Source organism: Mesorhizobium album, assembly GCF_033977205.1.
GTDB lineage: Bacteria > Pseudomonadota > Alphaproteobacteria > Rhizobiales > Rhizobiaceae > Mesorhizobium > Mesorhizobium album.
The window spans coordinates 57672-115342 of the sequence record NZ_JAVIIW010000018.1 but is presented as its reverse complement, the minus strand read 5'-3'; the positions used below and the strand labels follow the sequence as shown (position 1 = coordinate 115342).

Annotated in this window: 33 protein-coding genes and 22 pseudogenes (2 of these 55 cut by a window edge); 19 read left to right on the top strand and 36 right to left on the bottom strand. The window is 59.7% G+C overall.

From position 1 onward, the window contains the following. The 3 genes and pseudogenes from RFN28_RS16875 to RFN28_RS16865 form a co-directional block, all read right to left on the bottom strand. Positions 1–1191, bottom strand: partial view of an ABC transporter substrate-binding protein gene (locus RFN28_RS16875; protein WP_320288430.1) — the 5' portion only. It extends 396 nt beyond the left edge of the window; 1191 of the gene's 1587 nt are visible here — the first part of the coding sequence; its start codon is at positions 1189–1191; its stop codon lies beyond the left edge, outside the window. 931 nt (positions 1192–2122) lie between these two features. Continuing rightward, entirely contained in the window at positions 2123–3337 is a 1215-nt protein-coding gene (locus RFN28_RS16870) for an ATP-grasp domain-containing protein (protein ID WP_320288420.1), read from the bottom strand. A gap of 839 nt (positions 3338–4176) precedes the next feature. Beyond that, a pseudogene (locus RFN28_RS16865) lies at positions 4177–4591 on the bottom strand (IS5/IS1182 family transposase); the annotation flags it as partial. A gap of 339 nt (positions 4592–4930) precedes the next feature. On the opposite strand from RFN28_RS16865, the pseudogene RFN28_RS16860 reads away from it, so the two are divergent. Continuing rightward, positions 4931–5281, top strand: a pseudogene (locus RFN28_RS16860) (IS110 family transposase); the annotation flags it as partial. A gap of 439 nt (positions 5282–5720) precedes the next feature. Here the strand turns inward: RFN28_RS16860 and RFN28_RS16855 are convergent. The 6 genes and pseudogenes from RFN28_RS16855 to RFN28_RS16830 form a co-directional block, all read right to left on the bottom strand. Further along, the gene (locus RFN28_RS16855) at positions 5721–6890 is read right to left on the bottom strand and encodes a M24 family metallopeptidase (protein ID WP_320288419.1); all 1170 of its coding nucleotides are present in this window, start codon (positions 6888–6890) and stop codon (positions 5721–5723) included. A gap of 468 nt (positions 6891–7358) precedes the next feature. Continuing rightward, positions 7359–7655 (bottom strand): annotated as a pseudogene (locus RFN28_RS16850) (IS66 family transposase); the annotation flags it as partial. A 19-nt stretch (positions 7656–7674) separates the two neighbouring features. Further along, positions 7675–8531: pseudogene (locus RFN28_RS16845) on the bottom strand (IS3 family transposase); the annotation flags it as partial. Between the two features lie 242 nt (positions 8532–8773). Further along, a pseudogene (tnpA, locus tag RFN28_RS16840) lies at positions 8774–9183 on the bottom strand (IS200/IS605 family transposase). Between the two features lie 89 nt (positions 9184–9272). Next, positions 9273–10028 (bottom strand): class I SAM-dependent methyltransferase, encoded by a 756-nt coding sequence (locus RFN28_RS16835; protein WP_320288418.1) that lies wholly within the window; start codon positions 10026–10028, stop codon positions 9273–9275. Between the two features lie 211 nt (positions 10029–10239). Continuing rightward, positions 10240–10847, bottom strand: a pseudogene (locus tag RFN28_RS16830) (ISNCY family transposase); the annotation flags it as partial. A gap of 67 nt (positions 10848–10914) precedes the next feature. Between RFN28_RS16830 and RFN28_RS16825 the strand changes: the two are divergent. Continuing rightward, positions 10915–11455: pseudogene (locus tag RFN28_RS16825) on the top strand (ISNCY family transposase); the annotation flags it as partial. Positions 11456–11486: 31 nt separating this feature from the next. Here RFN28_RS16825 and RFN28_RS16820 read toward each other — a convergent pair. From RFN28_RS16820 to RFN28_RS16790, 8 genes and pseudogenes are all read right to left on the bottom strand, one after another. Next, positions 11487–12023: a recombinase family protein gene (locus tag RFN28_RS16820; protein WP_320288416.1), complete on the bottom strand. Its 537-nt coding sequence runs from the start codon at positions 12021–12023 to the stop codon at positions 11487–11489. A 220-nt stretch (positions 12024–12243) separates the two neighbouring features. After that, positions 12244–12576, bottom strand: a complete 333-nt coding sequence (locus tag RFN28_RS34880) for a transcriptional regulator domain-containing protein (protein ID WP_430678199.1) — start codon at positions 12574–12576, stop codon at positions 12244–12246. Positions 12577–12760: 184 nt separating this feature from the next. Then, positions 12761–13645, bottom strand: coding sequence for a formyltetrahydrofolate deformylase (purU, locus tag RFN28_RS16815; protein WP_320288414.1), 885 nt, complete (start codon positions 13643–13645; stop codon positions 12761–12763). 184 nt (positions 13646–13829) lie between these two features. Beyond that, positions 13830–14588, bottom strand: a pseudogene (locus tag RFN28_RS16810) (tetrahydrofolate dehydrogenase/cyclohydrolase catalytic domain-containing protein). 1 nt (position 14589) lies between these two features. Continuing rightward, positions 14590–15150: a sarcosine oxidase subunit gamma gene (locus RFN28_RS16805; protein WP_320288413.1), complete on the bottom strand. Its 561-nt coding sequence runs from the start codon at positions 15148–15150 to the stop codon at positions 14590–14592. Further along, positions 15143–18076, bottom strand: a complete 2934-nt coding sequence (locus RFN28_RS16800; RefSeq protein ID WP_320288412.1) for a sarcosine oxidase subunit alpha family protein — start codon at positions 18074–18076, stop codon at positions 15143–15145. The genes RFN28_RS16805 and RFN28_RS16800 overlap by 8 nt, the downstream gene beginning before the upstream one ends. Then, positions 18073–18363, bottom strand: a complete 291-nt coding sequence (locus RFN28_RS16795) for a sarcosine oxidase subunit delta (RefSeq protein WP_320288411.1) — start codon at positions 18361–18363, stop codon at positions 18073–18075. Before RFN28_RS16795 ends, RFN28_RS16800 begins: the two co-directional genes overlap by 4 nt. 9 nt (positions 18364–18372) lie before the next feature. Further along, on the bottom strand, positions 18373–19623 hold the full coding sequence (locus RFN28_RS16790) for a sarcosine oxidase subunit beta family protein (protein ID WP_320288410.1): 1251 nt from the start codon (positions 19621–19623) through the stop codon (positions 18373–18375). 127 nt (positions 19624–19750) lie between these two features. On the opposite strand from RFN28_RS16790, the gene RFN28_RS16785 reads away from it, so the two are divergent. Next, a complete protein-coding gene (locus RFN28_RS16785; protein WP_320288409.1) occupies positions 19751–20740 on the top strand; it encodes a GlxA family transcriptional regulator in 990 nt (329 codons plus the stop codon). A 300-nt stretch (positions 20741–21040) separates the two neighbouring features. Here RFN28_RS16785 and RFN28_RS16780 read toward each other — a convergent pair whose 3' ends face one another. Next, positions 21041–22078 carry an IS110 family RNA-guided transposase gene (locus RFN28_RS16780; RefSeq protein WP_320288407.1) on the bottom strand — a complete coding sequence of 346 codons (1038 nt, stop codon included), beginning with the start codon at positions 22076–22078 and terminating at the stop codon, positions 21041–21043. Between RFN28_RS16780 and RFN28_RS16775 the strand changes: the two genes are divergently transcribed. Further along, positions 21977–22207, top strand: a complete 231-nt coding sequence (locus tag RFN28_RS16775; protein WP_320288431.1) for a hypothetical protein — start codon at positions 21977–21979, stop codon at positions 22205–22207. The genes RFN28_RS16780 and RFN28_RS16775 overlap by 102 nt on opposite strands. A 622-nt stretch (positions 22208–22829) precedes the next feature. On the opposite strand, the gene RFN28_RS16770 is transcribed toward RFN28_RS16775, so the two are convergent. Continuing rightward, complete coding sequence (locus RFN28_RS16770; RefSeq protein WP_320288406.1) at positions 22830–23573, bottom strand: GntR family transcriptional regulator; 744 nt, start codon at positions 23571–23573, stop codon at positions 22830–22832. Between the two features lie 404 nt (positions 23574–23977). Here RFN28_RS16770 and RFN28_RS16765 point away from each other — a divergent pair, with 404 nt between their 5' ends. Further along, positions 23978–27607: a hydantoinase B/oxoprolinase family protein gene (locus RFN28_RS16765; RefSeq protein ID WP_320288404.1), complete on the top strand. Its 3630-nt coding sequence runs from the start codon at positions 23978–23980 to the stop codon at positions 27605–27607. A gap of 1129 nt (positions 27608–28736) precedes the next feature. Here the strand turns inward: RFN28_RS16765 and RFN28_RS16760 are convergent. Then, a pseudogene (locus tag RFN28_RS16760) lies at positions 28737–28935 on the bottom strand (transposase); the annotation flags it as partial. Between the two features lie 293 nt (positions 28936–29228). Then, positions 29229–30524, bottom strand: coding sequence for an ATP-grasp domain-containing protein (locus tag RFN28_RS16755; RefSeq protein ID WP_320288403.1), 1296 nt, complete (start codon positions 30522–30524; stop codon positions 29229–29231). Positions 30525–31317: 793 nt separating this feature from the next. Here RFN28_RS16755 and RFN28_RS16750 point away from each other — a divergent pair. Next, on the top strand, positions 31318–32595 hold the full coding sequence (locus tag RFN28_RS16750) for an ATP-grasp domain-containing protein (RefSeq protein WP_320288402.1): 1278 nt from the start codon (positions 31318–31320) through the stop codon (positions 32593–32595). Positions 32596–32827: 232 nt separating this feature from the next. Continuing rightward, positions 32828–33293, top strand: a pseudogene (locus RFN28_RS16745) (transposase); the annotation flags it as partial. A gap of 286 nt (positions 33294–33579) precedes the next feature. Here the strand turns inward: RFN28_RS16745 and RFN28_RS16740 are convergent. Both RFN28_RS16740 and ectB read right to left on the bottom strand, forming a co-directional pair. Then, positions 33580–34422 (bottom strand): 2OG-Fe(II)-dependent halogenase WelO5 family protein, encoded by an 843-nt coding sequence (locus RFN28_RS16740; protein ID WP_320288401.1) that lies wholly within the window; start codon positions 34420–34422, stop codon positions 33580–33582. After that, positions 34412–35671 carry a diaminobutyrate--2-oxoglutarate transaminase gene (ectB, locus tag RFN28_RS16735; RefSeq protein ID WP_320288400.1) on the bottom strand — a complete coding sequence of 420 codons (1260 nt, stop codon included), beginning with the start codon at positions 35669–35671 and terminating at the stop codon, positions 34412–34414. Before ectB ends, RFN28_RS16740 begins: the two co-directional genes overlap by 11 nt. Before the next feature lie 985 nt (positions 35672–36656). Between ectB and RFN28_RS16730 the strand changes: the two are divergent. From RFN28_RS16730 to tnpC, 4 genes and pseudogenes are all read left to right on the top strand, one after another. After that, positions 36657–36987: pseudogene (locus RFN28_RS16730) on the top strand (iron-sulfur cluster assembly accessory protein). A gap of 14 nt (positions 36988–37001) precedes the next feature. Continuing rightward, the gene (locus RFN28_RS16725) at positions 37002–37463 is read left to right on the top strand and encodes an iron-sulfur cluster assembly scaffold protein (RefSeq protein WP_320288399.1); all 462 of its coding nucleotides are present in this window, start codon (positions 37002–37004) and stop codon (positions 37461–37463) included. 424 nt (positions 37464–37887) lie between these two features. Beyond that, positions 37888–38772, top strand: coding sequence for a glycoside hydrolase family 12 protein (locus RFN28_RS16720; RefSeq protein ID WP_320288398.1), 885 nt, complete (start codon positions 37888–37890; stop codon positions 38770–38772). Positions 38773–38844: 72 nt separating this feature from the next. Next, a pseudogene (tnpC, locus tag RFN28_RS16715) lies at positions 38845–39904 on the top strand (IS66 family transposase); the annotation flags it as partial. A 30-nt stretch (positions 39905–39934) separates the two neighbouring features. Here the strand turns inward: tnpC and RFN28_RS16710 are convergent. Both RFN28_RS16710 and RFN28_RS16705 read right to left on the bottom strand, forming a co-directional pair. Next, positions 39935–42037 (bottom strand): annotated as a pseudogene (locus tag RFN28_RS16710) (recombinase family protein). Beyond that, positions 42024–42203 carry a hypothetical protein gene (locus tag RFN28_RS16705; RefSeq protein ID WP_320288397.1) on the bottom strand — a complete coding sequence of 60 codons (180 nt, stop codon included), beginning with the start codon at positions 42201–42203 and terminating at the stop codon, positions 42024–42026. The pseudogene RFN28_RS16710 and the gene RFN28_RS16705 overlap by 14 nt, the downstream one beginning before the upstream one ends. 312 nt (positions 42204–42515) lie before the next feature. On the opposite strand from RFN28_RS16705, the gene RFN28_RS16700 reads away from it, so the two are divergent. The 3 genes and pseudogenes from RFN28_RS16700 to RFN28_RS16690 form a co-directional block, all read left to right on the top strand. Then, positions 42516–42668, top strand: a complete 153-nt coding sequence (locus RFN28_RS16700) for a hypothetical protein (RefSeq protein WP_320288396.1) — start codon at positions 42516–42518, stop codon at positions 42666–42668. Then, positions 42656–43639, top strand: coding sequence for an IS110 family RNA-guided transposase (locus tag RFN28_RS16695; RefSeq protein WP_320288395.1), 984 nt, complete (start codon positions 42656–42658; stop codon positions 43637–43639). Before RFN28_RS16700 ends, RFN28_RS16695 begins: the two co-directional genes overlap by 13 nt. Positions 43640–43921: 282 nt before the next feature. Then, positions 43922–44125 (top strand): annotated as a pseudogene (locus tag RFN28_RS16690) (integrase); the annotation flags it as partial. A gap of 217 nt (positions 44126–44342) precedes the next feature. Here the strand turns inward: RFN28_RS16690 and RFN28_RS16685 are convergent. From RFN28_RS16685 to RFN28_RS16675, 3 genes and pseudogenes are all read right to left on the bottom strand, one after another. After that, positions 44343–45143: pseudogene (locus RFN28_RS16685) on the bottom strand (tyrosine-type recombinase/integrase); the annotation flags it as partial. Then, positions 45140–46063, bottom strand: coding sequence for a tyrosine-type recombinase/integrase (locus RFN28_RS16680; RefSeq protein ID WP_320288394.1), 924 nt, complete (start codon positions 46061–46063; stop codon positions 45140–45142). The gene RFN28_RS16680 and the pseudogene RFN28_RS16685, both read right to left, overlap by 4 nt. Next, a complete protein-coding gene (locus RFN28_RS16675) occupies positions 46060–47301 on the bottom strand; it encodes a site-specific integrase (protein ID WP_320288393.1) in 1242 nt (413 codons plus the stop codon). Before RFN28_RS16675 ends, RFN28_RS16680 begins: the two co-directional genes overlap by 4 nt. A 124-nt stretch (positions 47302–47425) precedes the next feature. Between RFN28_RS16675 and RFN28_RS16670 the strand changes: the two are divergent. Beyond that, positions 47426–47569, top strand: a pseudogene (locus RFN28_RS16670) (transposase domain-containing protein); the annotation flags it as partial. Between the two features lie 14 nt (positions 47570–47583). After that, a pseudogene (locus RFN28_RS16665) lies at positions 47584–47972 on the top strand (RNA polymerase factor sigma-54); the annotation flags it as partial. Here the strand turns inward: RFN28_RS16665 and RFN28_RS34785 are convergent. From RFN28_RS34785 to RFN28_RS16640, 4 genes and pseudogenes are all read right to left on the bottom strand, one after another. Beyond that, positions 47944–48675 (bottom strand): hypothetical protein, encoded by a 732-nt coding sequence (locus RFN28_RS34785; RefSeq protein ID WP_347349860.1) that lies wholly within the window; start codon positions 48673–48675, stop codon positions 47944–47946. The pseudogene RFN28_RS16665 and the gene RFN28_RS34785 overlap by 29 nt on opposite strands. Positions 48676–48964: 289 nt before the next feature. Further along, positions 48965–49249: an amidohydrolase family protein gene (locus tag RFN28_RS16650; RefSeq protein ID WP_320288390.1), complete on the bottom strand. Its 285-nt coding sequence runs from the start codon at positions 49247–49249 to the stop codon at positions 48965–48967. Between the two features lie 38 nt (positions 49250–49287). Then, positions 49288–49437: pseudogene (locus RFN28_RS16645) on the bottom strand (HoxN/HupN/NixA family nickel/cobalt transporter); the annotation flags it as partial. A gap of 191 nt (positions 49438–49628) precedes the next feature. After that, positions 49629–50318, bottom strand: coding sequence for an OmpW/AlkL family protein (locus RFN28_RS16640; protein WP_320288429.1), 690 nt, complete (start codon positions 50316–50318; stop codon positions 49629–49631). Between the two features lie 799 nt (positions 50319–51117). Here RFN28_RS16640 and RFN28_RS16635 point away from each other — a divergent pair. Further along, positions 51118–51357: pseudogene (locus tag RFN28_RS16635) on the top strand (IS6 family transposase); the annotation flags it as partial. A gap of 357 nt (positions 51358–51714) precedes the next feature. On the opposite strand, the pseudogene RFN28_RS34875 reads toward RFN28_RS16635, so the two are convergent. The 3 genes and pseudogenes from RFN28_RS34875 to ltrA form a co-directional block, all read right to left on the bottom strand. Beyond that, positions 51715–52288: pseudogene (locus tag RFN28_RS34875) on the bottom strand (cytochrome-c peroxidase). An 81-nt stretch (positions 52289–52369) separates the two neighbouring features. Further along, on the bottom strand, positions 52370–52624 hold the full coding sequence (locus tag RFN28_RS16625) for a hypothetical protein (protein ID WP_320288387.1): 255 nt from the start codon (positions 52622–52624) through the stop codon (positions 52370–52372). A gap of 70 nt (positions 52625–52694) precedes the next feature. Beyond that, positions 52695–54104 carry a group II intron reverse transcriptase/maturase gene (ltrA, locus tag RFN28_RS16620; protein WP_112099315.1) on the bottom strand — a complete coding sequence of 470 codons (1410 nt, stop codon included), beginning with the start codon at positions 54102–54104 and terminating at the stop codon, positions 52695–52697. Positions 54105–54636: 532 nt separating this feature from the next. Between ltrA and RFN28_RS34870 the strand changes: the two are divergent. Then, positions 54637–55649: pseudogene (locus RFN28_RS34870) on the top strand (transposase). Positions 55650–56217: 568 nt separating this feature from the next. After that, positions 56218–56505: pseudogene (locus tag RFN28_RS16605) on the top strand (transposase); the annotation flags it as partial. 237 nt (positions 56506–56742) lie between these two features. Here the strand turns inward: RFN28_RS16605 and RFN28_RS16600 are convergent. Then, positions 56743–57671: the final stretch of a class I tRNA ligase family protein gene (locus RFN28_RS16600; protein ID WP_320288384.1), read on the bottom strand. It continues 1069 nt past the right edge of the window; only the last 929 of its 1998 coding nucleotides appear in the window; the start codon falls outside the window, past its right edge; its stop codon occupies positions 56743–56745.

Genomic DNA, 57671 nt, shown 5'->3' with positions numbered 1-57671 from the left:
TTTTCGCAGCGTGGCCGCGAGAAACTGCTCGATATTGTTGCCGTCAGCCCAATTCGCGTGTTGGAGAATAACGACCGTTTCGCCTGCGTATCCGGCTTCGCTGAGGAGTTGCTTGGCCTTTTCTGGGTCGCCACCTTTCTTGTACCACTCAGTATTTTCGTCGTTGCTATAGGGCGATTGGTTTCCGAAAAACGAAGTTACGGGCCTTATGTATTCCTGTGCGAAGGCGGTACGCATGACTGCCTCCTGATCTATCAGGTGAAGCATCGCTTGACGCGCCTTGACGTTATCGAATGGCTTCTCCAGACAGTTCATGCGCATGAAATATACATCGCCCGCCTTGTTCAAAGCCTGGAGTTGAAGGTTGGGATCGCTCTTGATCGCTGGGAAAAGGTCAGCGGCTGGTTTTTGTACGAAATCAACCTCGCCCGACTGCAAGGCTGCAAGAGCAGTCTGCTGATCGGCGATATTTTCCCAGATTACGCGATCAACGTTCACGACCTTGCCGCCCGCGAACCCGTCTGTCGGCTCGTGGCGGGGTATATACTTTTCATTGCGGTCGTAGGTGAAGCTTGCGCCTGGTTTGGCGAGAGCTTCATTGAACTTGAACGGCCCCGACCCGATATTAGCGGTCACCTGCTCTGTGGCAGCGAGACTCGCGTCCTTTTCGCGCATGATGTATAGGACCGGCGTAACCGCGCCGGCTAGGATTTCGAGGAGAATCCCCATCGGCTCCTTGAGCGAGATGATGAAGGTCCTGTCGTCCTGCTCCGAGATATCCTTGGCCCGCTCCGCGATCAGCTTTCCGCCGGAAGGCACTTGGCCCCAGCGACGGATCGAGGCGACACAGTCCGCGGCAGTGACAGGGGTGTCGTCATGCCAGCCCAGACCATCCCGCAGCTGGAACGTGTAGGTTCTCTTGTCGCCGGAAACGCTCCACTTTCCCACCATTTGTGGCTGTGCTATCAATTTGGAATCAAGCGCAAACAGCGTGTCGTAAATCGCCAGGCCATGATTGCCGGTTATGGTAGCCGTCGTAACGGTTGGATCGAAGGTGGCGAGGTCGTCCATCACCATGCGGACTGTCCGCGCGGCGGTTGGCGCTATCTGCGCCCGGAGGACTGATGGGATCGAAATAGCCGCTCCGGCGGCCAAACCCGCCTTGATGAGGTCGCGTCGACAGATTGTCATTTGCATTCCCCTTTCTTGTTTTAGTAGCGCTATTAATCCACGCGCCTATTCTATTGAATCAGCGGCAGCACAGATCTATTGCTGCAGCTCGGAGGTCGGATTAGTTTCTCCAATGTTTCGTCAGTTCGGCGTCCTGGACCGGTTCCTTGTTTGCAAGAATTCACTCAGTCCGCCCTCCCAAACGGACGACTGCCGCCACTTTGATGCTGATTTCGGTCTTGAACCGACGTCGCCTAACCGTTACAACGGTCCCAGGCCCAACATCTAAGCCGAATATCGCGGCGAGCCCCTTCGAGGGCGGCCGACGCGAGAGCGAACAAATTCTTCTGTGCGAAGCGGTGAGGCTCATGTCTCCTCCGTTCTGCTAATTTTGATTGTCAATTCCCGCGGCTTTCCCGTCAAATTCAGTCTGTGTATCGTGATCATCTCGTTTTCAGATGGCTGTAGATTGGAGGATACAAGGCTGACTCGACCTACCAAGTTGCATCTGCTCATGACAATGATAACGCATGTGCCTGCATGGGTCTATGCTCGCTCTTCCTGAACCAAGGCCTCACCAACATCAAAAGGGAAAGCTATGGCTAATGCCGGAAGTCATGTTACGCCTCGACGCCCTCAGGCATTGGATCCTGTGTCAGCCGCTGAGCGCGGCAACCCTGTAGAACGACATCTGGTGGCGCGCCAGAACAACACCGTTCACGCCGAGGGCCGTGTAGTATGGCCGACATGCGAGTATAATGCGAATTGCGATCGCCGGGACCTGTCGATTGCTGACCCGGAATGGCCTGGAGCCGGGGATCGGCGCTTTCAGTTCCACGTCCGCTCTTACTGGATAAGTTTGCCACGTTTGATTCCCGACGATGGGGCACGGAGCCCTGGATTATTTTTGAGTTACGATGTTCAAAAGGAGGCAAGGACCCGCAGATCGTTGCTATTCAGGGGCCGCAAATGGTGTGATCGACCAATCGATTAAGTCGACCGCACGCTGAAGTATCGCCTCGGTCCGAGCAAGGTTGGGCGAAGCGGCAATGACATGTGCGATGCGATCTCCGGAATCGCCTTTCCTGATGATCGGCGTCTTGGGTTCAATATACAATTTTACCTCGGCGACACCTGATACAGCTGCCGCCCGATCGCCATCGATCCAATCGAGAATGCCATCGCAATCGGGAATTAGGTACCGCGCTGCCGCAGTGTGCGCATGCCTTTTGCGCAAATCCCATTCGTCGCCAATTACGAGCTTGATGTGCTCAGTGATGAGATCGACACCGTAAGCCAGCTGGACCATGTCAGGAACGGGCGAACCCGCAAGGCGCGGATTGACTTCAATGACGACTGGGCCACGGTTCGTCCACCTAAGTTCAATGTTCGTTGGCCCCCAGCCAAGACCGAGAGCTCGCAAACAGTTCAGCGACATATCGGCGATGCGTTTACACTCTCCATCAGTCACTGGGGCCGGATAGATGTGCCCACGACAAACGAAATGCGGTGGGCCGTAGTCAGCGCGGGCAATGCCAATGATCTCATTTCCCATTACTTCAAGATTATACTGATGGCCTTGTGCGAATTCTTCGATTAGTATCCTGGGCGAAGACCGCCATATATGCTTTCCCCCTAATAGATAGGTTGTGTGTTCGGCCAACTCATTGACGTTGCGGCACAATCGGACACCGCTGCTGCCGATGCCGACGGCTGGCTTGAGAACCACGGGCAGACCGATCTCCGCGGCAGAGCGTTCAACCTCCGTCGCATTCGCTGCCGAGCGAAAGGCAGGTACTGGAACGCCGGCCTGGGCAAGAAGCTGACGTTGAACGAATTTGTCGCAGCATCGGTCAATGGATGCCGGGTTCGGTCCTGGCAGAGCGAAATGCCGGCACAACTTGCCGACTGTCGCATAGACCTCCTCCCTGGCGCTCGTAATGCCAGCAATGTCATAGGTCGAGCGTAGCCGAGAACATTCGCGGATCAGCGCATCGTGACCGTCTTTGTCGACACGGATTGCCTCAATCCCTTCTGCCGCGAGATAGTCGTACAGAGCTGGATCAGCTGATAGGGTAATTGGATAAAGGTTAAGGCGCCGAGCCGCTTCGTTATAGATTCGACTATTACTTGCGCCTTCAAGCAGAATTATAGCTCTTCTTGCCACTCTATTTAACCCAACGCTGCGTGCTGTGCGGCGGCCCGGGAGCAATCGGCTTTCCCTTGTTACCGCGACTGACCTCAAACCTGCTGTAAACTTACCATTGCTAGCGACATGCGATCGCGAAGAGTCTGTAAATTTGTTTGGCAGTTTTGTTGCAGGCTGAAGCCAGGTGAGGAGAAATCCTTTTGAATCATCCCGCGCCGCACGCGGGCACTCCCGGCGCGTGCCAGCCCCTTCGGGACGGCGTTTGCCGCTCTCATCCGGCGACCCCGTGAGCCCGGTATAGCGCGCCACCGCGCGACAAGATCTCGTGGACCAGCATGTGGGCCTCTCGACCCCGACGCCGATGATCTGTGCGATGAGGCGCACCATCGCATGTGGCCGCGGCGAACTACGCAGTCGGTCCTGCTCGATGACGCGGGCTGCGCACGTACGAGGTCGAGCCGCTCGCGCATGCGGTGCAACTCGGCGGGGGCGTTGTCTGGTAGCGGCGTTCCCTCCGTTGTGTGCATGGCCATGAGCCTGTGGCCGCATTACTCAGGCTTAAGCGGAAGCTGCGAAGGCCGAAGCGGACGAGAATCACCTTGATGCGGTTGATGAGCCGCGTCTGCTCACCGACCAAGGCTGCCGCTCGCGGTTCGGCCTTTCTTCTTCGAGCGTCGGTATCGCCGCCATACTGCAATGGCGCTTCTCGCCACGCAACCAGCCGAGGAAGGCGCGCATCAAAAGCTCGGTGTCGAGCCGATCGGTCTTGGCACGCCGGTGCTCACGCGACACCGCAACGGCGGGGTTATAGCGCGACGATCAGGATGAGACGCCTCTCACCTTCATTGCCGCGCCGCAACGGCCGATCGTCGCCGCATCTGGCGCTTGATGGCCGGTGTCATGCGGCGCTCTGAAGACCCTGAGCTTATGTCTTGAGTGCGTTGTGGCCGAGATAGCCGGCATCGGCAAGGATGCGCTGCGTTTCGGATCCGATGATCCGTTGCATGTCCGGGATAACCGTTGCCACGGTATGGCCGTCATAGGGGTTGCCAGACAGCGCCATGGCGTGCAGGGCGAACTGACCGCCCTTTGAACGCTTCAGTGTGGTGGCCACCGACACCTTCACCGCGAAGTCGCAGGGCGCTGCGCCTTGCCGTTACCGATGCATTATATTAGTTCCGCATCGCCGGCGATCTGGCGGGAGATGTCGCTGGTAGTCCGGCCGAGTTAGGTCTTGAGCCTGCGCAGGGCCTTGTTGGCCCGCTTGAACTTGTGTGTATCCTAGCCGTTTTGCAAGGAGGGCATTGAACTTTTGGGCGTGTGATCGAGTGCGGACTTGTGTCAGGCCTGTGTCAGGTGCGGCCGTTGATATGCGGCGGGGCCGGTATGGTGACGCGCGGATCAGGTGCAACGCTGCTTGGCGAGCTCATGCAGCTCCCGTTCAAACACTGGTTTTCCTAACCCGATGGGACTGTCAGGAATTCTGTGCGCGAGGCCATGATGATGGAAAGGAGAGAATCATCACATTGCTACACTGCGGGCCAATGGTATGGACCCCGCCCTCTAGGCGCGGTGAAATCTCGAACGCCAACTGCAACGAAGGAGGATGTCATGCAGGTCGTTCGAATAGGTCTGGATCTTGCGAAGTATGTCTTCGAGGTTCACGGCGTCGACAGCCACGGAAAAGTCGTCGTGCGAAAGACGCTGCGTCGCGATGCGGTAGCCCCCTTCTTCGCCAATCTGCCGCGATGTCTGGTCGGCATGGAAGCCTCGAACGGAGCGCATTATTGGGCAAGGGTGCTTTCCGATCTCGGCCATGGGGTTCGGCTGATCAGCCCTCAGTTCGTGACACCATACGTCAAGTCGAACAAGAACGACCGGAACGATGCGGAAGCCATCTGCGAGGCGGTCGGCCGGCCATCAATGCGCTTTGTGCCGCCGAAGTCGACTGATCAACTGGCTGAAGAAGGCAGAAACGATTCGTGCATACCAATTTTCCACAGAGTCACTGGTGCAACTTAAAGCCAGCACATCGAGGCGTCCTGCCTGCGGAAGCGTGGCCGCAACCTCAACAAAGGGAGTCGCTAACGCGAACCCGCCGCCAAGTTGGGCCATTGCTTGGGTGAAACCACAGTGCGTCATCCTTCGGCATGGTAGAGCAAATGGCGTCAGCCGCCACTTCGCTGGAGGAAATGAGTATTACCCCGGGGCAACGGCTCTCGAAGGGGCAGGCAGCACGTCGAAGATGAGGGTTACCTAGCTGGTTCATTGTGTTCCCTTGAGAAATAGTCGCGATGCAGGGCATCTTTGTTACCTATGACTCCGTAATGACCCGATTACCGCAACAGTTCACCTGCACTGTCCGAGCCTTTTCCAGTAGGTGTCTTTCGTAGAACTAAAGTCAAAGTTGGAAGATTTCTCGCGGCAGGCGAGAGAAGGTTTCGGCGCCGCTCTCGGTAACCCGAAATGTTTCACTGATCACATAGCCGAAGTCTTCGTCGATCCAGTTTCCGAGCATCAAGTGAAAGGTCATGTTCGGTTCCAACACAGTCCGGTCATCTTCCTTGAGGCTAGCCGTTGGTTCCAGCCAATCGATCCCAATGGCATAGCCACATCTAGTTTCTTTCTCGAAACCATGTTTTTTGAGCGTCTTATTGAAAGCCGTAGCGACATCGCCACAAGTGGCTCCGGGCTTGACGGCGGCAAGCGCCGCTTCCAATCCGGCAACTTCGCCTTCGTGAACTCGACACAGACGGTCCGAGGGTTGGCCGATTGAGAATGTCCGCATCAGGCCAGAGACGTACCCATGACGGACACCGCTAAACTCAAGGTTGATCTGCGATCCGTTACGGAAAACATCTTCGCTCCACCTGATGTGAGGCGTGGAGGAACGCGGCGAGGCACATAGGTTAAAGTGCGCCACATCTGTGCCCGACTTACCATTGGCACCGCGGATCAGCGTCGCAATGACCTCCGCGGCAGCATCAGCCTCTCGCACTCCCGGGCGGATGACCTCTCTCGCTCGCAACATACCCGCATCGGTGATTGCGGCCGCTTCCTGCATCACGGCGATTTCCAGATCGGATTTCGTCAGCCGGATCCAAGCCACTGCGTCGCTGAAATCTACAATCGCCGCTTCCGGCATTCTGGTCCTGAATTTCTCTATCGATTCCGACCTAAGGGATTTCGTTTCAAACCCTACCCGACCCCTGGCAAGGCCATTGTGATGCAGGAAGTCGATTACCGCATCAAAGCCGTCCATATGAGGGTTAGCAATAAGAGCTTCTGGATAGCCAATGACCCGGCTGCTATCGAAGAACATCTGATGCATCGCCGCGGGCGCATCGCAACGGCGTGTCACGAACGTCGGCTCTTCCACTTCCAAGGAAATTATCAGCCCTTCCGGGACGTAGCCGGATTTAGCGGTGTATCCGGAAAGATAGGTGATATCGGCCGAATTGGTTACCAACAACGCATTGATCTCGCGTCGTTCCATTTCCGCCTTAACTGAGGAGAGCCGTCGCAGATATTCAGCCCGTGGGAATGCCTGCGGCCCCTTTGCCATCGCCATTTGACTTTAACTCCTGCTGTCCGATGTCGTCTTCTGTTCTAGTGCAACCCGGGATCCATATCTGCCCTCAACCCAATGGTTGGGCCGTCTCCCCCTTCACCTTGAATCACTGCAACGGTGCCGGTTTCAGCTATCCCCGTTTCGATGTGATTGACACCAAACGAAGCCAACTTTTCGGTCGCGAGTCTGGCCGTGTTGTCTACGGTATTCGAGCTCAGGGCGTCGGTGGAGGGATAGGCACCACTCGGTTGCCTCCCTCTGCAGATTCCGAAATGTTTCGATTCTGTGCATCTGTAAGTTCGTCTATTTGCCTCGATCATCTAACTGTCAATCGCGGATCGACTTGCGTCAAATTCAGTTTGCATATCTTCATGGTCTAGAAGCGAGATGGCGCCCCAAGGGACGATCGGCCCCGACCAGCGGCTGCGCCAGAGGTCTGCCCAACGCTCTGGGGACTGGTTGTCAATTGCCGGGACCAGGTTCGAGCACCAGCGCAGTTGTCTCGAACGCGAAGAGCTTCGCCGAGGCCTTCAGCTTCGCGAGCAGCCGCACATGCACCGGGCGCAGGTGCCGACCCAGTCGGCGAGCGTGGAGCGATCGAGTTTTGATGCCTTGCCAGGCAAGATCTGGGTCTGGCGACAAAGCAGTTGGTCGGCATATTTGGCGACGAGCACCTGGGCGACAGTTGCCTCGGTCGGCGGGCCGACTTCGATCGGCAGCGGGGGGCCCGGCAGCCTGCACGACAACGTCCTCGCAGGCGCGGCAAAGAACTTGACCTGAGACTCTAATCTCCTCCGGCTTGGGGGAGAGTCCTGGTTTCGCTTCTGGCCTCCTGCGGCCTGTTTTTCCAGCGTGATCTCATTGCAAACTCAGCCGGCGGCATGTTGCCGAGGGCCGAGTGTGGTATGTGGTGGTTGTAATCCTCCTTCCATGAGGTGATGGCGTTGCGGGCCTCGGACAGCGTCGAGAAAACAGCGTGTCGTTGAGGCACTCGTCCCTGAGGCGCCCGTTGAAGCTCTCGACGAAGGCAGTCTGCATGGGCTTACCCGGCGCGATATAGTGCCATTCGACGCCGTCTGCTGGCACCAGCGCAGGACCGCCATGGAGGTCAGCTCCGTGACGTTGTCCGAAACGATCATGGCGGGCCGCCCGCGCCAGCGGATGATGGTGTCGAGCTCGCGCACGACGCGCAGGCCCGACAGCGAGGTGTCGGCGGTCAGCGCCAGACACTCCCGCGTTTAGTCGTCGACCACGGGGAACACCCCAAAGCGACGGCCGTCGGTGAAGGTGTCGGAGACGAAGTCCAGGCTCCAGCGGGCGTTGGCGCGATCCGGAACGAGCATCGGTCTGCATGTGCCCAGCGCTCGCTTGCGGCCGCCGCGCCGGCGCACCTGCAGTTTCTCCTCCCCGGTAGAGGCGCCGCAGCTTCTTCTGGTTCATCACGATGCCCTGCCAGTCCAGCATGACGTGGATCCTGCGGTAAACGCGGCGCTCTGCCGCCACGGCTTGCATCGCCTCGCGCAACGGAGCGTCGTCCGGACGGATGCTGGTGTAGCGCACCGTCGAACGATCGATCCTCAGGGCCTGGCACGTCCGACGCTGGCTGACCCGATACGCCTTGCAGGCATGAGCCAATCGTCGCTCCCCCATCGAAAGCTTGCCCCCCAGCACCGGTGCTCCGCGGCCTTGGCCGCCGGATACGCGCGTCTGCGGTCTTCACCGGCTTCATCGGATGCATACCGCAATCCTGCACGCTCAGCGGCAGAAGCTGTGCCTCATCAGCCTGCGGCTAGGATGTGAATGCTCCACCAGCTAAAAGGCGGTGGCTTCAGGTTACGGCTTAAAGCCGGATCGGTCCGCCGTCCGGCGGACCGGGTGCAAACTCACGTCACGTTGAAGTTGTCGTCGGGTTCGGGCGGTACCTGGTTCTTGATGTACTCTACCCACATCTCATCCGTCACATTGCCACTCGTGGCAGCCCAATAGCCCCTCGCCCACAGATGCTGGCCCCAGTAGCGTTTTTGCAATATCCCGAACAGCTGCGTCACTTCAGGTGTTGTACCGCACGCGATACCGACAGGTTTGGCGGGATCGACACAAGCATGTGCACATGGTCGCGATTGATCGACCCGGCGTGAATGACCATCTCGCGCGCCAGTGCCATCTCTCGCAGCAACTCCCGGCACCGCTCCCCCACATCACCGCCAAGCACCGCATAGCGATACTTCGTCACCCAAACCAGGTGATACTTGCAGTCCCAAACTGTATGGCTGCCCCGCTTATATGCTTCCATCCGGCCAATCTACACCGGATACGCCGCCATCCCAGCCGCCTAAAGGCGTGGGGTTTTCTGATCCCCTATTGGGGACTCTAAACTCCCGCTTATTTGTACGCGACAACCACGAGGCGCGGGCTATAGGTCGTGAACTCTCCGCCTTCCCGTCCATAGGCTTCAACAGTCTGAAACCCCGCGCTTCGCAACATGCGAAAATATTCAGTAAACCCGTAGTATCTGATAGAAAGACGTGTTCGTCTAACGCATCCATCGCGGACGACGATCCTCTCGATGTTCTCACGATCGGCTAGCGCATCGTAACTTATTAGATGGATTCTGAGATCATCGTCGCGCTGCACAATGCGGCAGGTAGGCGACTTGTCGCGCAACAATGCGAAGCGATTGTCCTGATCGATTAGGAGACGCCCGCCCTTCCGAAGTGAAGAAGCGGCTTCATGAAGAACTCTCTCATTATCCGCTTCATCGAAATAGCCAAACGTCGTGAACCATAGAAATGCCGCATCAAACCGATCTCGCCAAGGAAGTGAGCGCATATCACCAAGAACATACTCAACATCTACCCGGCGTTCAGCCGCATCCGCTTCGGCTTTTTTTAGCAAGATCGGCGAGATATCCAGTCCGGTTACACGCGCTCCTTTTTCCGCCAATCGGTTGGTAATCCGGCCATATCCACATCCGAGTTCAAGAACTGAGCTGCCTTGTTCAAGTGAAAGAAGCTCCCAAATCGCTCCTACTGCCCGGTCATTTCCTTCCGGCGGATGAACCACATCGCTAAAATGCAGGTAATCTTCGTTAAAGTGTGTTTCGATCTCGGAAAGGGGATTACTCATTTCGTAGTTCATTGTGCATACCCATCTTCATTTCGCTGATTTCCCTGTGCGTTGGGATCAACTTTTGCACAGAGTAGAGCGTTTCGAAAGAAGAGATTTGTGAATATTTTTTAACCATTATTCACACTTTTCGTAAGCGCCAGTAAGATTCTGACGTGAAGCGCGCTGGGCTTCTTTCGCTCGTTGCGCGAGGTGACATAGGCTTCGGTGCGTCGCGCGCCATGTTGCGCAGCTTGCGATAGACCCACTTGCTTCTGACCATGTCCTCGATCCTCAGCCAGCTTTCTTGTGGAAGGCCATGTCGGAAACGCCCGATGCTTTCGCCGTGGCCAGGTTGGCGCGAGTGGCGAAGCCGCCATCGGCCGCCGCTTGCCGCGGCGCTTGACCATAGAGGTCGATGTGGCGCTCCAGCATCGACAGCAAGCGGTCACTGTCAGCCGGGTTGCCTGCTTCGATCACAAGATCGAGGATCATGCCGCTCCTGCCGGTGGTGAGGTTGAGCTTGGGCCGTATTCGGTGTCGCGGCTGCCTCTGACGATGATGTCGGCATGCGGTTCGAACAGGCTGACCAGTTCTCGCTGGCCGGGACCGGCTCTCGCCGGCCAACACCCGCCGCTCGCTCTGTCTGATGATGCGTTCGACCAGCGGCCGATAGTGACGAACCTGGATGTGCCACAGTGCGATGAGCGGAGTGCTCGCCACGGCCAAACGCTCGCTCGCCTGCTCCAGATAGGCCAAGGTCGCGCGGGTGATTGCGATCAGCTCGCGGTAGAGTTGGACCCGGTTGGGTCGACCGCGCGTGAACTGGATTTTGCGAGCCCGCTTCTGGCCGCCAACCCGCACCAAATCGCGCGCCACCAAGCCGAGCAGATCGCGATGCTCGTCCAGCCAGCGCGACATTGCCTCCAGTTCGCGTCCGATCTCGTGGTGGCGAAAACATCGAATATATTCGCTTGGACGGTGCGTTCTTGGCGCATTGTCGGCTCCGGCCGTCAAGGCTCCCTGACGGCAAGGCCTGCCTGCTGAAGCGGTGCTGCGTTGCGCGCTTATCAAGCAATACCGGCAGCTGAGCTACCAGGAGCTGGCGTTCCATCTTGAGGACTCTGCCTCGTTCGCGCCTTTGCCCGCCTACCATTGTCATGGAGCCCCCAGAAGTCGGCGCCTGCAAAAGCCGATCAGCGCGATCCGGCCCGAGACCTGGGAAGAGATCAATCGGGTACTGCTGTCGAGCGCTCGACAGGCGAAGCTCGAAGACGGCGCGGTGGTGCGGCTGGACAGCACGTGACCCGGCACTCATGCCGAGTGACAGCAGACTGCTTTGGGATGCCGTGCGGATCATGGTGCGCCTTCTGAAGCGAGCTGTCTTGATTGGCGGCACCAGCATGGCATGGCGCGATCACTGCCGCGCAGGGCCTTGCGCAAAGCTACGATTCACTCAATAGATCAATCGCTTGCTGTTTATGACGGAAACTAGTCTAAGTGATCGCCGCGCACCGGCGGGTTGTCGTACACAGCGTGGTCGCTGAAGCGGTAGCCATCCGCACCGATGCGGCGATAATAGCGCAGCGTGTTCGCCGGGTCGTACTTGCGGGAACGAGGGGCGCGCTTGCCATAATAGGCGTAGCCACCACGCCGGCAGACCGTGAGGCCCTGCAGCAGCCAGTCCGCGCTGGGCGCGCGTTGGCGCTTGCGCTTCCGGTTCTCCTCAAGCTGTGCACGGGCCGCCTCGAACACGGTGCGATCACAAGTGGCGCAATGGGATCTCGATCCACTCTTCAGAAGGAACGAAAACGCGGCAAGTGGCCCGCGCCGAGGGCTGCGGATTCCGCGGATCGGCCGCAGCCGCGGTTGTGACAGCAAGTAGCGGAGGCACCTGAAAGCGGCGCAACCGACATAGGCCGCATTGGCGAGCATGCCGCGAATCGTGAAGGCGTGCCAATGCGTGGCTCCTGTCCGCGTCTGGCAGCCGATCTGCTCGAGTTGCCGGCACACTTTTCGCAGGCTCATCTATCCAGGCCGACCCATGCAAAGATCAGACGAACAATGTGAGCCTCCGCCTCCCCACCTCGAAGCGTGCCACCGCCGCCACCTTGCTCCCGGCTCACAGAGCGGTCGCCGAAGGGCGCACATTGCCTCAACACCGGAAGCTTTGACTGAAGCGATCCGCAAACATTCAAGAAATGGCAAAACAGAGCCGCAGGCGTGGACCAGAATAAGGACGGCCGCATCACGCCGGATAGAGTCCTCGAAACAGAACGCCCCAATGGGAGTCACGTCGACGCGCGAGGCAATGATGTCGAGCGATGTCCGATGTTTCTGCCCTGCAGCCCCCCTCCAGTGCATTAGCCAAATCATGCCGGAAAGCCGGATTGCGCCGCAAGAACTCCCAAGCCCAGCCTCGGCGCGTCAGATGAGCGGTGTAGCCGCACGGTTTCTTATCCCGTAGTCCGGCCAGTCGGCGGCGGCGCCTTTTCCTTATGAGCCAGGTCCCGCCAGCAGCACGGGGACAAGACCAGTTGTCACGCGGCCCTGCAGCATCGGGCCCCACACTACGGGTCATGAAGGCCGCCGTCGAACGGCATGCAGCCTCTGCGGGGGAAAAGCACGATACGACAGACACTTTGACGGAGCCGCCTAAGGCGGCCCGCAATGATCGTCGCGAGATCGATCAAGAACTGGCTGAGAACGCTCATCAGGAGCAAGGACATGGCCCCTCATCTCCGTGACGCTGCATTCGTACACACTCATCCCATCCGTTCCGAAGCGTGCGAGCCCGGCGAAGCGGGAAAGACCACGGTCTTGTTCCCGTTGAGGAAAACACGGCGGTGGATGTGCGCGTGGATAGCGCGTGCGAGAACTTGGCTTTCTACGTCGCGGCCAAGCGAGACATAGTCTGACGGGCTCTGGGCGTGCGTGACGCGTACGATATCTTGCTCGATAATCGGCCCCTCGTCGAGAAGGCCGGTGACGTAGTGCGAGGTCGCACCAATAAGTTTCACGCCGCGCTCAAAGGCTTGCTTGTAGGGGTTCGCCCCCTTGAAGGAGGGCAGGAAAGAATGGTGGATGTTGATGATGCGGCCGGACATCTTTTCGCACATCTCATCCGATAGCACCTGCATGTAGCGGGCAAGGACAATCAGCTCTGCTCCGGTTTCCTCGACGATCCGCATCTGCTGCGCCTCGGCCTCGCGTTTGTTCTCCTTCGTCACTTTGATGTAGTGGAAGGGGATGTCGTGGTTCACGACCAGCTTCTGATAGTCCAGATGGTTCGAGATCACAGCCACGATGTCGACGGGCAGCGCTCCGATGCGCCAGCGATACAGAAGGTCATTGAGGCAATGGCCGAAGCGCGAGACCATGATGACGACCTTCATCCTGTGGCTCTCGTCATGAACGGCGATGTCCATAGGGAACGCCTGGGCGGTGTCGGTAAACCCTTTGCGTAGCGTGTCTAGGGCCACGCCCTCTTCGGAAACGAAGCTCACGCGCATGAAGAAATTGTCGGTCTGCGCGTCATCGAACTGCGAGCTGTCAGTAATGTTGCAGCCGTTCTCGGCTAGGTAGCCCGCGATGGCGGCAACGATTCCGCGCTTCGACTTGCAGGTGACGCTTAGGCAGTATGTATCCATGTTGATCTTTCGCATGTGTGCAGAACAGACCCGTTCGGGCGCGTTAGCCAGAATGGCAGATGTGGACCGGGCTCATAAGGTGAGCCCCTTGGGCTCGGACAGCCTATCAGCGCGGCGGCAGGCGGTAAGGGTGTTGGCGAGAAGACAGGCGAGCTCATGGGACCGACACCTCCCGGTACTGCCGTTATCGCTCTAACTCCGCCGCGCTTCGAAAATCCACGTCGCCCACCATGTGTTGCTTGCCGTCTCGTGCGATCCGATTGATGCCCGCATCGATTACCGTCGCGCCTTGCCTTGACCCAGTCGGCAGGGATCATCGCGGGGCGGCTGACGGCAGCGACAGGAGTCGACCCCGACGGCAGAATGATGCCAGATCGCGTGTACGCGAATGAGCAATGGCTACGGTGCAGCTGTCATTGAGCAGGAGTTGCGCCATCGGTTTTCCGACGATGTTCCACCGCCCCACGACGACGGCTTCGAACCCGGACAAATCGCCGAGATGGCTGCGCACTAACATCAGGCAACCCAATGAGGTACATGGCACTGTCGCATTTTGTCCCGTGCCCAGAAGCCCGACATTCGAAATGTGAAACCCATCGACATCTTTTGCCGGATCGATCGCAGTCACCAGATCGGCGTTCAGATGTTCGGGTGGAGGGAGCCGGACGAGAATACCATGAAAGTCCGGATCGGAATTCAACTCCTCGATGAGAGCAAGCAGATCAGCTTGAGAGGTTTCAGTGGGGAGCTTGTGCTCACCGCCGTTCATGCCACCTTCGATAGTCTGCCGTCCTTTGTTGCGCAGATAGACTTCCGACGCTGGATCGTCGCATACCAGTACCACAGCCAGGCGCGGCGTAATGCCGTGCTCCTCCTTGAGCCAGGCCAGCCTCGACCGTAGCTGCGCCGCGGACTCTTTGCCGTCGATGATCTGAGCGGCCATGTTACCTTTCCTCTAGCCGCTTCGCCGCCGTTTCCAAGGCGTGCCAGAGCGATCCGGCGGACGAGCGCGCGCCCAGCACGGCAATATGAGCGTCGCTGCGGCGGATGACGAAACAGCTCATATGCTCAAGCCCAGTACGCGTCGCACGGCCCGGCCCAAAGTCAGCGAGATCGACGTTAACAAGCTTCGACAGCAATGCCTCGACAGGCCTTGAACCGGCCGACGAAGCGATCTCAAAGTCGACCCAGCCATCGGTCTGCTCGGTCACCGAGCAGCTGGGGGCGACCTGCTTGAGCTCAGCGGCAAAATCCTCCTCGGCGCGGCCTTCCGCCTCGATCATCCACTGATCCAGCCCGGCCCACAGCGCGGCAACGCCCTGCCCTGCAACCCAGCGGCCTGGTCCAGGAAGAGTGAGCCCGAAGGGCGTGGCCTCAACGGTTCCGCGGCGCAGCGCCAGGGAGGCAAGCGCCAGACCGGCGTTCTCGCGGATCTCCAATGCCCCGAACGATGCAAGGCGTGGCGGTGCGGCACCGAGCGCCGTGATGGGTCTCAGCTCACTCACGAAGACGTGCTCCTTCAGGATCGATAAAATGTGCCGACACGACGCGCAGGCGCGCACTTTCCCCTTCGACCGGGTTCGCGGCCACGATCACCTCGCCCAGGCGTTCATCGCCGTTCTCGAGGAAACCGAGCCCGATCATCGAGCCAACATGCGGACTGTAGCAGGCCGACGCGATCCAACCCTGATCGGTATCAAGGCGCTGCGGCGCGTCCTCGGCAAAAAGATGCGAGCCGCTGACCACCTTTCCAGCCGGATCAACGGGCCGCAGGCCAACCAGGCGTCGCCGGTCGCCCGCAAGGCCCTCGCGCCGCGACATCACGGCGCCGACGGAATCCTTCTTCTGCGACACCATACTGCCGAGTCCGACCATGGCGGCCGTCGTCTGTCCGTTCAGTTCGGGGCCGGCGGCGTGCCCCTTCTCGATCCGCAGCATGCCAAGTGCTTCGGTGCCGTAGGGCGTCGCTCCAAGGCCGGCACCCGCCTCCATCAGCCGCTCCATCAATGTGTGGCCGTATCGTGCGGGAACCGCAACTTCATAAGCGAGTTCGCCCGAAAACGAGATGCGGAAGAGCCGCGCGCGCAGCCCGCCGCACACGGTGAGCTCCGCGCAGGCCATGAAGGGGAAGGCCTCGTTCGACAGGTCGAACCCGTCCACGATGCGGGCGAGCAGGGCGCGCGATTTCGCCCCGGCGACGGCGATCTGCGCCCAGGCATCGGTCGTGGAGATGATCTGCACATCGAGATCCGGCCACAGGCATTGCCGCGCAAACTCCATGTTGCGGTAGACCAGCCCCGCATTGGCCGTCGTCGTGGTGACCACGTAGTGTTCGTCGGCCAGCCGGGCGCAGGTGCCGTCGTCATAGGCAAAGCCGTCTTCGCGCAGCATCAGCCCGTAGCGGACACGGCCGACCTTCAGCGTGGCCATCACGTTGCTATAGAGCCGGTTGAGAAACTCGCCCGCGTCGGCGCCCTGCACATCGACCTTGCCGAGCGTCGTCACGTCACACAGGCCCACCGCGCTGCGCACGGCCCTGGCCTCGCGGTCCACGCTCTGGCGCCAGTGCGTTTCGCCCGGACGCGGGAAATATTGCGCGCGCATCCACTGGCCGACCTCGATGAACACCGCGCCTTGCGCCGCGGCCCAATGATGGGTGGGTGTGAGGCGGCGCGGCCGGAAATGCGGCCCCATATCGCCAGCGCCCAGCACGGAAAGCGCGACAGGCGTGTAGGGCGGCCGGAAGATCGTCGTTCCGGTTTCGGGGATGGACCTTTCGGTCAGCTCCGCCATTACGGCAAGCCCGGTCACAGTGGCAGTCTTGCCCTGGTCCGTCGCCATGCCCAGCGTTGTGTAGCGCTTCAATTGCTCTACGGCCCGCATGTTTTCGGCGTGGGCGAGCTTGATGTCCTTCACCGTCACGTCGTTCTGGAAATCGACCCAGGCGCGTTTCCTGCCCGGCACGTAGAAGATGGGCGCGACCCCGTAGCGGGACTCCTCCGAGCGCGGCAGACTGGGCAGTGCTGCCGCAATTCCGAGTTCGTTCAGCGCGCGCAGTGCTGCCGCCGCGCCCGAGCGAAGTGTCTTCGCTGTCGAAAAATGCCCCGCTGCCGCACCCGCCGGAATCAATCCCGAGGGACCATCATCTCCCGGCAGGAACGCCTGCACCGCATCATTCCAAATCGGCCGGCCGCGATGGTGCGACGCCAGATGCACATTCGGGTTCCAGCCGCCCGAGACTCCCAGCGCCCCGCAATCGATCCATTCAGACCTGCCGTTTCCGTGAACCTCGATCGATTTTAGGCCAAGCCGGCCGCGTGAGCCGGTGACCATGCCACCGGTGATAACGCGGTAGCCGGCCAAGGCTGTCGCCTCGGGGCGCGCGTCGATGACGGCGGCGACATGGACCCCCTTGGCGGCGAGATCGCGCGCCGTGCGATGACCGTCGTCATTGTTGGTGAAGATGGCGACGGCGTCGGCCGGGCATGCCGCCCAGCGATTGACGTAAGCCCGCATCGCGCCGGCCAGCATGATCCCAGGACGGTCATTGTCGGCAAAGGCGATCGGCCGCTCTGTGGCGCCGGCAGCCAATACGGCGCGTTTGGCGGTGATGCGCCAGAGTGTCTGGCGCACACGGTCGCCCGGCTCCGGAAGGTGATCCGAAACCCGTTCTACCGCACCATAGATCCCGTGATCATAGACGCCGAACACCGTCGTGCGGGGCATCACGCGAATGTTCGGCAGACTGTCGAACTCACGTTCCAAAGCGGACACCCATTCGGTGGCCGGCGCTCCGTCCAACGTTTCGGTCTCGCACAGAAGCCGCCCACCAAGGCGGAAATCCTCGTCGGCGAGGATCACACGCGCACCTGAGCGCGCCGCCGTCAGCGCCGCAGCCAGTCCGGCCGCCCCCCCGCCGATCACCAGCAGATCGCAGTGGAGGAATCCCTTGTCATAGCTATCCGGATCGGCCTGCATCGAGAGGCGCCCGAGGCCTGCCGCCTTGCGGATCGCCGGCTCGTAGACCTTTTCCCAGAAGCCTTTCGGCCACATAAAGGTTTTGTAGTAGAAGCCGGCTGTGAAGAAGGGCGACAACAGGTCATTAATGGCCAACGCGTCGAAGCCGAGCGAAGGCCAGCGGTTTTGGCTTCGTGCCTCCAGTCCGACGAACAGTTCGACCGTTGTCGCGCGTGTGTTCGGCTCCTGCCGTGCTCCGGTGCGCAGCTCGACCAAGGCATTCGGTTCCTCCGAACCGGCGGAGAGAACCCCGCGCGGGCGGTGATATTTGAAGCTGCGCCCCACCAGTCGAACGTTGTTGGCCAGGAGCGCCGAGGCGAGCGTGTCGCCGGCATGGCCGCTGTAGCGCTTGCCGTCGAAGGTGAAGTTCAAGCTCTGCGAGCGGTCGATCAGCCCTCCGGCTAGCCGCGTCATATTCCACTCCTCTTCCGCGTAAGCGCGACGCCGCGCGCCAGTTCCGCACTCAGGACTTCATGGGTAACCGTGTCGCGCGTCACCACCAGCCAGGACCGGTCACCTTGCTCGTGGAACCACAGCTCGCGATGCACGCCCGCCGGGTTGTCGCGCAGGAAGACGTAATCGCAGAAGGCGGCCTCGGCATCGGGCGCGGATGGGTCTGGACGTTCGATGAGCCGCGCGTCGCCCAGATAGGTGAATTCCTGAGCATCGCGCAGGCCCAGAAGTGGATGGGGGATCAGCATTGGACCGCCTTAGTGGAGATTGGACTGGGCACCGGCACCGCGTTCGTCGATCACATAGCCCCGCGCGAACCGGTCGAACCGGTAGGCGCGCGCGGTCTCGTGGGGTACGCCGGTGGCAAGAAGATGGGCGAAGGCGTAACCGCTGGCAGGCGTCGCCTTGAAGCCGCCATAGCACCAGCCGCCGTTGAAATAGAGGCCATCAATATGCGTGCGGTCAATGATCGGCGAGCCGTCCATCGACATGTCCACGACGCCGCCCCACATGCGCAAGAGCCGTGCCCGCCCGATCATGGGCATCAACGCCATGCCGCCTTCGGCGACGTCCTCGACCACCGGCAGGTTGCCGCGTTGGGCATAGGAATTGTAGCCGTCGATATCGCCGCCGAAGACAAGCCCGCCCTTGTCGGACTGACTGATGTAGAAATGGCCTGCCCCGAAGGTGATGACGCCCGGAATGGTTGGCTTGAGGCCCTCCGTGACGAAGGCCTGCAAAACATGGCTTTCGATCGGAAGCCGCATTCCGGCCATCGCCATGACGCGGCCCGAGGAGCCCGCCACCGCCACGCCGACCTTGTCGGCGGCGATATAGCCGCGCGATGTCTGCACGCCGCGCAGCTTGCCCCGATCGACCCGGAAACCCGTCACCTCGCAATTCTGGATCAGGTCCACGCGGTGGTTGTCGGCGCCGCGGGCATAGCCCCAGGCCACGGCATCGTGCCGCGCGGTGCCCGCACGGGGCTGCATCAGGCCGCCTTTGATCGGGAAGCGCCCATTGTCGTGGTTCAGGAATGGAACCATGGCGCGCATTTCCTCCCGGCCTAGGAGCCGGGCGCCCGCACCCGCCAGCATCATGGCGTTGCCGCGACGGCGGAAGGCATCGCGCTGTGCATCGGTATGAAATAGGTTGATGATGCCGCGCTGCGAGACCATCGCATTGAAGTTGAGTTCCTGCTCCAGTCCTTCCCAGAGCTTCATCGAGAACTCGTAAAAGGGCTCGTTGCCGGCAAGCAGGTAGTTCGATCGGATGATCGTCGTGTTTCGCCCGACATTTCCGGACCCGAGCCAACCCTTCTCCAGAACGGCGATACGAGACTGGCCAAATTTGTTAGCCAGATAGTAAGCCGTCGAGAGGCCGTGACCGCCCCCGCCGACGATGACATAGTCGTAGGCGGGCTTGGGCTCAGGGTTGCGCCAGAGCGGCCGCCACCCAGTATGCCCCTTGATTGCTTCAGCAAAGACGCGGAAGCCCGAAAACCTCATAGCGAGATCCTCCTTGGACGGTCGAGACTATCTCACGGCAAGAGCGAAGCGGTGTTTCTTAAATTGACATCCGCGTTCCCTTTTCGGACATAGAGCAGGATGAACTGGACGGAAGGATTCTCAGGGGATGATTGACGGGAATCGTCATGGTAGCTCACAGCGATACGGTTTTCTGCTGATCGAAGGCTACGCTCTGATGTCTGCGGCCTCGGCGGTCGAACCACTGCGCGCCGCCAACCTGCTTAGCGGGCGGCAGCTTTACGATCTAAGCTTCGTCTCGGACCAGGGCGGCTGGATGCGCAGTTCCGTCTCGGGCGGGTTCGAGACAGTGCCTGTTTCAGAAGCAATCAGCGATTTCGATATTCTCTTCGTTGTGGCCGGCGGCAGCCCTCTCGCTTATCGTGATGACAGGGTTCTGGCCTGGCTGCGCCGTCTTGCCCGGTCGGGCGTTGCCTTGGGTGGGATCTCAGGTGGAGCAGCCATATTGGCTGCCGCCGGTGTGATGACGTCACGCCGGTTCACGATCCACTGGCAACACATCGACGCAATGCGCGAGATCTATCCCGAGGCGCTGATCGAACGGCGTCTCTTCGTCATCGATCGCGACCGCTTTACCTGCGCCGGCGGCATGGCTCCCCTGGACATGGCCCACGCACTGATCGCCTCGGATCATGGCGTGGAACTGGCGCGTGCGGTCAGCGACTGGTTTATCCACACCGGCATCCGGCGGGCCGAGGCTCCGCAACAGCTGGAGCCGGCTCGCAAGTACGATCTGCACCATCCGTCGCTAGTCGCCATGGTCGACCTGATGACAAGTCACATCGCCGACCCGCTGAACCTGGACGACCTGGCCCACCTGAGCGGTATAGGGACCCGGCAGTTGGATCGGCTGGCAAAGCAACAGCTGGGACAGAGCGTGATGCAGTTCTATCGGTCCATCCGGTTGGAGAAGGCCGATGAGCTTCTGCAACAATCGAACCTCCCGCTCGTTGAGGTGGCGCTTGCCACCGGATTTTCCAACCGCAGCCATTTCTCACGCGCCTTTCAGGCCCATTTCGGTTTCGGCCCCGCCAGCCGACGCAAACAGCGCCGCCACCGGCAACAACTGTTGAGGTAGTGCTCGTCTGTGACATAAGATACCTTCTCTATTTGGCGTGTTGGGGTCAAGCGCTACCGAGCTTTTCAGTGTCTCCGACCTGTTGACGTCTTTCGCAGGGCCTTGCTTCTCTTCGGGATCGGCGTTTCGCCCTCCCAGTATGGGGTCAGGAGAATGAGGCGGCACAATCTACCAAGCGTCTTGATCGCGTGTTGCAATCAGTACGAGTGTCTCAGCGAACTCGCCTCATCCATCGTCCTGCGAAGGACGTCCGTCCGCCAGCGAGCGGAACTCTGTCTCTCTCCTTCCCGGCCTTCTGGATCAGATGGCTGACGCCATGGTTTCCCTCGTCCAGCGGAACTCGGTGCCGTCCAGCCACATGCGATGCATGACGACTGCCAGGCGACGTGCGAGCGCGACAATTGCTTTGCGCATCCCGCGCCGCTTGGCGACGTTCATCGCCCAGGCCTTAAGCCACGACCATTTCGTCACGCGAGTCATCAGCGTTTGCGCTGCCTCATAGAGCAACGTCCGCATCATGCCGTCGCCGCACAGGGATATGCATCCAACGCGCTTGCTTTCCCCGGACTCGTTGAGCTTCGGCGTCAGTCCCAGGATGGGTCCCACCGCCTTGGAGCTTCTGAACCGCTGCAGAATGTCGATTGTCGCGGCATAGGCGAGCGCCACCACGGGGCCGACACCGGGAACCGTCATCAAGCGCCGGCAGGTCGCATTACTCCTGACGATCGTGAGCACTTTTTTGTGCAGGCGCGCAAGTTCGGCACGCAGCTTCCGCCGGGCGGCCAGCAGCGGCTCCATGATCTCTTCGAGATCAGGCATGCCTTCGACGAGCTCGCAAATCCGCTCCTCGAACTTCATCGTTCCCACAACACCGACCTTGAGGCCGAAGTTGCGCAGAAGACCGCGGATGTCGTTCTCGATGGCGATCGCCTTTCCCTGCAGCAGCTTGCGGGCCGTCAAGAGTGCCCGCCGCTTCTGGCTCGTGAGCGTCTTCACATGCACCGGGCGGTACAGGTTGACCCGCATCATCTGCGCGATGCCGCGCGCGTCATTGCGATCCGTCTTGTTCGGCTGCGCCTTCAGGAACGCTTTCACATGACGCGTCTCGATGCAGATGACCGGCAACCCGGCGCACGCCAGCCCCTCGAAAAGCCATTGCGACAAGGGCCCGGCCTCGAGACCGACCCGTTCAATGTTCAAGGCAGGATCCTTCAGGACGGCGAGGAGATCGTCGCAGTGGCTGACGACCTTCACCTCGCGCCAGATCCTGCCGGATTCATCGACAATGCAAACCGCGGTCTCTTTCACCGCGACATCGAGACCGATAAAGTGTTTCATGCTGCGCTTCCTTTCCTGATGCTTGTGGCTGTTTGGACAGACCACGTTTTATCATCAGCTCGAAGCGCAGCACCTTCCTGCATCACCGTTGAAGAAGGGGCGCAAGCCGAATACCCCATCTACCTATAGCGGGTGAGTATGCCAGTGTGCGCACCACCAGCCTCTCGCAGAACCAAGCGTGAACCTGCCGCCTCACTCGGCTCCCATCAGGCAAACGTGCCGACCATACCGATCCGCGAATGAATGAAAGCTCACGATTTCCGGACCAATCACTGCCAAGCTGCCGGCAGAGGCCGAAGGTGAAGGCTCCTTCTGAATGATCGGGAACGAACTTGTTTACGTTCCGCTGTGTCATGGACTCGGCGCGTCGACGCGAATTGCCGACGGTGTCGAGCTATCAGCGGAGTTGGGCGGATATCGGGTGATCGTAACCGGTAGCTTTCCGACTGCAGGCGAGCGGAGCCGCGGCGGGTCAAACCTATTTTCAGCGCGGGCACCTGATGAGCTGGGCGAGTTGGCGAACGGTCTGGTGCTGCCAACGACTTGGAACTCGTTGCGGGCGCCGTTCGGTCGCGTAAGCAGAGTCGGTCGAGCCGCAGCATGCGTCTGAGGAGAGCGAACAGCGTTGACCTTGTTCCTTATGCGCTGGGTGAGATGACACGTCACCAAACGATCACTTGAAGCGTGGTGCCAATTCGTGGAGCACGCCCAGCCTGTTGGCGATCGCCCAATCAATGCTGACGTCAGATTACTATCCGGCCGCCTTGCTACCGGCCGTGTCCAGCGGCATTGTGATCGAGCTCTGCGAGCCTCGCGAGAAGATAGCCACCTTTAGCCTGGCGAAAGATAGGTTCTGGTGCTCGACGGCTAATCTGTCGGCAGTCTCTACATCGCGATGGCTGATTGCTTCAAAGATAAGCCGGTGCTGGCGGCTCGTTTCCGTGAGGTGCTGCATAAGCTCGCCATCCTCTAGCTCCCCCGAACAGCCGTGGCTGGAGAAACAGGCGCGCGACAGCCGACTTGAGGCCAACAACATGCGCTCGTAGAAATCGGAAAAGAAGTCGTTGCGCCCAGCGCGCGCTATACTCATGTGGAACGCGACGTTGGCATCCTGACGCTGCACGCCATTGCCATTTTCGCAAAGAGCATCGAACTCGCCCATCCGCTGCTCGATCTCCGCCAGATCGGCCTCGGTGCGCTTCTCGGCCGCGAGCCGCTGGGCGAGCCTGCTCGCCACTACCAATGCATCATAGATCTTCGGCAGATCGTCGAAGTTAAGAGGCGCGACCCGGGCGACCCGCCGGTCGCGTATGATCAGCCCTTCTGAAATAAGTTGAATAATCGCTTCGCGTATTGGCGTGCGCGAGACTGAATGCTGAGCTGCAATACTAGCTTCCTCGATAACCGTTCCTGGCGGCAAGGCAAGGGTCAGGATGTCCTGGCGTAGCGCGGCGAACACTTTGCTGGCGTCTCGGCCTTTCACGATACTGTCCATAACCCACTCTCCTGTCGCGTATGGAAGCTACTCTGGCGGCCTGCGTTGATGTAAACGGATGTGGCCCTCATAGGGCGTCAGCAAGACACTTAGTCTTTACGGATTTTAAAGTGCGCTGCACATCGTTCCATCCCGGCATGTTGTGTTTCCACTCGATCATGGTTGTAAGCGGCGGAAGGGCTCCGTCGGGCGGTTTGCAGTCCGTCCCCTGGAATCCACAATCGCAACAACAACCTCAAGACACTTCCAACCGTCGGCTCCCCCCGGTCCACGACCGAAAGTTATGTCACGCTCGATGACTTTCCCGTCGCTCCCTGAACTCTCTTTTGCCGTTGACTCATCCGCTCAGTATCCTCTACGTATACTGGAACTTAGGCTTTGTCGAGAAAAATGGAGCGAGGCGCATGTGGCAATTCTGGGTGGATCGTGGCGGCACGTTCACGGATATCGTAGCGCGCGCACCCGACGGTGAGCTGAAGACCCACAAGCTGCTGTCAGAGAATCCTGATCAATACCGCGACGCCGCCATTCAGGGTATTCGCGAGCTGCTGGGATTGGCCGAGCACGAGCCGATTCCTGATTGCGTAATCGAGTCGGTCAGAATGGGGACCACAGTGGCCACCAACGCGCTGCTGGAGCGCAAAGGCGAGCGGACACTGTTCGTCACAACGCGCGGCATGGGGGACGTGCTTCGCATCGGCTATCAAAACCGGCCGCGCTTGTTTGATCTTAACATTCAGCTCCCACAGCTTCTCTATGAAGAGGTCATTGAGATCGACGAGCGCGTGGATGCCGACGGCAACGTGCTCCTCGCGCCGGATGCGGAAGGGGTTCGCCGCCTGCTCGCTGGTGCGTATTCACGTGGGTTCAGGTCCGTCGCGATTGCCTTCATGCATGGATACCGCAGCCCTGATCACGAAATTCTCGTCGGTCGCATAGCCCATGAGATCGGGTTCTCCCAGGTTTCGCTCAGCCACAAAACGAGCCGTCTCATTAAGCTGGTGGGGCGCGGAGACACCACCATCGTCGATGCCTATCTCTCGCCGTTACTGCGCCGCTATGTGGATCAGGTGAGCGGCGCGCTCGGCGCCACCACCTCCCTCATGTTCATGCAGTCGAACGGCGGCTTGACGGATGCCCGCTTGTTCCAGGGCAAGGACGCAATTCTGTCGGGACCGGCCGGGGGCGTCGTCGGGATGGAGAGGACCGCGGCGACGATCGGTATCGATCGGCTGATCGGCTTCGATATGGGCGGGACCTCCACCGACGTCTGTCATTTTGGCGGCGAATACGAACGCGACTTCGAGACTGAGATTGCCGGCGTGCGTATCCGCGCGCCCATCATGAGCATTCACACCGTCGCTGCCGGCGGTGGCTCGATCCTGAGCTTCCGCAACGGCCGCATGCAAGTCGGTCCGGAGAGCGCGGGCGCCGATCCCGGGCCGGCGAGCTACCGCCGCGGTGGACCGCTGACGGTGACGGACTGCAACGTGCTTCTCGGCAAGTTGCAACCGAGCGCTTTCCCGCATGTCTTCGGCCCGAATGGCAACCAGCCTTTGGATGCCGAGGTGGTGCGCGGCAAATTCCTTCATCTCGCGCGCGAGATCACCCGCGAGACCGAGATCCAGAAGACGCCGGAGCAGTTGGCCGACGGCTTCCTGCGCATCGCGGTCGAGAACATGGCCAACGCGATCAAGAAGATCAGCATCCAGCGCGGCCACGACATCAGCAAATATACGATGAACTGTTTCGGCGGCGCTGGTGGCCAGCATGCCTGCCTTGTCGCCGACGCGCTAGGCATGGAAAGCATTTTCATCCATCCCTTCGCTGGCGTGCTGTCGGCCTTCGGGATGGGGCTCGCCGATATCAGGGCGATGCGCGAACGCCAGGTCAGTGAACCGCTCGATGCGGCGGACGTCCTGGAGACGGTCGTCGCCGCCCTCTCGGCGGAGGCGCGCACGGAGGTCGAGCGGCAGGGCGCCAATCCGGCCAAGATTCGCTTCACGGCTGCCGCCCATATCCGTACCGTCGGCGCGCATCAGGCGCTGCCCATCGCGTATGGGTCGCCTGACGATATGCGTGCTGCCTTCCGCGAAGCCCATCAAAGTCGCTTCGGCTATTTCCCCGAGGGTGCGGATCTCGTCGTCGAGTTGATCACCGTCGAGGCGATCCTCGCGACCGGCGTCACGGCGGCGAGGAACGTTATCAACGGAGGCCTGGTGGCCCGCGGCCAGCAAACGGTCGATACCTATTTCGCGGGCGAATGGTTGAAAGTGCCGCTGGTCGACCGCCTGTCTCTTTCCATAGGTGATAAGGTGGACGGACCAGCGATTATCACCGAGCCGACCGGCACCAATGTTGTCGAGCCTGGCTGGCAGGCCGAGATCATCGATTACGGTAACCTGATGCTGCGCCGGGTCGTGCCGCTGAAGCGGGCCGACGCCATCGGCACAGAGGCCGACCCGTTGATGCTGGAGGTCTTCAACAACCTCTTCATGTCCGTCGCCGAGCAGATGGGGGTAACGCTTCAGAACACTGCCTATTCGGTCAACATCAAGGAGCGTCTCGACTTCTCTTGCGCGGTCTTTGATCCTGAGGGCAATCTCGTCGCCAACGCACCGCATGTGCCGGTACATCTGGGATCGATGGGCGAGAGTGTTCGCACCGTGCTGCACAACAATCGCGAGAAGCTCAAGCCGGGCGACGTCTTGATGATGAACAATCCTTACAAAGGTGGTACGCATCTGCCCGACGTGACGGTCATCACGCCGGTCTTCGATGCAGAAGGCAGGGATATCCTCTTTGTCGTTGCCTCCCGCGGCCATCATGCGGACATCGGGGGACGCACGCCAGGCTCCGCTCCCCCCGACAGCAGGCATATCGACGAGGAAGGCGTGCTAATCGAGGATTTCTACCTTGTCCGCGATGGCCGCTTCCGCAAAGAGGAAACCCGCGAACTGCTCTCCAGCGGTCCCTATCCGTGCCGCAACATAGACCAGAATATCGCCGACCTCGCCGCGCAGGTGGCGGCGAACGCTACGGGCGTGCGGGAATTGCAAAAGATGCTCGCAAACTTTGGCCGCGAGGTCGTGCACGCCTACATGAAGCACGTGCAGGACAATGCCGAGGAATGCGTGCGGCGGGTCATAGACGTCCTCACCGACAGCGAGTTCGCCTATGAACTCGACAGTGGTGCGGTCATTCGCGTCGACATTCGGATCGATCGCGAGAAACGCGCCGCGAGCATCGATTTCACCGGAACCTCAGCTCAGGACGACGGCAACTACAACGCACCGCTGGCGATCTGCAAGGCGGCAGTACTTTACGTGTTCCGCACGCTGGTAGGGTCAGATATTCCCATGAACGAAGGATGTCTGAAGCCGATTAACCTGCATGTGCCAGAAGGCACTATGATCAACCCACGCTATCCGGCGGCGGTTATCGCCGGCAATACCGAAGTCAGCCAGGCGATCACGGAAACACTGTACGGGGCGCTTGGCGTGCTCGCCGGCTCCCAGGGCACAATGAACAATTTCGTTTATGGCAACGACGTGCATCAGAACTACGAAACGATCTGTGGCGGCACCGGCGCGGGCAACGGCTTCGACGGCGCGAGCGCGGTCCACTCGCATATGACCAACACCCGGATGACAGATCCCGAGGTGCTAGAGACCCGTTACCCGGTGCGTGTCGAGGAGTTTTCCGTACGCCGAGGGTCAGGCGGGCGGGGCCACTATCGCGGCGGCGACGGTGTGATTCGCAGGCTGCGCTTCCTAGAGCCGATGACGGTGACGGTACTGTCGTCTCACCGGCGCACACGTGCCTTCGGCCTCTCCGGGGGCGAGCCCGGCCAGCCCGGTGAGAATCTGGTTCAGCGGGCCTCTGGTGAAACGCAAATCCTGGCCGGAAACGATTCCTGTGAAGTCCGCCCCGGCGATATTTGTATCATTAAGACTCCCGGTGGGGGCGGCTATGGCGCCCCTCGAGCGTGCGCGTCGTCCGGCCTGGGCTCCGCCCATGAGCGGCGACGATGAACTCGTCGAGATCGGCCGTGGCGTATTTACAACGTTGCGCCCATTAGTTTCCCCCACTCAAAGGCAGAACTTTTTGATGGAAGGCTGGTCTGGTCGCCATCGACCTGGCCTGGAAGGACGCGAAGCTGGAAACCGTCGATCTCGTCTGCCCGAACTATTCAGCCGTCGCTCTTAGGTCACAGCCGACCAGGCATCCGCCTGCCTGTGTCTCGACCCTGCTGATTCGCACCGAGGCACACCCGCCCAGGACGAGTCGGTAGGCCTTCCTTTTCTGGCGGTTGAGCTTAAAACGCGCGAAGCTCTGCGCCGAGGTCGCATGACAAGGCTGCCTATTCAAAGATCTTTCCGCTCGACGGCGCACGTTCGACTACACCTACACTGTCGCCGAGGACCCCAGAGCAGCTGGATTGTGATCTTCAGGCGGATGTTCACTGGCTTCATGGCCGAATATCCCGCGGCAGCGGGACCGCTGCTGTTTCCACTTTGCAAGCGGATGGCGCGCACCGAGCAGTAGGTCTGCGCGCTGTCTGGAGCGCGGGGCTGCAGTCGGCATTGACCGGCTCAGCGGATGCGCCATTCGGCGTAGAGGTATTCGCTCGGCTGGCAGTGTACGCAATGCCTGGACGGTTCGATCTCCTCGCACAATTGCCGCCGGGTCCGGCAGACGCTGCGCAGCACCAGACGATTATTCCAGGATCGGTCATCAGTGCGCGGGTCGCAACGCTAACCTCGGTCAGGCTGTAGAAGACGCGGCGGCACTCAAGCGGGACGGCGAGAGCTTCGGTGCGGCGGTTTCGGACTACTTGACTACCAGACTTCGTGACGAAGGGGCGCGTGGACGGCTCTCCTTGGACCGAAGGCCCTACCCCGCCGATGCGCCAGGCTTCGGCTTCGGCAGACGGTCGAGGCCGACACCGCCGTCACCGGCAACATGATCGAGAACGCGCGGTTGCATGGAATAAAGATCGGCTGGGGTCCATTCATGCGCAATGTCTCCCCGAACGGCCCACCTGCGGTCCGTTGCGCAACAGACGCATCGCATGCTTGCGACGAACTCATGGAGAATGTGCGACTGCGGCGCCGCAATCACGGTGAGAACGCAGCTTACCGTGCTTATCGCCGTACATTGCTGCACAAACCTATTGTAGCATGTCGCATTAAGGACCACAACGCTCCGGAACGTCGGCCCAGGGCGGTCCGGTCCGAAAACGCCACAGAATGCCGTACAGAACCTTGCGGTTATCAACGCGCCGCACACCGCAAAGCTTGTTGGGCAGATGAGGCTCAATCACACTCCATTCAAGATCTCTCAGTTCGTAACGACGCACTCAAGCCTCCAAAAGAAGCGTTGACTCAGAACTCCTCACAAAACGATAGCCCGCCGCGGGTCTGGAAACTAACAGCCCGGTCCATGAGGTTATCGAAGCCCAGCCCGTCACCGTTCGACCTTGCGCGTAGCGCGGATCAGACATTGGTTAGGGTCCACCCCGACAGTCCGCAAAGCATTTGTCGAACGGGGACGAATCCTGCTCGTCGCACTATCGCAACATAGGAAGCCTAGAAACGGTAAGAGCATCTTCGTCGACCGGCGTCTCTCTGGTGCTCTCAACTGTCCCAGTCTTCAGCGACGGTCACGTCTTACTTGGAGGACCGGAGCTCGTGTGGGAACATGAGGGGGCGCAGATTGCTCCTGCTCACCCTTTGGAAATGGTGCGATCGACCAACCGATTAAGTCGACGGCGCGCTGAAGTATCGCTTCGGTCCGAGCACGGCTGGGCGAAGCGGCGATGATATGTGCGATGCGGTCTCGGAGATCGCCTTTCCTGACGATCGGCGTCTTGGGTCCAACATACAATTTGACCTCGGATACACCCGATACAGCAGCCGCCCGACTGTCGCCATCGATCCAATCCAGGACGCCATCGCGATCAGGAACCAAGAACCGCGTGCCCGCAGTGTGTGAGTGCCTCCTGCGCAAATTCCATTCCTCGCCAATGACGAGTTTGATGTGCTCGGTGATGAGATCGATACCGTAAGCCAACTGAACCACTCGAGGACCTGTCCCCCCTGCAAGACGCGGATTGACCTCAATGACGACTGGGCCACGCTCCGTCCACCGGAATTCGATGTTCGATGGCCCCCAGCCAAGACCGAGGGCTCGCAAACAGCTCAAAGAAATATCGGTGATACGCTCATGCTCGGCATCAGCTAGTGGGGCCGGGTACGTGCACCGATGAAAGACGAAATGCGGCGGGGGGCCGAAGTCAGCGGCCTCAATCCCTATGACCTCATTTCCCATTATGTCGGCGCAATAGTAGGGACCTTGTGCGAATTCTTCGACCAAGATCGTCGGCGAAGACCGCCATATGTGCTTCCCGCCCAGCAGATAGTCCGTATGTTCGCCCAACTCTTCGACATCGCGGCACAATCGGACGCCGCTGCTGCCGTTGCCTACGGCTGGCTTAACAATCACTGGCAGGCCAATGTCAGCGGCAGAGCTTTCTACGTCCGTCGCATTCGTTGCCAAACGATAAGCAGGTATCGGAACACCGGCCGTCGCGAGGAGTTGACGTTGAGTGAATTTGTCGCAGCATCGTTCAACCGATGCGGGGTTCGGTCCCGGCAGATCGAAATACCGGCTGAGCTTGCCAGCTGGCGCATAGAACGACTCCTCGGCGCTCGTAATGCCAGCAATGTCAAAGGTCGCACGCAGCCGGGAACATTCGCAGATCAGCGCATCGAGATTGGCTGTATCGACACGTATTGCCTCAATCTTTTCCCTCGCGAGATAGTCGTATTGAGCCGGATCAGCCGACAGGGTGATTGGATGAAGGCCAAGGCGGCGAGACGCTTGAATGTATTGCAGACCAGTACCGTGTGTGTTGCCTTCGACCAGTATGAGCGCTCTTCTTGCCACGGGCTGTTGACCCTCCGTTGCGTACCGTGCGGCGGTATAAGGCAAATCTGCATCCCTTTTACGTACCTGACCTCAGACTTACGGTAGAGGATGCAATTCAATCTACTGGTGAATATACCATCCTCAGGAACTGTATTCGTAAAGCTTCTGTAAAGATTCTGTGAAGTGACCCAACGATTCTGCTTCTTGACGCAGCGCGCTGATTACTCGAGGTTTCGTTTGGCATCAGAGGCAGATCAGTCGGTTACGGTGCGCGGGCGGCACGATTGGCGGGCGGCTGCGCATGCTCCGATGGAAAGCAGCGTATGCCGAACCCGGCGCAGGCGTTGAGCACCGCCGTCGTGTCCCCAGATGTTGTCCTGACATACGGTCCACAAAGCTGCCGACTGTAAGCCGTGCGGCTCTGCGCGCCAGTGTTTGCAGGTCAGCATCGCCCAAGCCGTATCGTATCTTCGGGATGGATAGAGTAAATTTCAGTTAAATGTAACCCTTCCGATATTTCTCACGTATAACTCTGCAAACAAAAGCTTTTTGGCAATTTCATAATTTCCTTAATATACCTCGCATGCCGCCCTTCGAATTCGTCGAGACGGTCCGCGCCAATTCCTTACATCAAAAATGTTGCAACGGACGCTTCAATATCGCAACGGATATATAATATATATTTCACGAAGCTTCGCAATAGAAAATCTCTAACAATGATACCTTCACTGCTGGCTGAAGATGGGCACGACCAGTGGCCGACATCTATTTATGCGTCAGACGATCGCACACACAACGGAGGGTCGCACCATTGGCAAGAAGAGCGCTCATCTTGATTGAAGGCACTAGAAGCAATGGTCTCCTATACGTCCAAGCGGCCCAGCGTCTTGGCCTTCATCCAATCACCCTGTCGGCTGATCCGGCTCAATACGACTATCTCGCGAGGGAAAAGATTGAGGCAATACGTGTCGATACAGCCAATCTCGATGCGCTGATCCGCCAATGTTCCCGGCTGCGTGCGACCTTTGACATTGCTGGCATTACGAGCGCCGAGGAGTCGTTCTATGCGCCAGCTGGCAAGCTCAGCCGGTATTTCGATCTGCCGGGACCGAACCCCGCATCGGTTGAACGATGCTGCGACAAATTCACTCAACGTCAACTCCTCGCGACGGCCGGTGTTCCGATACCTGCGTGTCGCGTGGCCGCGAGTGCAGCAGACTTGGAAAGGGCTGTCGCGGAGATTGGCCTGCCGGTGATTGTTAAGCCGGCCGTAGGTAGCGGCAGCAGCGGTGTCCGATTGTGCCGCGACGTCGACGAGCTGGCCGAACATACGTCGTATCTGTTGGGGGCGAAGCAGGCTTGGCAATCTTCGTTGAGGATACTGGTCGAAGAATTCGCACAAGGGCCATTCTATAGCGCTGACATAATGGGAAATGAGGTGATCGGGTTTGAGGCCGCTAACTTTGATCGACCACCACATTTCGTCTTTCGTGAGTGCGTCTTTCCGGCCGAGTTAACTGACGATGAATATAAACGGATGGCAGATGTTTCGTTGAGCTCCTTGCGCGCTCTCGGCCTTGGCTGGGGACCAGCCAACATTGAACTCCGGTGGACCGAGCGTGGCCCAGTCATCATCGAAGTCAATCCCCGGCTTGCGGGTGGGACCAATCCTCGGCTAGTTAAGTTAGCTTACGGTGTCGATCTTGTCACTGAGCACATCAAGCTTGTCATCGGCGACGAATGGAATGTGCGCAGAAGGCATTCGCACATTGCGGTCTCCCGGAACCTAATTCCTGAGAGCGATGGCACGCTAGATTGGATCGATGGCGACAGTCTCGCGGCGGCTATACCAGGTGTCGCCGAGGTCGAATTTTATGTTGAAGCCAACGCACCGATCGTCAGGAAAGGCGATTACCGAGATATGATAGGACATGTCATCGCCGCTTCGACCAGCTCAGTTCGGAGCAAGGCGATACTTCAGCGCGCCATCAACCTAATCGATTGGTCGATTACACCATTTCCGACCATTGGCGAACAGGAAGAATCTGCGGCCCCCACCTCGCCGCACCGGTCGACGGGGCTTAGGTAAGGAGTTAATCGGTGCAATAGAGGACATAAGCAGGTCGAATGTGGATACCACGGCGGGGACCCGATCGCGCTGACACTTTGGCATAATCCAGCTGCGGCGAGCAGGGCGATCGCGATTTTATGCAGCAAAAGCCTGGCCAGCTGAAGCAGGAGGTGGAAGGCTAGCCTGAATACCAAAGCAAGGCTGCATCGGCTCTGCGAATCTATAAACTTCTTTCGCAACAAAGGGACGCGGCATGCATCTGTTGCGCCATACCGACACGGCCATTGGCCTGTTCGATCGCGTGGCGTCGTGCTTGTCGACCGACGCGATCCGGACCTCACGGTTCACGGCGTACGCACTCTGGTCGGGCGACGCATTGCGGCGATCGCACTCGGTTACGAGGACGTCGACGACCACGACACGCTGCGCCCCGACCCGGTGCTCGTACATCTGCCGGAGAGCCTGACGCCGAAGCGGGAAGACTGTGCGGTGCTTGCCGGCAAGTCGACGTTGATAACCGGTTGGAGCACGGCCGCGTTGGGAGCCGACGCGCTAGCACAAGATCAGCTACGACAAGCAGACGCTGGAATCTCTGTTCGTGGAGCTTCCTGGAACCCCACGACAAGTCGCCTGGCGAAATCGTGCTCGATCTCGACGCCACCCACGATCCGCTACACGGCCTTCAGGAGGGCCGGTTCTTCCACGGCTATTACAATGATTCTCCATTCGGCATGTCGAGGTCAAGCGCTTTCTAGCTTTTCCATGTCTCCGGCGTTGGTATCTTTCGCAGGGGCCCTTGCTTCTCTCCGGGATCGGCGTTTCGCCCTCCCTCCATGGGATCAGGAGAATGAGCGGCCCAATCTACTGCGCGTCCTGACGCGCATTGCGGTCGGCACAAGCAGTCAGTGCGAACTCGCCCCCCCTCTCTCGTCCCTGCGCGAAGGACAGGCCTCCGCCGGTTGGCGGAATCGGTTATCTCCTAGTTTTCACGTGACGTCCACTTCAGGTCCACCAGAGAACAAGATCCGGCCGCGCAAACCCGAAAAAGCTGTTCAGCAGCACGCGACGCTTTCCGCTGCCTGATTGACCGGTTACCCCATGAACGAAACCGCCATCAAGAAGGGCGATATCCCCGGCCTTGAGCTGGATGTCGCGACAAGGCACATCCTTTAGATAGACTGCCGAATAGGGATAGCCCGTGGCCTCCACCCCCTGCGACTTTCGGTCGTCAGCTGTCGGCTTGTGGCTCCAGAGCCGCAGATTGCCACCTTCCTCGGACATGCTGGGGTAGAAGTTGAGCGCGGCGACGGTATTGCGTGCCACCGAAGAAAGCTCGTAATCGCTCCCGGCACGTAGCACTTGAGCGACATCGTCGTGGGGGTCCAAAGAAAATGTGCCGCTACCAGACCAACTGAGACCGCGACAGACGTTAGCACGACCGTGTTCTGAACAGGCCAGCCGCAATTCGATGCCTTGTTTGTGAAGCTCACGCTTCAGCGCTTCGAATAATGCTCGGACCGGGTCAACTAAATTGCCAAAAAGGGCCTCAACGTGTGGCCGTGCATTTTCCGCCTGCCTGAAATAGGATGCCGCATCCTTCCTGTAGTGGGATGCGCCGACATATTGTCCGGGGACGCCATCTTTACGCTCCTTGAGACCGGAACTGGCAAAAAAGTTCGTGGTGATCTCCTCGGCCACTTCGGTGCTGAAAGCTCGCTTGATGTGAAGAGCGGTGATCTCACCTTTCATGACCGAGATGATCTCCGCGGTGCTGATCGAGCCGGTTCGTTCCTTGATAATAAGAGGCGAGATGGCCGGCGTTTGAGGTGCTTGGTTAGTCGCCATTGGTTTTCTCCTGTAGTGCCTGATCGAGGATGGCAAAGCCGTGATCGAGTTCATCATCTGAGATGGTTATCGGTGGAAGGACTTTGATGACGTCGCGATTTGACCCTGAGGATTCGATCAGCAGGCCGTTCTCGAACGCGACATCATGCACACGGCCAACGACAGCCTGTGAACGGCACTTGAGGCCGGCCATCAGACCACGGCCACGCTTTTGCTCGATGCACTTCGGGAATTTCGCAACGAGGCGATCAAGGTATTCCTGCAGCTTGACCGCCGTTCGCTCGACGGCTGTAGTAAACTGCCTATCGGACCACATTGTGCACATGGCCGCAGAAGTCACGAAGGCGAAATTATTGCCTCTGAAGGTCCCGCTATGTTCTCCCGGATTCCATATGTCCATGTCAGGGCGAATCAAAACTATGGACAACGGATTACCTGAACCGCTTAGGGATTTGGAAAGCGTCACAATGTCGGGTTCGATTTTCGCGAACTCGAACGAGAAGAAATCGCCCGTGCGTCCCGAACCTGCCTGAATGTCATCCACGATGAAAACAACATCGTGCTTACGGCAAATGCGCTGAATTTCTGAGAGCCAAGGTGCGGATGCGGTGTTCATGCCGCCTTCTGCCTGGATGGGCTCCAGGATGATTGCAGCCGGCTTTTCTATCCCGCTGCCTGGGTCGCCCAAAACGTGATCAATGTAACTCGCCGAATCGAAAGTTTGGTTCGGATAGTTCTCGTAAGGGACACGGATCACATCGTGGCGAGCAACGCCGCCAAGCTGTCTGGTTGACGCTGAACCCGACACCGCTAAGGAGCCGAGCGACATGCCATGGTACGAATTTGTGAAGGCCATGACACTCGAGCGGCCGGTATATTTTCGCGCTAGCGCCAACGCCGCTTCGTTAGCGTTTGTCCCGGTCGGCCCAGGAAATTGTAGCTTGTACGAAAAGCCCCGGGGCTTCAGGATCGACTCGACAAACACTTCGATGAACTCACGCTTTGCGGCTGTATACATATCAAGCGACAAAACTATATTTTTTTCCACGAGATATTTAATTGCGGGCGCCATAATCTCTGGATTGTTGTGGCCGTAGTTTAGCGCACCGGATCCAACAATGAAATCAATAAAATCTTTGCCGGCTTCGTCCCAGATTGTCGCACCAAGAGACGTAGTGAATACTGTTGGAAACGACCGTCCATAGCGACGAACGTTAGACTCGTGAGCTTCGAAAATGTCAATGTCCATCAAAGGCCCCTATGTATGCGGCTTGCATCAACGCTGCAGGTTCTATGTTCACGCATTCCAAACCGTCAGACAACTAGCTGCGGCCAATCTCGGCTTAAAGCGAACGTATCATTGTCAGCGACTTGCATTCGCAAAGACTCTGTGAATTTGTTTGACGAATCTGTTGCAGCTCTTTTGATATCGATAGCGTGACAGTCAGTACCCGCCTTTGCGGCAAACGCTATCGGCGGCGTTTTTGGCGGGGGCGATCGGCACAATCACACCGTTTTTTCAGCAGACTGCACCACGATGCTTCGGTATTTCTCTACGTCGGCCGTGACGGGATCCTTGCCGACGAGTGGCTGTGACAGATAGTGAGTTCTCTCCTTCGATGTGACGCAAGACCGGTGCTCGCTCGAGTTTCGTTTTGCAACGCGGACGAGCCAGACCGCGATTCGCGACTGAACTGGAACTGACCGCGGCCTCTAATCGTGGCCATGACCGCCGTGGCGGTGATTGCGCTGTTCCTTGGGCGGCGCGTTGGCCCACCTTCCTGGCTTCGCGGCATTTACAATGCCTCAGTCGGTCCTCATGAGGTGACGGCCGGACTGAAGGCCACGGCCGAGCACACTAGTGGTGTTTGGCACCCACGAGCTGACGCAGACGGCGCCTGCTTCGACAAGGCGCGATCGAAGCGGTTATCTACAACCCTGGTGTTCGCCATCGCACCGCGTGGTGACGTACGGCGCGGCTCTTGGAGCGCAGCACGACGAAGAGTTCCCACCCGGTCCACATTCATATGATCGAAAACGCTGCCTCAGGCGACGACACCGGCGATTTGTCCCATACCGCTTTTTGTGCGCCATTTTACTCTGTCCGACATCCGACAATTGTTGGCCGTCAGACAGGGGCGTCAATCCGCTAATCCGTTGTTTTAATCCACTTTTTCTTCTCTGGCACACTCTGTGCCTGTTGCTTGCGACCGCATCAGCAAGAAAATAGTCCCATGACCACACTCACTGAAAACGCCGTCGCCGCCGTCAAGGCCGCGCTTTCCCGCGCCGACGAACCGGCGGAAGGCTTTGCATCATGGTCGAGGCGAGCGGCAGCGCCGCCTCAAATACCTGATCGGTCTGGAAAGCGTCTCGCGCGAGGGGGATGCCGTCATGAAGACGGACGGGATCAAAGGTGTTGGTCGACGCAAGCTCCCAGCCCATCTCGTCGGCATGACCGTTGACTTCGTCACGAACCTGGAGTCCTCCGGCTTTGCCTTCGACAATTCCAATGCGCGGGACAAATGCGCCTGCGGCAAGTCCTTCGGCCAGCCGCCATCATGACAAGGATCTGCGCCATGCGGCATGACACCGACAACGTCTACCGCTTCAGCGACAAGGTCTATTCCATCAACCCGCATATTGTCAGTGCTTTGGAAACCCCAAATACGGCCGGCGAGGTCGACGCCGTCGCCTGCGGCGATGGGGTTAAATTGACGATGCGTTTCGATCGCAAGGCGCAGACGATCACCGCCGCAACATTCCAGACCTTCGGCCGCGGCTGGGCCATAACCGCATCCTCGGCATTTATCGAATTCATCGTCGGCAAGACCATCGATGAAGCCCTTCAGATCACCGATCAGGAGATGGCGAATTTTCCCGCCGCCCTGCCGCCGCACACGACATACTCATCGCTCGACCGCCTCATCCTAGAGCGCGGCTTGCGGCTGATGAGCGAGTTCTTCCATGCTGTGAGGCAGACTTTCGAGGAGACACCAGGATTCTCACGCCTCGTGCTCGTCAAGGCGTCGTCGCCATGAGCGACTTGATAGCGGCGTTTCTCGTGGTGATAGGCTTCGAGGAACCAGAGACCCTTCCCCGCAGCCTCCACCCGCTGAAACCCGATTCCGCGTGGAGTTCGGGCGGGGTGGGTTTTCGGCATCGGGTCACGACAGTGGAACGAGCTGCAAAACGCCGCGCTCGGCCATCATCTCCTCGAGATCGCGCCGGCTGAGCTTGGCGGCCAGGTTCCAGCGCATGCCGCGGATTAGCTGAACGGATCCCGCCAAGCTGACCGCAAAGCGCCGATCGCGGCGGGAAAGCTGTTGAACGACCGCGTCGTGCCGTTCTTCTGATGAGCATAGCATCACTACCGAGCCGAATGCTGACCGGCGGACGGGTTCGGTAGAAGACTCGTCAGCTTCTCGAAAGTTAAGCTCCCTAGCATTCGAACTTGGTCTCCAGATGCGGATGCCTCAACTGGTGACGGACCCAGGTACTCGCCAGACGGATCGGTACGAGATCGTTGCTCCGCAACAGAAGGAGAGCTTCGTGGATTCCACTCGGATAAACGGCACCGGATCGCTGCCCTCCCCGCCGGGGTACGTCGGCAGAGACGATGATGATCTATTTAGGCAAACTTTGAACCAAGCCAGGTTATCGACTGTCGCACTTGTCTCGGCAAACGCTCCGATCTGGAGGTCGAGCGCTCCATACGAAGACTTTTCACATGGCGGCTATTCCTGGAACAATGATATCTGGGGGGGAAGGGGCGCTGGGCCTCAGACAATTTCGGTGTATGCAGACAACCGGTGGAGCGTGTGGTCGAACCAGCCTAATACCGGAGGTATCAAGAGCTATCCCCACCAGGCTTTCAATGTCGGGAAACCGCTCAGTTCAATTAAAACTTTGACTGGGAGCTTCAATCAGGATGTTCCTTCTGGCGGCGCCTGGGACACCGCCTACGACATCTGGGACAGCTCACATCAAAATGAGATAATGCTCTGGACAAACCACACCGGAAATCCAGACGGCAGCGGCAATGTCAAGCCTATCTCAAGTCAATATGACACTTCCGGTGCGGCGATTCCGGTCTACCGCAATGTCAATGTAGGCGGGGCGAATTGGAACGTGTTTGTAGGCTCCAATGGCCAAAGGGTAATCTCGCTGGTGCGCACTTCGAAGACCGACAGCGGGACGGTGGACATCAAGGGTGTCCTGGATTGGCTCAAGTCTAAGGGTTACTTTGGCGACATAAATGTCGGCAGCGTTCAATACGGTGTCGAGATTACCGGGTCTGCCGGGGGAGCGAACTTCAACTTCAAGAACTGCTCCGTGACTTCGACGTGATACATATACGGGCCGCGGATCGCCTGAAAGGGATGTCGGCCAAGTATGTCGGCCGTTCCATCGCCTGTACGCCGCGGCGCTCTGCCAGCCCATCTGCCCCGCGTCGAAATGCGTCGACATTGAGGACCACGCCTGCCCGTGTTGCCGCGACGGCCTGCACCGGATCGGCGAAGACGTCAGCGAGCGCCTCGACATCGTGCCGGCGCAGCTGCGGGTCATCGTGGTGCGCCGCCCGAAATACGCCTGCCGCGCTTGCGAGGATGTTGTCGTGCAGGCTCCCGCGCCGGCCCGGCTGATCGAAGGCGGCCTGCCGACCGAGGCGACGGTTGCCCAGATTCTGGTTTCCAAATACGCCGATCACCTGCCGCTCTACCGTCAGGCGCAAATCTATGCGCGACAGGGCATCAACCTCGATCGCTCGACACTCGCCGACTGGGTCGGCCGCGCCGGTCTGGCACCTGCGTCCGGTGCAGGAGAGATTGCTTGGCAAGCTGAAGACCTCGCCGAAACTGTTTGCCGATGAGACGACGGCGCCCGTGCTCGATCCTGGCCGCGGCAAAACGAAGACCGGCCAGCTCTGGGCCTATGCCCGAGATGATCGGCCATGGGACGGAGCCGATCCGCCCGGCGTCGCCTATGTCTACGCGCCCGACCGCAAGGCGGAGCGTCCGATCGCAAGGCGGAGCGTCCGATCGCACATCTCGCAGGCTTCACCGGCATCCTGCAGGTTGATGGCTATGGCGGCTATCGCGTGCTCGCCGACAAGAGCAGGGTAACGCTCGCATTCTGCTGGGCGCATGTGCGCCGGCGCTTCTATGAACTGGCCGCCGCAGGGCCCACGCCGATCGCCAGCGAGGCGCTCAAACGGATCGCCGAGCTCTACAAGATCGAGGACGGCATCCGCGGCCGACCAGCCGACGAACGTCGTGCCGTGCGCCAGGAAAAGACCGTTGCGATCATCGCCGATCTTGAACCTTGGCTGCGCGAAAAACTCGGCCTGATCAGCCAGAAGACCAAGCTCGCCGAGGCAATCCGATACGCGCTCTCACGCTGGGAAGGCCTTACCCGCTTCCTGAATGACGGCCGCATTGAGATCGACAGCAACGCGGTCGAACGCTCCATCCGTCCGATCACGAAGCATGTTTCATTGTGCACTCCATATTCAAGTATCTGTAAACATTGGAAGGGTATCCGCGTCAGCAGCGCGACACGGGCGACCTTTTCGGGCCACCGCAGATTTGACGGCTTCGGTGGTCAGGTCATCCGCGCGGATTTGATACGGCGCACCCCGAACAACCTGCTCGGCGGGAAGCAAGCCGGTTTTGACGAGGCGGCGTATCGCGTGGTTTGTAACGCCTAACGCTGCTGCAGCCTCGGTCATGGTCAGCCATTCGCCGCCTTTCTCTGCCGATCTGTAGGCGTGGATTGCGCGCACGCGCCGAATTAGATGAGACGCGGTGCGCCGTCCAGGTTTTGCCTTGGCCTGTGGGCAAGCCCATCCGATTGAGCGACGCGGCGATATGCTCGTCAGACCAGCGGCCGGCCATACTGCGCATCACTGCCAGAGCATCCTCGGCTGTCGCGCACCCGTGCTCGCCGGCTCGCGGCTTGCGGCTTGCGGCTTGCGGCTTGCGGCTTGCGAACACGCAATTCCGAATGCTGCCCGCCGCGCCAATGGATGGTGAGCACGACGTCACGCGCTACATCGTCGACGTCGACGACGATATCGGCGATCAACGTCCGTAGCAGTTGCTGACGGGGCGCGCATCGTCACATCAGGAGCGTTCCAGGCCGCCGACAGGTTTTCCGCCATATTGGCGAAGGCACTTGGATCGACCTCAATGGTGGATGGGTTTTCTGCAGGCTGGCGCGCCTCCAGATCCCGCACACGGCGTAATGCGATTTCCCAGTTTTTCTCCAGCTTCGCAGCGATCAGACGATTGTCGGGATCACAGGCTGCATAGCGGCGCTCGGCAAGACTGGCCTCGTAGCGGGCCTGTTGAAGTTCCAGATCAAGGATCTGGTGTTGATCATTTTGTCGTTCTCGGTGCATCCGCTCCGCCTCGAACGCGGCTTCGATCGCCAAGGGTTCTACTGCGCGCAATAGTTCACGCGCAACAGCCGCATCAACCCGCGGACCGCCGAAGGTCATACACCTGGGCAAGCCCATCATCAGGTTCGGCTTGTCACAGCGATACACCGGTCGGCTTTGCGGGTTTCCAGTATAGGTGACCGTCAGCCGCCGTCCGCACCGGCGGCACGTCATGATGCCCGAGAGCAGCGCTCGGCCTCCTCGGCCGGATTTTGCACCGTCGGCGCGACCATAGTTGTTGAGCGCCAACTGCTTCTGGTTTCGCTCGTGCTCCTCCCAGCTGATGTACCCTTCGTGGTGATCCTTGATGAACACCTCCCAGGTCCCGACCGGCTTTCCGTGGCCGTAACTGCGCCGCGCTCGCCCCTCGACGATAGAGGTCCGCTTCTCGCTTTTCCCGTAAACGTAAACACCTGCGTAGAAGGGGTTTTTGAGCACCGCTATCACGTTGCGATAGCGGATCGGCAGCCAGGTGAAGCTGGTCATACGCCCCTCATCCGAAGGTCGAGGGAAGTGGATCTGATCAGCCGTCATCGACAACAGCACCTGGCGCGCGCTGCCAAGTTCCCTGAAGCGGGCGAAGATGAGCCGGACTACCTCCTGTAAGCGCAAATCAGGATCAAGCCCCAGGCCTGCGTCGCGATGCCAGATATAGCCGAACGGGACTGACAAGCGTAGCTCGCCCCGGCGCGCCTTCGATCTGGCGGCGTCGAGCATCCGCGTCCTGAGTACGCCGAGTTCGAATTCGCTGATACTGCCTTTCATACCCAGGAGCAGGCGGTCGTTGGGCTGGCACGGATTGTAAACGCCATCGTGGTCGATGACGCGGGCTTCGACGAGCCCGCATAACTCCAGAAGATGGTGCCAATCACGGCCATTTCGCGCGAGCCTCGAGGCATCGAGGCACAAAACGGCACCTACCTTACCCGCGCACAGCCATGCTACCAGGCGATCGAAACCGGGCCGGGCCACCGTTCCGCTCGCAGATCGTCCGAGATCATCGTCTATGACCTCGATGTCGGCGAAGCCGCGCTGACGTGCAATGTCGACGAGATCGTATTGCCGCCGCTGGCTTTCCAGGTTGGTCATGACCTGGGACTGTGTCGATTGATGCACATAGACGACGGCCTTGCGCTTCAGGAGCTGCGCCGGGATCAGTTCAGCGCCGGTCATCGCCGAGCTCCTCGACGAGGAGACCGGTGGCCTGCATCAGGATTTGGGCAAGCGTGATTACCGCCTTCGTTCGTTCCGCCTCGCTCATCCCGTCCACCCTGCGGGGCTCGAATATCAGGCTCATCTGTCTGCCCGAGGTCAGCGCGGGCACGTCGTGCTTTTCCATCGACTTTCTCCCAAGCGATTCCATCATCGCGTTGGGAGTTTGGAGAAGCCGTGACCGGGGTGACCAGCCTCTTCAAATCTGACAGCGCCCCGATATCAACCTGCGGCCGGCCAAGGCTCATCTCGGCGCAGACGACGGGATCCACCATCCAGCCCGGCATCGAAACGACAATGCCAGAGGGGCCTTCCACTTTGAGGAACTGGCCGGTCGCCCGCTGCTCTACACGTCGCACACTGACTTTTCGGCCGAAATAGGGATGCCAGGGATAGTGAACCTCTCGCTCTTCCCCGACATGGGCAGAATGAACGGGCGATGGCGCTCAATCGCAAGAATGCGCTCTTCGCCGGCTCCGATGGCGGCGCCGAGCACTGGGCTGTCGTCGCCTCACTGATCGAAACCTGCTTATGCCGCACGCGGCATAAGCAGGTGATACGTCAAAGAGCGTTTTCCAATTGCATGGCGTGAACGCAGTCGAGCAACCAGTCCTTCGCAAGAAGCTTTCGCGTAGGGAGATGGTGAAATTCTTCGAGAAAGCGGCACCGACTACTATCGCACTCGAAGCCTGCGGAGGCTCTCATCATTGGGCGAGGTTATTAGGTTCCTTGGGGCACGAAGTGAAGTTGATCGCGCCTCAGCTGGCGAAACCTTATGTCAAGCGCGGCAAGAACGACGCGGCGGACGCGCAGGCTTTGTGTGAGGCGATGAGCCGACCCACCATGCGGTTCGTGCCGGTGAAGACCGCGGACCAGCAGGCCGCGTTAATGCTGGTCGGTTTGCGAGAGAGACTCATTCGCAATCGAACGCAGCTCGCCAATGCCATACGCGGGTTTGCCATGGAGTTCGGCATCGTGGCCGCCACCGGCATGTGCCGCATAGAACCGTTGCTGGAGCGGATCGCGGCTGATCAATCCCTGCCTGAATTGGCCCGCGAGCTTTTTGCCATGCATTGCGTTGAGTATCGAGACTTGCTTGCCGAAACGAAAGCCGTCGAGGAAAAACTGACCGCGTTGCATCGCTCCGATGAATGCAGCAGGCGCCTGGCCGAAATTCCGGGTGTTGGGCCGGTCGGTGCATCGCTTTTGATGATGAAGACCCCAGATCCCCGAACGTTCAAGTCGGGTCGCGATTTTGCCGCTTGGATAGGACTCACGCCCAAAGACCATTCGACCGCAGGCAAGGTCAGATTGGGGGTGATTACACGTGCTGGCGACGAAATGCTGAGAAGCATATTGGTGGTTGGTGCGACTGCTCTTCTTCAGCACGTCAGAGCAGGTCGAAGCAGGCATGCTTCCCGATGGCTCACCGAACTACTGCAAAGGAAGAAACCGAAGCTGGTTGCGGTGGCGCTCGCCAACAAGATTGCCCGTGTCGCCTGGAAGCTCATGGTGAGCGGCGAGGCGTATCGGCGGACAGAGGAGCAAACGCAAGCAACATAGGAATTGGCCATCACGGTGAGCAGAATAGAATGCTACCGTGTTGAGCTGATGCTGTGAACTTGCAAGAGAAAAGCAGATGTTGCGATCGATCGATCCAAGACGCGTGATACTCCGTCAGTTCCATTGGCCTTTCAAGGTCGTTGCCGTGTTAGGAACATGCGTTGCGGAAACCATCTTGGCCAGTGGTCATGTGCGACCACACACAAAGGCCGCACATATGGAAGCAAGCGATCCGATCAACAATATCTGTAAAAAACACTTGCAAGGGGGAGCCGTCCACATATGGAACTGCTGCAGGCGGGCGTCGATTGCTCGGTCATCGCTCTGTGGCTGGGTCATGAGACGACCGAAACGACGCTAACCTACCTTCACGCGCATCTTGAACTGAAGGAATCCGCACTCGCCAAGCTGAAGCCGTACGACCGCGCGAAGGCCGAGCGCTTTCGACCAAACGACCGGCTTCTGGAATTCCTGAACGCCCTTTGAGGGTGAGAACTATGCCGAGTGTAAACGACTGGTCCCTGTCGAATTTGCGGTGGAAGCGGTGCATACGGCCATCACCGAACAGGGCGCTCGGCATAGTTCGGCATTCGGCATAAAATGCCAATTCTGATAATCTTTTCCACGGACGGTCTCCCTCGATTGAGCTTTCAACGAACTCATTCTGGCACATTGCGATGCCGTTGGGAGCCGTCCACCCCAACATGGCAGCGCTGTGCCGCAAGACATGGGGAGATACCCGCTTTGAGCGCAGAGAGACGCAGTGCTCGCGCGCCTTGACGACATATTTGCTCAGCAGCGCCTGCACGCTGTCGGCGCTAAGCCTGCCGCCGTGCATGTTCGGAAAAAGAGCCGTTGCGCCTCGCTTCCTAGGCTCCTTGAGCCAGAACCGGAGGGCTTGCTGTGCGACCTTGGTGAGCGGCGTACTTCGCTCCTTCCGGCCCTTGCCAACGCATCTCACATGGGCACCGCGGTCGAGTGTCACAGAGTCCCGATCGAGATCGACGACCTCCGAGACCCGCAACCCCGTTTGCACAGCCAGCAACAGCAGAGTGTGATCGCGCCGTCCCAGCCATGTGCTACGATCCGGGCAGGCCAGGATCGCTTCAATCTCGGGTCTGGTAAGAAATTGCAGCTGTCGCTTGTCATATCGCTTGCTGGGGATCGCGAGCACGCGTTGAATGTGGGCACTATGCGCCGGCTCCTCGAACGACGCGTATCTGAAGAAAGACCGAATGGCGGTGAGACGGAGATTCCGCGTCCTTACAGAGGCGGATCGCTTCTTCTCAAGGTCCTCCAGGAATGCGCCGATAAAAGGAGCGTCCAAATCCCGCAGCATCAATTGCGTTGGAGACCTGTCAAGGCGCGTCTGCGCGAACGCAAACAGGAGTCGGAAGGTGTCGCGATAGGAAGCGATGGTGTTGGAGCTTACGCCTCGATGCCGCATGAGCCTATCGGTGAACCACCGCTCGATCAGCACGGCCAGATCGTTCGGGGCCCTCATGAGCAAGCCTCCCACCGCTTATCCAGTCGTCGCGCAGCATGGACCATCAGCTCTGGCGCAGCGGACAGGTACCAGTAGGTGTCGCGAACACAGGCGTGGCCGAGAAAGGTGGAGAGGACCGGCAGCTCGCGCTCGACATCTTCGCCCGCACGGTACCAGTTGATCAGGGTCTGGACGGCGAAACGATGGCGCAAATCGTGAACCCGTGGACCGTTGCGCTGCCCCTTTTGCCGCAGGCCGATCTGTCGCGACAGTTGCCAGAACACGCGGTGCACGTATTGGTGCAGCAATCTGCCGCCCTGCTCAGCGACAAAGAAACAGGGGCTGCGCGGCGCGCCGAGATGCGCGTCGCGTCGCCTGGCATAGTCCGACAGCACGGCGACCGTCGTGGCATGGAGCGGGACCAGCCGCGACTTGCCGAACTTCGACTCCCGAACGGTGAGGACGCCTTGGTCGAGATCGACGTCATCCCGGCGCAAACTGAGCGCTTCGGAATGGCGTAGTCCGGCTACCGCTATCAATCCGAACAGGCAATGATACGTCCAGCGACGCAGGGCGTTGGCTGGCGGCAGCGACAATGCCGCCGCCAAAAGCGCCGTGATCTCTGTATCGGTATAGATGTAGGGCTTTGCCCGCCGCGCTGGCGGCACAGCATCTTGAGGTGGCACTTCCGTCAGGGTGTCGAAATGAGTGAGGTGTTGAGCGAAGCAGCGCACATCGGTCAGGCGGATGGACCAGCTCGGTTGCCGGCCGATCAATGTCACCCACTCCATCGCCAGCGCAGTGGTGATTGTCTCGGCACCGCGAGCCTCCATGAAGGTGACGAAATCCGATAACCGCTGGGCGGGGCCATGGTACTTGTATCCCAGCCCCTGGCGCATGCCCACATAGCGCTCAAGCGCGGTGCGAAGCCGGCTCATTGGACACCTCCCGGCCAGGGCAGGCTCAGTTCGCGCAGCTTCTCGATATCGAGCTTGGCATAGATCCTTGTGCTGTCGGTGTTCTGGTGGCGAAGCAACTGGCCGATCTCGGCAAAGCTGGCGCCCGACCGCAGCAAGTCAGTTGCAAGGCTGTGGCGGAAGAGGTGGGCGCCGTGGTGCGCATAACCATGAATGCCCGCCCGCTCGAGTGCCTCTTTCGCTATCATCGTGATGGCGCAGCCGGAGGAAAAGCCGACATGTGGCGCAAGGATCCGCAGAAACAGCCGACGACACGCTGAAGCCGGTCGCCCGTGCCGGATGTAAGCGACGATAGCTGCGCCGACATCATGGCGAAGCGGCACCGTCGCTTGCCTTCGTCCCTTGCCATGGACAAGGATACTGCCCAACTGCCAGTCGATATCGTCAAGACTGAGCGCCGCAACCTCGCTGGCGCGCAAGCCAAGCTTGGCCAGCACCATCAGAACCGCATGATCCCGAAGCCCCATTGCCGTGGTCCGGTCGCAGGCATCCAGAACCTTCTGAACCTTCTGTGGCGGCAAGAAAGTTGGCAGGCCAGCAAGCCGCCAGCGGCGTATTGATGGCACGCAATCGACCAGCGCTGCCGAAATGAAACCCTTCAGATGCAAGTAGCGCAGGAAGGCGCGCACCACCCCGCACATCGCCTTGCCGCTGTCGGCGGAGCCGTCGAGAGCATGTCGCTCGACATAACCGATGACGATCTCCGGGGTGAGCGCCGCGAACCCAACTGCGCCAGCCGGACAGACCTCCTGCAGAAATCGATGTGACAGCAGCTTATGGCTTTCCACCGTCGAGGCGGCGAGTCCCCTCTCATTCGTGAGATAATCCGCGAAAACATCAACTATCTGCTGATGCTCCGTGCGCTCAATCGGGAGGGCAGCTGGGATCAAGCCTTCCCGTCGCAATGCAGAAAGCAAGCGCCGGAGCGCCGATCGATCGCCCGAGTCGCGAGTCCAGTGTTTGGAGCGGTGTTCAAGAAACCGCTCAACATGATCTTCGCTTAAATCCTGGGGAGCGTGCCCGCTGCCAACGTGCCAATCCATCAGGTCGCGAAACAGGCTTAGCGATCGCCAGGTGCACTGCCGAGCATAGCCTTCGCGCGTCAATCTGGCTGCGTAAACGCGTGAAAACTCGCCATAGGGGCCGTGGATCAGCTTCCGATACAGCGTACTGCGTTGCAGATAATCACTTGCATTCATGTGTCCTCTCCTTCGCGCCAATCGCGACGGAGAGACCCTAATCTATGCCGTTCCAGCTACGGCTAAACCATGAAAAACGCTGGCGGAAACGCGCCAGCTCGGCATAGTTCGGCGTTCGGCATAAACCTGCAAGCTCAACGGCGTCGAGCCGCTCGGCTATCTCGCCGACGTCCTCACCAAGATCGTCAACGGACACCCCAACAGGCAAATCGACGAGTTGCTGCCCTGGGCCTACATCACCGCGCACGAACTCAAGGCCGTGGCCTGAGAACACCGCTTACGAATTGGCTGATCCGTAGCCTCGATCAGCGCGCCATCACGATCCTCAAGTAGCGGCTGAAATGGTCCGTCAGCAAGACGCGTTCCTGGGACACGGCGTTGCCCGCCTGCAGCCACTCAATCTCAGAGCCGTCGCCGAGGCGATCAACATGCATGCGTCGACCGTAAGCCGGGTGACGTCGAACAAGTATATGCTCACGCCACGTGGTATATTCGAACTGAAGTATTTCTTCACCGCCGCGATGGCTTCCTACCAAGGCGGCACGGCGCACTCCGCTGAAGCCATTCGCCGCCAGATCAAGGCAAGGCTATCGACGGAATCGCCGCATGAGGTACTCTCCGACGACGGCATTGCCTTTAGGCTCAAGGAAATCGGCATCGGTATTTCTCAAGATCTCCATTCCGGGGATCGTGAATACTTTCATCGGTCTCGTCAAGGACACGACGCTTGTCATGTTCATCGGGCTTCTCGATCCAATCGCCCTTGCCGCAGCCATCCGCGCCAACACGGAGTGGCAAGAGATCTATTGGGAACTCTTCATCTTCATCGCAGCTCAGGTCGGCGAAGACGCCGACCTGAGCGATCCGACCTTGCCGGTCATGCGCAGCAACTCGGCCGCATAGCACGTCGTGGACCTGATCACCTCGATCGGCGGCAGCACCTCGGCGCGTATGGTGAATTCGTCGGACTGGTACTTGTGCATTTCGCCCAGGAGATCGGTGCCGAACGCCATCGTCACCCCGGCCTTCTGGAGAATTTCGAGCGAGCCCCGGCTGCGCAGCCGGACGTCGTCGATCTTCGCGACGGACACGTCCGGCAGGCCCAGCGCCTTGGCATCCTTGTGCAGGGCTTCGTAGGCCACCAGTGTGGGGCAGGCGATAGCGCCGCGTTCCTTCATGAGGCGCCAAGTTGGTATGTTCAACCGAGCGCACACCGCACCGCACGGCACGCGAGATCGCCTCGTCGGTATAGAGATGCGCGGAGACATAGGTCTGAGCGTTCGCCGCCTCTTCGACGATGGCCTCCAGCTCTGATATCGAGAACTGCTGGAAGTTGATGGGATCCGTCGGCGACGACACGCCGCCATTAGCCATCGCCTTGATGAACCGAGCCCCTGGCGGATTTCGTCGCGGGCAGCCTGACGAACGGCGTCGACGCCGTCGCAGACCCGCCCCATCGCGCCGAGACGGTAGGTCTGGGACTCGGCGCTACGGTTGTCGACGAAGCCGCGATAGTCGCTGTGACCGCCGGTTTGGGAGAGCGCCTTGCCGCAGAAGACGAGACGCGGTCCCTCGATCTGGCCGGCTTCCTCAGCCTGGGCCAGCGGCCGCGTCGCCCCGCCGACGTCGCGCACCGTCGTGAAGCCGCGCATCAGCATCTGCTTCATGATGCGCGCCGCGCCGAAGGCGACCCCGTCACGACCGGAAGCATCGCCGTGCGGCCAGCGTCGACGGTGATCGCCGTCACATGTACGTGGCAGTCGATAAGCCCTGGCATCAGGGTGCGGCCCTTCAGGTCGATGGTGCGCGCCGCCTCTGAGGAGATCGGCTTCTCGGAGATCTCCGCGATCACGCCATCCGCGATGCGCAGCCACGATTCCGACGCCCCGGCGAAGCCCTTCCCGTCAAGCATCCTGGCATTGGCCAGGATCAAATCATCCGCGGGCATCTTTCCCCATTCTTTGCGCTGGCCGGGTGTGAAGGAGATATGCGTGTGGCTGAGATCGTTAAGTTGTACCAAAGCGTCCGGATTGGATTGACGAGGGCCCAGCCGTAGGCTCGCGTCATTGGCATGCTATCGGTCGTGTCCATCAGTGACATACCGGCCGTAAATAGAGCTGGGAAAACCAGGATCGATGGTCTGCGTCAAATGCATGTCGAAGGCCGAGTATGTAGGCCGGGCCTAGCACCTACGAATGAGGTGCTCGCCCATATTGCACGGCGTAAGATTGAGGAACAGCCTGGACGGGATCCGGTCTGCCCTCAAGTCTTTCATTGGGCGTTTTCGCCGCTTCTAAAATCGATGCCGAGGTTCAATCGCCGACCTGTTAGAAGCGGTAAGTGACGCCTGCACCAATCAACCAGGGGTCTAGCTTGGCCTTGCCCTTCAGATCGGCGCCGGCCACTTTGACGGTAAAATCTGGTTCCAGGAACAGCTTCTTGACATCGACGTTGACCCCCCAGTGTCGATCCACCATGTAGTCGAAGCCGACCTGCAGCGCGGCACCAAACGTGTTCTTCACGTGGAGAGCATCGGCGCTGCCGACACTCTGATTATAGAAGACGGTGTAGTTCAGGCCGGCGCCGACATAGGGTCGGAAGGCCCCGAAGTGGGTGATATGATACTGCAGCGTGAGCGTGGGTGGCAGTATCCATACCTTGCCGACATTCCCCAGCGCGCCGATTGCTCCGGTGCCATCGACGTTGGCGTAGGTAGTGGCGAGTATGAGTTCGGCAGCGATGTTTTCGGTGAAGAAATAGGAGATGTCGAATTCCGGCGTCACGGTGTCTGAATAGGAGAGATTGGAACCGGCGATCCCGCCTACGTAACCTGAATCGTTGGTTTTCACTCCCAACGCGCGCACGCGAATCTGCCACGGGCTCGACGCCTCCACTGTCCCCTGGTCCTGTGCGATGTAACGTTGCGCAGGGTCTGCCGCCAAAGCCTGCGGACCCACCCCCATAAGGACGATGAGCGCTATCGCACCCTGCGCCGCAACCATCCGCACTTTTGTCATCATGTTCTCTCCTGGTATCCGATAACCGTAGACTCTATCGTTTGCGCGCGGGACGATTTCTCATCACTCGCTGGTACAGACGCTCTGCGAAGAGCATTGCATTTGTCGTGCCAACCAGAAGAACATTGGGAAACGGCAACATTCGCCTCCGACACACTCTTGTCTCGGAGCTGATACTGTCGTGTTTCGAGCTGATATTGTCGTGTTTTGCACAAACGGATTAACGACCGAAAGCAGCCGAGAGCTATCCCTGACCCATTGGCAGAATGAACGAGACAATACCTGATGAGGTGGTCGCGACGCTGGTCACGCGTGGCGGGCTCTTCCATCCACAACTTCAATGTCTCATACGAGAGTGTTTGACCTGCCAATCAGGCTTGAGGTCATCGCAATCTCTATCGTTAGCGCGCCAGCACTGTCGGCCGAGTTTGGTCATGTCGATCGTGTGATCTTTCTCCCAGCCGGTCACGCCAAGTTGGAAACTCTGTTCGGACTCGATCGGGAAGATTAAGGCCGCACGTCGAATTCAATGTGGTGGCTTTCTCCGGAGATTGCCCGCACAGCGAACTCTCCGGCACTGCCTGGCGCTGGATTTCTCACATGGCATGGAGCCGCGCGAGCCTGAACCTCACACCCGCGATGGAAACCCGGAGAACAGACCGCAATCACGGACGCCCTAGCTGTTTGATCTCTGGCTTTAATGGTGCGATCTTTTCCGCTGAATGGAAGGGATCTGTCGCAAACTCTTCGGTAATGGCAACGAGGGCATGAAGGCTCCTCAGTTTCCGAGGAGCTTGTCATGTTCAAGGGCCGTCATTTCGACCATTCGGTGATTCTGTTGTGCGTGCGCTGGCACCTCGCCTACAGTCTCAGCCTGCGCGATCTGGAAGAGATGATGGCCGAATGCGGCGTGAGTGTCGATCACTCCACAGTGCATCGCTGGGTCGTCCGCTTCTCGCCGCAACTGCTGGAGCGCTTCAACCGGCGCAGGCGAAGTGTCACCGGCAAGTGGCACCTGGACGAGACCTATATCAAGGTCACAACCTCAGCTTTCCCGGCCCGGGCCGAATGGACAACCTCCTGAAAGCTCACATCTAGCCACCAGACCACAACAGCACGGTTTGCATCGGCGCGGACCTTTGTCGATCGCGCAATCACTGGGCGGGCCTCGGTGATCTCGGCCACTGACTCGGGTGTGAGTCGAATGCCGAGCTGTGCCCTGTCCATCACCGTGACCGCTTGCCCAAGGTCCCACACCCGACCGCTGTGAAAATAAGGAGCCGTAAGAGAGACGTTCCTCAAGCTTGGGACCTTGAAGACATATTCATCGTCCGGACTCTGGGTAACCTCGGCCCGCCCCCTGTCCGCCGGCGGCAGCAATTGCTGACCGGGCCGCTCAACCACGCCAAACTGAGCATACATGCCACCGCCGACTGTCGTGGCGATGCTTGGGGGCAAGTTCGGATATGTGACCTGCGGCTGGTCTCCGGTGAGCGCTTTCAGGAACGCAGCGGCCTTCCTTCTGTTCTACGGTGAGCACGTTTTCGTCGCCTTCGAGATAACGGTCGAACGGGGCGTTGGGCGTGATCAGCGCAGCCTCGAATACGGCAATGGCTTGCTCGATGTTGTCGTAAGTGACAGGATCGCTATCGGCTGGAAAGGCGTTGTCAAATGCGTCGACGTAGCCTGGGATGCCTTTGAGTTGCACCAAGCTTCATCGGGGGTGATGCCCATCTCGACCGGGTTGGCGATGGGACCACCGGCTTGCTCCTTCAAGTCAGCAGCGCGTCCGTCCCGGAACAGAGCGGCATTGAATACGGAGTTGAGCACGGTTGGTGCGTTCCGTCCCCGTGCTGCCAATCCTGGCCCAAGGAGGTGGAACGGCCATCGGCGCCGGCACGCCCGATGTGATGGCAGGTGTTGCAGCTGATATTGTGTGCTTTGGAGAGCCGGGTCTCGAAATAGAGCATCTTGCCCAGTTCGACTTTTTCCGTGGTTGTCGGATTGTGCTCCAAGGCTGGGGGATACCTTGGGATGGGACCGAATAGCGATTAGGCCTCGTTCAGAAGATCGGCCTGCCCGATGGTCGTAGAGAGGAGCAGACACCATCCCACTGCAGCATACGGAAAGATCCGCGTCATCATGGAGACGAGATCGGTTTGATGGAACGCATAGGCATAAGGTTCTCCCATTTCCCACCGCTCGACCCTTTGGCAAATCGCGCGCAGGCAAGGCTTGCCGAAAATCCATGGCCAGCGCGAGCTGCCGCCCCTGCGGGAAGGGTCGTGGTCGAGTAGCTCAGCCATTCGGCTTTCGCCCTCACAGATCCGGGCGGGCGGATTTCCCGCACCCGGCTCTTCCCGAGAGTAACCCGCGTCATATCCTTGCCTGCGCCCAAGTGCGAGTGATGCGGGGATTGGGCAGGGGGAAGCGTGCCGTCAGGGTCTCGAACTCCAACCAGCCCATGCGCCGGCTTTTCTGGCTGCGCTGTCTCAGACAGCGCAGCCATATCCGACGCACTTCCCGGTAGAACCCGTTGAGCGCAGGGTAGTTGTGCGGCCTGCCGTAGTAGCCGTAGTGTCCACGCAGGACCGCGGCGAACCACTCGTGCTGCGTGGCCAGTGGCGCGTGCATGAACCGCCAAGCCTCCTTCCGCAACGCCGTCAGCTTGCGCGTCAGGCGTTTCCCTTCCGTTTTGTGCTTCACGATGAACCGGCCGTCCCGGGTCCGCCCACAATAGTGGATGAAGCCCAGAAAGGCGAAGGTCTCGGGCCGCCGCTCGCCACGCCGCTGCCGGGAGAGGGCCGCGAACCGGCCAAACTCGATCAGCCGCGTCTTGCCGTCATGGAGCGTCAGACCAAAGCTGGCCAGCCGCGTCCTGAGGGCCAGCAGCATCTCCTCTGCATCTGCCTTCTTCTCAAAGCCCATGACGAAGTCGTCAGCGTAGCGCACGATCACAACGCAACCGCGCGCATGGCGACGACGCCATAGCTGAGCCCAGAGATCGAGGACGTAGTGGAGGAAGATGTTGGCGAGGAGCGGGCTGATGCCCGCCCCCTGCGGGGTACCCCTGTCCGTCTCTTGCTTTTCGCCGCTCTCAAAGACGCCGGCCCGCAGCCACAGCCCGATGAGCCGTAGGATACGAGGATCAGCGATCCTATGCGCCACCATCCGCAGCAGCCACTCGTGGTCGACCGAGTCGAAGAAGCTGCGAATGTCGGCATCGAGCACCCAGTTCACGCGCTGGCTCATGATCGCCGTGTGCAATGCATCAAGCGCCATGTGCGGGTTCCGCCCCGGCCGAAAGCCATAGGAGAACCCGCAGAAGTCGGCCTCATAGACAGCGCTCAGCACCTCGGCGACCGCGCCTTGGACGATCTTGTCTTCCAGCGCCGGCACCCCGAGTGGCCGCTTACCGCCATCGGCTTTGGGAATATAGACCCGTCGCACCGGCTGCGGCCGGTAACGTCCGGCGTGGACCCGTTCGCAGAGATCGCGGAGGTTATCCTCCAGCCTCTCTTCGTACCTCGCCACTGTCATCCCATCGACCCCAGCACTCGCCTGCCGCTTCTGTCGCCGAAACGCCCGATATAGGGCGGCCTCATCGACGTGATGCAGCAGGGAGGTGAACCGGGTTTGGGCAGCCTGTCTGGCCGCCGCGTTCACCCGCTCAAGGTGCGGCGGCAAGGCAACCCGGCTCTGCGTCCGGACCCTGGCCTCCTCGCGCAGGTTCCCCTCGGGCTGGCCCCTTCCCTCCACGCGTCTCGTTTCCTTTGACGGTTTCATCAGTACTATGAACCAGTCCGACTCCCGACCTCAGCTCGGACGGCAGCTCCGGCAGTGCCTTGCTGCTGCCCCCCACTGGAGACCAATCCAGCGGACCCGGTCGGGCCTCTCATGTTCCGATGATTACCTTCCATGCGTGATCCGGCCTTCGACCCCGACGGAGCGACATCGTCTCGCATAACGACGATGCTCATGCTGCCTTCGTGTTTAGGGAACACACTCGGCCTCCGCGAACTTCCACCTTTCGAGGCTCAATCCCGCACCCCGCATGGCTCCTGTCTACACTTCAGACCCCGCGTTACCGCGACGCCCGCAAGACTCGGTCCCGGCTTGCCCGCTACGGTTTTGGCCGGATGGGACTTGCACCCACAAGCAATCATCAGCTTGGCATGACGTACTCCCGCGAGGTGGTGTAGCTCGGCGGTAGCGAAGCCGCTCGCGAGCGCGCCCTCAACAGCGCCGTAGATGCTATGGGCGGCGGCGAGCGTGTGGCACCCTCGGCGCTGTTGAGCAGCTACCTAAGGAGCGCCCCATGTCCCCATCCTTTGATGCAAGCAAATCCCTTACCGCCCTTGATCAGGACAGCACGTTGATCGCAGTTATTGAGATGAGCCAGACAAAGTGGCTCATTGCTGCGACGGTCCCTGGCTTTGAACGTAATCCTCTCAAGAAGCTCGATGCCGACCCGGATTCGGTGCTCAGGCTGTTGCGCCGCTGGCGCAGCGAAGCCATCCAAGCCGGGCGCGAAGTCCGGCGCATCGTAGTCGCCTATGAGGCTGGACGCGACGGCTTTTGGTTGGCGCGCTGGCTCCAGGCGCACGCTGTCGAGGCTTATGTCATACATCCATCGAGCGTAGCGGTTTCCCGCGAACATCGGCGCGCCAAGACCATCGCCTCGATACCGAACTGCTGATGCGCGCTTTTCTTGGCTGGCTGCGGGGCGAGAAGCGCCACTGCAGCATGGCAGCCATCCCAACCATCAATGAGGAGGAGGCCCGCCGTCCGAACCGTGAACGAGACAATCTCGTCCGCGAACGTACACGGATCGTCAACCGCATCAAGGCAATCCTCGCTCGCTTCGGCATTCGCGCCTTCAAACCCAATCTGCGCAAAGCTGCGGAGAAACTGGAGGCTCTGCATACGGCGGAAGGTATGCCCCTACCGGAACGAAGCCGAGCCGAGTTGCGCCGTAATCTCGGACGGCTTCATCTGTTGCGTGAACAAATCCATGAGATCGAACAGGAGCGGTTGCGGCAGCTCTCGGTCGTTCCGGACGCGGAGAAGGGCCCGCTCGCAATGGTTCGCCTTCTTTCGCGGATCATCGGTGTCGGTATCGAGACTGCGGACATGCTGGTGAACGAGATTCTCTCACGCGGCCTGCGTGATCGGAGAGCCGTCGCTCGCTATGCCGGACTTACGGCCGATGGCCGCGGCGGTACGCGCAAGACAATGATCGTGGCTTTGGCGCGCAAACTACTGATTGCATTCTGGCGACTTGTCACGACCGGCGAGATCCCGACGGGAGTAGCCCTGCGTCCGGTGTAAAGCATGGAGGAGCGTTTAGGACGAGCATTGAAGTTTGGCAGCTGCAATAGCGTCTGCCGATAACGATCCGAGGTGGTGGTGATCCCGGTCGCTCACATGGCTTACGACGCCGCGCTGTAGAATGGGCCCACCGCCCGGAGCTTCGCCGCCGATGCGTATGGCTGCATCATGGTTTTTGATCCGCGAGGATCAACCGCATACAAGCTTGCGGCGCTTTACTTTACGGCGCCTGATGGCGAGCTCCCCTCGGTTTGCAAGTTGTAGACCTCTACAAACAGCACCTGCCGGCTCAATGTAACGCTGCCGCCGTGCTCGTGACCGTCAAGGGCAAGTCGCTTCGCGATGGCCAAAGGCCCCACCCTTGACCGTCACTGCGCGCGGCGCCCAATGGATCCCGAAGCCAAAGCAGAACAAATGGGCGCCACGGCTGAACAAGGAGACGGAACGACTGAAAGATCACGTTGACAAAGATCACCCCATACAAGCGAGCGAGCGGCGCAGCGGTGGTGATCGATGTTCTTCCGTTAGGTCGGGTTGCTGACACCAACCTGATTCGAAGGAACCACCGATGACCGACGACATGATGAACCTGCGCGCGCTCGTGGAGAAGACCCCCGATGCCGATCTCCTGCGCGAGATGATCGGCTTTGCCGCCGAGCGGCTGATGGAACTGGAGGTGGGTGCCGCCACCGGCGCCGGCTATGGCGAGAAGAGCGCGCTGCGGACCGGCCAGCGCAATGGCTACCGCGATAGGGACTGGGAGACGCGGGCCGGAACGGTCGAGCTGCGCATCCCCAAGCTGAGGAAGGGCTCCTACTTCCCAAGTTTCCTGGAGCCGCGCCGCGAAAGCCATCGGGGCAGAGGGATATGTTGTATTGGTCGAGGGGCGGCGCCGGAACGTCTCTCTGATCGCTACTAGATGGGGTAAGGGGCCTCTCGCGCCGGCGAGATTTCCTGCGTAGACCACGCGCTGCTACGGGCATTCGTGACCGCCTCGCTGAAGCAGGTGGGCCAGTCTGGTCTCAATCTGTCTGGTAGCGGCCCGTAGAGTTGTCGGCTTATGCCGAGCATGCCTCGTCAAGATTTGGGTGGCTCATAGGCCATGGTCATTGAGAATAGGACTGTCGGATTTCGCGTAGAACCCTAGTACGGGTCCGATATCAAAGATCGTCCCTGGTGGAAGGCGCCGGACGGACGCAGGCCATATTTCGGTTGAGGCGCCGATGCCTCTCGCCAGCGTGCTGGCAAATCGGGGCATCAGCGGTGCGAGTGTCTGCGCCAGGATCGCAGCGGCTGTAGCCTGAAGCGCGAGCGAAGTCCGGGTGCGGGCGGGATAGAGACGTCGCGCCGCTGCATAGTCTTGCGCCTGATGGTAGATCAGGCAATCGCGCACGAAATCGCAGGCCTGTGCGGCCGCGCGACGGAGCGAGAAGCCTTCGTCCGAATAGGCGCGTTCCATCGCCGCGCGATGGGTCTCTATCTGAGCAAAAAAGGCGCGGTCGGCCGAAGCCCAGTCGCCTGCGTCGGGCACACGGCCGCCAAAGTCCTGCTGGATGTCCCGGTGCAGCGCATCAAGCCAATTCAGCCAGATCCCCTGAAATATCTCGTTCCCAGTGCGGCGCAGCGCGTCCAGCGTGAAGTTCGTCCGCTGACCTTCCGGGCGTGTCAGGGCCAAATGGAGACGCACGACGTCGACTGTCTTTGGGTCCAGAACGTCCTTGCCCCAGACCGCATGGCCGCGGCTGGTCGAGAACTTCTGGGCGTCGAGCAGGTAAAACTCGTTCACGTGATAGCGAATGCGCGGCGTCCAGTGGGAGAACACCTCGGAATAAAGAGAGGGGTAGAGTAGCGCGTGGTAGAAGGAATTGTCGAAACCGAAGAAATGCACAATCTGCCAGTCATTGCTGGGCTTGGCCGCATTCCAGTCGCGACCCAGTGAGCGAGCTAGCGCCTGGATGTTGTAAAGAAAACCGAAAGCCATCTCCGGCCAAATCCAGATCACCTGCCCCGGGAGCCCTTCGG

What these genes read in the sequence shown, in the direction of transcription:
- RFN28_RS16855 (WP_320288419.1), bottom strand. Translation starts at nt 6,890, where the DNA reads ATGGCGATGGCAAAGGGGCCGCAGGCATTCCCACGGGCTGAATATCTG.
- RFN28_RS16820 (WP_320288416.1), bottom strand. Translation starts at nt 12,023, where the DNA reads ATGAGCCTGCGAAAAGTGTGCCGGCAACTCGAGCAGATCGGCTGCCAG.
- RFN28_RS16785 (WP_320288409.1), top strand. Translation starts at nt 19,751, where the DNA reads ATGATTGACGGGAATCGTCATGGTAGCTCACAGCGATACGGTTTTCTG.
- RFN28_RS16835 (WP_320288418.1), bottom strand. Translation starts at nt 10,028, where the DNA reads ATGAACTACGAAATGAGTAATCCCCTTTCCGAGATCGAAACACACTTT.
- RFN28_RS16705 (WP_320288397.1), bottom strand. Translation starts at nt 42,203, where the DNA reads ATGGAAAAGCACGACGTGCCCGCGCTGACCTCGGGCAGACAGATGAGC.
- RFN28_RS16740 (WP_320288401.1), bottom strand. Translation starts at nt 34,422, where the DNA reads ATGGCGACTAACCAAGCACCTCAAACGCCGGCCATCTCGCCTCTTATT.
- RFN28_RS16770 (WP_320288406.1), bottom strand. Translation starts at nt 23,573, where the DNA reads ATGGACAGTATCGTGAAAGGCCGAGACGCCAGCAAAGTGTTCGCCGCG.
- RFN28_RS16720 (WP_320288398.1), top strand. Translation starts at nt 37,888, where the DNA reads ATGCGGATGCCTCAACTGGTGACGGACCCAGGTACTCGCCAGACGGAT.
- ectB (WP_320288400.1), bottom strand. Translation starts at nt 35,671, where the DNA reads ATGGACATTGACATTTTCGAAGCTCACGAGTCTAACGTTCGTCGCTAT.
- RFN28_RS16790 (WP_320288410.1), bottom strand. Translation starts at nt 19,623, where the DNA reads ATGAGGTTTTCGGGCTTCCGCGTCTTTGCTGAAGCAATCAAGGGGCAT.
- RFN28_RS16700 (WP_320288396.1), top strand. Translation starts at nt 42,516, where the DNA reads ATGGCGCTCAATCGCAAGAATGCGCTCTTCGCCGGCTCCGATGGCGGC.
- RFN28_RS16650 (WP_320288390.1), bottom strand. Translation starts at nt 49,249, where the DNA reads ATGCCCGCGGATGATTTGATCCTGGCCAATGCCAGGATGCTTGACGGG.
- RFN28_RS16640 (WP_320288429.1), bottom strand. Translation starts at nt 50,318, where the DNA reads ATGACAAAAGTGCGGATGGTTGCGGCGCAGGGTGCGATAGCGCTCATC.
- purU (WP_320288414.1), bottom strand. Translation starts at nt 13,645, where the DNA reads ATGGATACATACTGCCTAAGCGTCACCTGCAAGTCGAAGCGCGGAATC.
- ltrA (WP_112099315.1), bottom strand. Translation starts at nt 54,104, where the DNA reads ATGAAACCGTCAAAGGAAACGAGACGCGTGGAGGGAAGGGGCCAGCCC.
- RFN28_RS16795 (WP_320288411.1), bottom strand. Translation starts at nt 18,363, where the DNA reads ATGCTGATCCCCCATCCACTTCTGGGCCTGCGCGATGCTCAGGAATTC.
- RFN28_RS16625 (WP_320288387.1), bottom strand. Translation starts at nt 52,624, where the DNA reads ATGGCTGAGCTACTCGACCACGACCCTTCCCGCAGGGGCGGCAGCTCG.
- RFN28_RS16780 (WP_320288407.1), bottom strand. Translation starts at nt 22,078, where the DNA reads ATGAAACACTTTATCGGTCTCGATGTCGCGGTGAAAGAGACCGCGGTT.
- RFN28_RS16680 (WP_320288394.1), bottom strand. Translation starts at nt 46,063, where the DNA reads ATGAGCCGGCTTCGCACCGCGCTTGAGCGCTATGTGGGCATGCGCCAG.
- RFN28_RS34880 (WP_430678199.1), bottom strand. Translation starts at nt 12,576, where the DNA reads ATGACCCGTAGTGTGGGGCCCGATGCTGCAGGGCCGCGTGACAACTGG.
- RFN28_RS16725 (WP_320288399.1), top strand. Translation starts at nt 37,002, where the DNA reads ATGCGGCATGACACCGACAACGTCTACCGCTTCAGCGACAAGGTCTAT.
- RFN28_RS16765 (WP_320288404.1), top strand. Translation starts at nt 23,978, where the DNA reads ATGTGGCAATTCTGGGTGGATCGTGGCGGCACGTTCACGGATATCGTA.
- RFN28_RS16675 (WP_320288393.1), bottom strand. Translation starts at nt 47,301, where the DNA reads ATGAATGCAAGTGATTATCTGCAACGCAGTACGCTGTATCGGAAGCTG.
- RFN28_RS16800 (WP_320288412.1), bottom strand. Translation starts at nt 18,076, where the DNA reads ATGACGCGGCTAGCCGGAGGGCTGATCGACCGCTCGCAGAGCTTGAAC.
- RFN28_RS34785 (WP_347349860.1), bottom strand. Translation starts at nt 48,675, where the DNA reads ATGGCTAATGGCGGCGTGTCGTCGCCGACGGATCCCATCAACTTCCAG.